52 protein-coding genes and 1 riboswitch (1 of these 53 only partly in view) are annotated in these 57671 nt (G+C 56.0%); of the genes, 30 read left to right on the top strand and 22 right to left on the bottom strand.

The window, feature by feature from the left end; all coding sequences use genetic code 11:
• Positions 1-18: 18 nt before the first annotated feature.
• From IFT84_RS19620 to thiB, 3 genes are read right to left on the bottom strand one after another with little or no spacing between them, the layout of a single operon-like run.
• Positions 19-756, bottom strand: a complete 738-nt coding sequence (locus tag IFT84_RS19620; protein ID WP_192122314.1) for a thiamine ABC transporter ATP-binding protein — start codon at positions 754-756, stop codon at positions 19-21.
• Positions 749-2383, bottom strand: a complete 1635-nt coding sequence (gene thiP, locus IFT84_RS19625) for a thiamine/thiamine pyrophosphate ABC transporter permease (RefSeq protein ID WP_244651312.1) — start codon at positions 2381-2383, stop codon at positions 749-751. Before thiP ends, IFT84_RS19620 begins: the two co-directional genes overlap by 8 nt.
• 5 nt (positions 2384-2388) lie before the next feature.
• Entirely contained in the window at positions 2389-3396 is a 1008-nt protein-coding gene (gene thiB / locus IFT84_RS19630; protein WP_192122315.1) for a thiamine ABC transporter substrate binding subunit, read from the bottom strand.
• Positions 3397-3433: 37 nt separating this feature from the next.
• Positions 3434-3536, bottom strand: a riboswitch (TPP riboswitch).
• A gap of 81 nt (positions 3537-3617) precedes the next feature.
• Between thiB and IFT84_RS19635 the strand changes: the two genes are divergently transcribed.
• The 6 genes from IFT84_RS19635 to IFT84_RS19660 all read left to right on the top strand — a co-directional run bounded on the left by IFT84_RS19635 (position 3618) and on the right by IFT84_RS19660 (position 10286).
• A complete protein-coding gene (locus IFT84_RS19635; RefSeq protein ID WP_192122316.1) occupies positions 3618-4268 on the top strand; it encodes a thiamine diphosphokinase in 651 nt (216 codons plus the stop codon).
• A gap of 4 nt (positions 4269-4272) precedes the next feature.
• On the top strand, positions 4273-6093 hold the full coding sequence (locus IFT84_RS19640; RefSeq protein ID WP_192122317.1) for an ABC-F family ATP-binding cassette domain-containing protein: 1821 nt from the start codon (positions 4273-4275) through the stop codon (positions 6091-6093).
• 57 nt (positions 6094-6150) lie between these two features.
• Entirely contained in the window at positions 6151-7263 is a 1113-nt protein-coding gene (gene leuB / locus IFT84_RS19645) for a 3-isopropylmalate dehydrogenase (protein WP_192122403.1), read from the top strand.
• 23 nt (positions 7264-7286) lie between these two features.
• The gene (locus IFT84_RS19650) at positions 7287-7973 is read left to right on the top strand and encodes a phosphatase PAP2 family protein (protein ID WP_192122318.1); all 687 of its coding nucleotides are present in this window, start codon (positions 7287-7289) and stop codon (positions 7971-7973) included.
• A 274-nt stretch (positions 7974-8247) separates the two neighbouring features.
• Positions 8248-9282, top strand: coding sequence for an aspartate-semialdehyde dehydrogenase (locus IFT84_RS19655; RefSeq protein WP_192122319.1), 1035 nt, complete (start codon positions 8248-8250; stop codon positions 9280-9282).
• A gap of 185 nt (positions 9283-9467) precedes the next feature.
• The gene (locus tag IFT84_RS19660) at positions 9468-10286 is read left to right on the top strand and encodes a lytic murein transglycosylase (RefSeq protein WP_192122320.1); all 819 of its coding nucleotides are present in this window, start codon (positions 9468-9470) and stop codon (positions 10284-10286) included.
• Between the two features lie 41 nt (positions 10287-10327).
• On the opposite strand, the gene IFT84_RS19665 is transcribed toward IFT84_RS19660, so the two are convergent.
• From IFT84_RS19665 to pdxY, 3 genes are all read right to left on the bottom strand, one after another.
• A complete protein-coding gene (locus tag IFT84_RS19665) occupies positions 10328-11470 on the bottom strand; it encodes a GGDEF domain-containing protein (protein ID WP_192122321.1) in 1143 nt (380 codons plus the stop codon).
• Positions 11471-11566: 96 nt separating this feature from the next.
• Positions 11567-12202 (bottom strand): carbonic anhydrase, encoded by a 636-nt coding sequence (locus tag IFT84_RS19670; RefSeq protein ID WP_192122322.1) that lies wholly within the window; start codon positions 12200-12202, stop codon positions 11567-11569.
• A gap of 67 nt (positions 12203-12269) precedes the next feature.
• On the bottom strand, positions 12270-13142 hold the full coding sequence (gene pdxY, locus IFT84_RS19675) for a pyridoxal kinase PdxY (RefSeq protein ID WP_446737628.1): 873 nt from the start codon (positions 13140-13142) through the stop codon (positions 12270-12272).
• A 259-nt stretch (positions 13143-13401) separates the two neighbouring features.
• Here pdxY and IFT84_RS19680 point away from each other — a divergent pair, with 259 nt between their 5' ends.
• Positions 13402-18174, top strand: a complete 4773-nt coding sequence (locus IFT84_RS19680) for an NAD-glutamate dehydrogenase (protein WP_192122324.1) — start codon at positions 13402-13404, stop codon at positions 18172-18174.
• 136 nt (positions 18175-18310) lie between these two features.
• A complete protein-coding gene (locus IFT84_RS19685) occupies positions 18311-19624 on the top strand; it encodes an MFS transporter (RefSeq protein ID WP_192122404.1) in 1314 nt (437 codons plus the stop codon).
• Here the strand turns inward: IFT84_RS19685 and purH are convergent, their stop codons facing one another.
• From purH to htpX, 4 genes are all read right to left on the bottom strand, one after another.
• Complete coding sequence (purH, locus tag IFT84_RS19690; protein WP_192122325.1) at positions 19625-21235, bottom strand: bifunctional phosphoribosylaminoimidazolecarboxamide formyltransferase/IMP cyclohydrolase; 1611 nt, start codon at positions 21233-21235, stop codon at positions 19625-19627.
• A gap of 90 nt (positions 21236-21325) precedes the next feature.
• Positions 21326-23014 (bottom strand): heparinase II/III family protein, encoded by a 1689-nt coding sequence (locus tag IFT84_RS19695; RefSeq protein ID WP_192122326.1) that lies wholly within the window; start codon positions 23012-23014, stop codon positions 21326-21328.
• 111 nt (positions 23015-23125) lie between these two features.
• Positions 23126-24505 carry an RsmB/NOP family class I SAM-dependent RNA methyltransferase gene (locus IFT84_RS19700; RefSeq protein ID WP_192122327.1) on the bottom strand — a complete coding sequence of 460 codons (1380 nt, stop codon included), beginning with the start codon at positions 24503-24505 and terminating at the stop codon, positions 23126-23128.
• Positions 24505-25467: a zinc metalloprotease HtpX gene (gene htpX, locus IFT84_RS19705; protein ID WP_192122328.1), complete on the bottom strand. Its 963-nt coding sequence runs from the start codon at positions 25465-25467 to the stop codon at positions 24505-24507. The genes IFT84_RS19700 and htpX overlap by 1 nt, the downstream gene beginning before the upstream one ends.
• A gap of 108 nt (positions 25468-25575) precedes the next feature.
• Here htpX and IFT84_RS19710 point away from each other — a divergent pair, with 108 nt between their 5' ends.
• Together IFT84_RS19710 and IFT84_RS19715 are read left to right on the top strand one after the other, a co-directional pair.
• On the top strand, positions 25576-25776 hold the full coding sequence (locus IFT84_RS19710; RefSeq protein ID WP_192122329.1) for a DUF1674 domain-containing protein: 201 nt from the start codon (positions 25576-25578) through the stop codon (positions 25774-25776).
• Between the two features lie 59 nt (positions 25777-25835).
• Positions 25836-26315, top strand: coding sequence for a thermonuclease family protein (locus IFT84_RS19715; RefSeq protein WP_244651307.1), 480 nt, complete (start codon positions 25836-25838; stop codon positions 26313-26315).
• On the opposite strand, the gene acs is transcribed toward IFT84_RS19715, so the two are convergent.
• Positions 26281-28236: an acetate--CoA ligase gene (gene acs / locus IFT84_RS19720; protein ID WP_192122331.1), complete on the bottom strand. Its 1956-nt coding sequence runs from the start codon at positions 28234-28236 to the stop codon at positions 26281-26283. The two genes, IFT84_RS19715 and acs, sit on opposite strands and share 35 nt — an antisense overlap.
• 224 nt (positions 28237-28460) lie before the next feature.
• Here acs and IFT84_RS19725 point away from each other — a divergent pair, with 224 nt between their 5' ends.
• Positions 28461-29159: a DUF1013 domain-containing protein gene (locus IFT84_RS19725; protein WP_192122332.1), complete on the top strand. Its 699-nt coding sequence runs from the start codon at positions 28461-28463 to the stop codon at positions 29157-29159.
• Positions 29160-29201: 42 nt separating this feature from the next.
• On the opposite strand, the gene IFT84_RS19730 is transcribed toward IFT84_RS19725, so the two are convergent.
• Positions 29202-29861 carry a YggS family pyridoxal phosphate-dependent enzyme gene (locus IFT84_RS19730; protein ID WP_192122333.1) on the bottom strand — a complete coding sequence of 220 codons (660 nt, stop codon included), beginning with the start codon at positions 29859-29861 and terminating at the stop codon, positions 29202-29204.
• A 166-nt stretch (positions 29862-30027) separates the two neighbouring features.
• Between IFT84_RS19730 and leuS the strand changes: the two genes are divergently transcribed.
• The 3 genes from leuS to holA are packed head-to-tail and all read left to right on the top strand — an operon-like array spanning position 30028 to position 34244.
• Positions 30028-32658 carry a leucine--tRNA ligase gene (gene leuS / locus IFT84_RS19735; protein WP_192122334.1) on the top strand — a complete coding sequence of 877 codons (2631 nt, stop codon included), beginning with the start codon at positions 30028-30030 and terminating at the stop codon, positions 32656-32658.
• Entirely contained in the window at positions 32645-33169 is a 525-nt protein-coding gene (locus IFT84_RS19740) for a hypothetical protein (protein ID WP_192122335.1), read from the top strand. Before leuS ends, IFT84_RS19740 begins: the two co-directional genes overlap by 14 nt.
• Before the next feature lie 40 nt (positions 33170-33209).
• Positions 33210-34244: a DNA polymerase III subunit delta gene (gene holA / locus IFT84_RS19745; protein WP_192122336.1), complete on the top strand. Its 1035-nt coding sequence runs from the start codon at positions 33210-33212 to the stop codon at positions 34242-34244.
• A 44-nt stretch (positions 34245-34288) separates the two neighbouring features.
• On the opposite strand, the gene IFT84_RS19750 is transcribed toward holA, so the two are convergent.
• The 8 genes from IFT84_RS19750 to hemE form a co-directional block, all read right to left on the bottom strand.
• Positions 34289-35173, bottom strand: a complete 885-nt coding sequence (locus IFT84_RS19750) for a ParB/RepB/Spo0J family partition protein (RefSeq protein ID WP_192122337.1) — start codon at positions 35171-35173, stop codon at positions 34289-34291.
• Positions 35174-35186: 13 nt separating this feature from the next.
• The gene (locus IFT84_RS19755) at positions 35187-35984 is read right to left on the bottom strand and encodes a ParA family protein (protein ID WP_192122405.1); all 798 of its coding nucleotides are present in this window, start codon (positions 35982-35984) and stop codon (positions 35187-35189) included.
• Positions 35985-35997: 13 nt separating this feature from the next.
• A complete protein-coding gene (gene rsmG / locus IFT84_RS19760) occupies positions 35998-36612 on the bottom strand; it encodes a 16S rRNA (guanine(527)-N(7))-methyltransferase RsmG (RefSeq protein ID WP_192122406.1) in 615 nt (204 codons plus the stop codon).
• 11 nt (positions 36613-36623) lie between these two features.
• Positions 36624-38489 (bottom strand): tRNA uridine-5-carboxymethylaminomethyl(34) synthesis enzyme MnmG, encoded by a 1866-nt coding sequence (gene mnmG, locus IFT84_RS19765; RefSeq protein WP_192122338.1) that lies wholly within the window; start codon positions 38487-38489, stop codon positions 36624-36626.
• 54 nt (positions 38490-38543) lie between these two features.
• On the bottom strand, positions 38544-39848 hold the full coding sequence (gene mnmE / locus IFT84_RS19770) for a tRNA uridine-5-carboxymethylaminomethyl(34) synthesis GTPase MnmE (protein WP_192122339.1): 1305 nt from the start codon (positions 39846-39848) through the stop codon (positions 38544-38546).
• A 72-nt stretch (positions 39849-39920) separates the two neighbouring features.
• Positions 39921-41186 carry a transcription termination factor Rho gene (gene rho / locus IFT84_RS19775; protein ID WP_192122340.1) on the bottom strand — a complete coding sequence of 422 codons (1266 nt, stop codon included), beginning with the start codon at positions 41184-41186 and terminating at the stop codon, positions 39921-39923.
• A 180-nt stretch (positions 41187-41366) separates the two neighbouring features.
• Complete coding sequence (gene hemJ / locus IFT84_RS19780) at positions 41367-41909, bottom strand: protoporphyrinogen oxidase HemJ (RefSeq protein WP_192122341.1); 543 nt, start codon at positions 41907-41909, stop codon at positions 41367-41369.
• Positions 41906-42937, bottom strand: coding sequence for a uroporphyrinogen decarboxylase (gene hemE / locus IFT84_RS19785; RefSeq protein WP_192122342.1), 1032 nt, complete (start codon positions 42935-42937; stop codon positions 41906-41908). The genes hemJ and hemE overlap by 4 nt, the downstream gene beginning before the upstream one ends.
• A 406-nt stretch (positions 42938-43343) precedes the next feature.
• Here hemE and IFT84_RS19790 point away from each other — a divergent pair, with 406 nt between their 5' ends.
• From IFT84_RS19790 to dnaQ, 5 genes are read left to right on the top strand one after another with little or no spacing between them, the layout of a single operon-like run.
• Positions 43344-44165: a pyruvate, phosphate dikinase/phosphoenolpyruvate synthase regulator gene (locus IFT84_RS19790; RefSeq protein WP_192122407.1), complete on the top strand. Its 822-nt coding sequence runs from the start codon at positions 43344-43346 to the stop codon at positions 44163-44165.
• Positions 44166-44202: 37 nt separating this feature from the next.
• Positions 44203-44802: a Maf-like protein gene (locus IFT84_RS19795; RefSeq protein WP_192122343.1), complete on the top strand. Its 600-nt coding sequence runs from the start codon at positions 44203-44205 to the stop codon at positions 44800-44802.
• Positions 44795-45652, top strand: coding sequence for a shikimate dehydrogenase (locus IFT84_RS19800; protein WP_192122344.1), 858 nt, complete (start codon positions 44795-44797; stop codon positions 45650-45652). The genes IFT84_RS19795 and IFT84_RS19800 overlap by 8 nt, the downstream gene beginning before the upstream one ends.
• A 1-nt stretch (position 45653) precedes the next feature.
• Positions 45654-46256 (top strand): dephospho-CoA kinase, encoded by a 603-nt coding sequence (coaE, locus tag IFT84_RS19805; RefSeq protein ID WP_192122345.1) that lies wholly within the window; start codon positions 45654-45656, stop codon positions 46254-46256.
• Entirely contained in the window at positions 46249-46968 is a 720-nt protein-coding gene (gene dnaQ / locus IFT84_RS19810) for a DNA polymerase III subunit epsilon (RefSeq protein ID WP_192122346.1), read from the top strand. Before coaE ends, dnaQ begins: the two co-directional genes overlap by 8 nt.
• A 51-nt stretch (positions 46969-47019) precedes the next feature.
• Here the strand turns inward: dnaQ and secB are convergent, their stop codons facing one another.
• Together secB and IFT84_RS19820 are read right to left on the bottom strand one after the other, a co-directional pair.
• A complete protein-coding gene (gene secB / locus IFT84_RS19815; protein WP_192122347.1) occupies positions 47020-47514 on the bottom strand; it encodes a protein-export chaperone SecB in 495 nt (164 codons plus the stop codon).
• Positions 47515-47624: 110 nt separating this feature from the next.
• Complete coding sequence (locus tag IFT84_RS19820) at positions 47625-48137, bottom strand: FxsA family protein (RefSeq protein WP_192122348.1); 513 nt, start codon at positions 48135-48137, stop codon at positions 47625-47627.
• A 132-nt stretch (positions 48138-48269) separates the two neighbouring features.
• Between IFT84_RS19820 and IFT84_RS19825 the strand changes: the two genes are divergently transcribed.
• From IFT84_RS19825 to trpA, 11 genes are all read left to right on the top strand, one after another.
• A complete protein-coding gene (locus IFT84_RS19825) occupies positions 48270-48980 on the top strand; it encodes a Tim44/TimA family putative adaptor protein (protein ID WP_192122349.1) in 711 nt (236 codons plus the stop codon).
• A 17-nt stretch (positions 48981-48997) separates the two neighbouring features.
• Entirely contained in the window at positions 48998-50101 is a 1104-nt protein-coding gene (mltA, locus tag IFT84_RS19830) for a murein transglycosylase A (protein WP_192122350.1), read from the top strand.
• Entirely contained in the window at positions 50094-50651 is a 558-nt protein-coding gene (locus tag IFT84_RS19835) for a Smr/MutS family protein (protein ID WP_192122351.1), read from the top strand. The genes mltA and IFT84_RS19835 overlap by 8 nt, the downstream gene beginning before the upstream one ends.
• Entirely contained in the window at positions 50648-51025 is a 378-nt protein-coding gene (locus IFT84_RS19840; RefSeq protein ID WP_192122352.1) for a helix-turn-helix domain-containing protein, read from the top strand. The genes IFT84_RS19835 and IFT84_RS19840 overlap by 4 nt, the downstream gene beginning before the upstream one ends.
• 128 nt (positions 51026-51153) lie before the next feature.
• Positions 51154-53589, top strand: coding sequence for a DNA topoisomerase (ATP-hydrolyzing) subunit B (gyrB, locus tag IFT84_RS19845; RefSeq protein ID WP_192122353.1), 2436 nt, complete (start codon positions 51154-51156; stop codon positions 53587-53589).
• A 15-nt stretch (positions 53590-53604) separates the two neighbouring features.
• Positions 53605-54054, top strand: a complete 450-nt coding sequence (locus tag IFT84_RS19850) for an RbsD/FucU family protein (RefSeq protein WP_192122354.1) — start codon at positions 53605-53607, stop codon at positions 54052-54054.
• 133 nt (positions 54055-54187) lie between these two features.
• On the top strand, positions 54188-54595 hold the full coding sequence (locus IFT84_RS19855; protein WP_192122355.1) for a DUF2852 domain-containing protein: 408 nt from the start codon (positions 54188-54190) through the stop codon (positions 54593-54595).
• Between the two features lie 89 nt (positions 54596-54684).
• Positions 54685-55446 (top strand): M48 family metallopeptidase, encoded by a 762-nt coding sequence (locus tag IFT84_RS19860; protein WP_192122408.1) that lies wholly within the window; start codon positions 54685-54687, stop codon positions 55444-55446.
• 63 nt (positions 55447-55509) lie between these two features.
• On the top strand, positions 55510-56184 hold the full coding sequence (locus tag IFT84_RS19865) for a phosphoribosylanthranilate isomerase (protein ID WP_192122356.1): 675 nt from the start codon (positions 55510-55512) through the stop codon (positions 56182-56184).
• Positions 56181-57401, top strand: a complete 1221-nt coding sequence (gene trpB, locus IFT84_RS19870; RefSeq protein WP_192122357.1) for a tryptophan synthase subunit beta — start codon at positions 56181-56183, stop codon at positions 57399-57401. Before IFT84_RS19865 ends, trpB begins: the two co-directional genes overlap by 4 nt.
• 1 nt (position 57402) lies before the next feature.
• On the top strand, positions 57403-57671 hold the start of the coding sequence (trpA, locus tag IFT84_RS19875; protein ID WP_192122358.1) for a tryptophan synthase subunit alpha. It continues 571 nt past the right edge of the window; 269 of the gene's 840 nt are visible here — the first part of the coding sequence; it begins with the start codon at positions 57403-57405; its stop codon lies off the right edge, out of view.

A 57671-nucleotide genomic window follows, 5' to 3' on the forward strand; every position in this document is an offset into this window, starting at 1 on the left:
GTTGCATGAGCAGATCGTTTAAATTGTGTCAGCAGAGGGACGCGGTCCGGTGGCGCCCAAGAACATGCGTGTCGCAGGATCATCGGTTGCCAGAAAATCCGCTTTTGGAAGATGGGCAAAAATTCGCCCGCCATTCAGAAACAGCACGCTATCCGCAAGATCGACGAGATCATCCGGGTGGTGCGTGATGAGAAGAATGGTGTTGCCGGTCTCTTCGTGAAGGTCACGCAGAAGCTGGCGCATATCGCCACGCAGGCCCGGATCAAGCGCGGCGAAGGGTTCATCCAACAACAGCAGCGGTTGGCGTCGCACGAACGCGCGGGCGAGGGCCACCCGCTGCCGCTCTCCGCCGGATAGTGTCGCCGGGCGGCGCTTTTCGAAACCCGCCAGACCAACGCGTGCAAGTGCCTCGGTTATTCTGGCTCTTTCCTGGGCGGTCAACCTTAAGGCGGGGTTGATGCCAAGCCCGATATTGGTGGCGATATCGAGGTGTGTGAACAGGTTGTTGTCCTGAAACACCATGGATACCGGTCTTTGTGCAGGTTCCAGAGCCGTAACGTCTCGTCCTTCAATGGACACTTTACCCGAATCCAGTTGCTCAAATCCGGCTATCACATTGAACAGGGTGGATTTGCCAGAACCGGAAGCGCCAGCAACCGCAACGATTTCGCCCTGGCTGACGGTACAGTCAAATGACAGAACGGTCGCACCGAAGTCAACGACGGTGTTTGAGAGAACAAGGACAGGACTAGCCATGATGAGGTTCCAAAGGCGCACGGCCCCGCATGGTGCCAAGAATTGTCAGGCCAACACAGATCAGCCCGAGCAGGAGCGCAAGCCCTGCGGCATCGGCGGTACGATAGCTGCCCATCCGGCTAAAGAGTAGCCAGGGCAGGGTCACCATATCCTGAGACCCGAACAGCGCAACAGCACCCAGATCACCCAGAGACAGCGCCATGGCAAAGGAAAACGCCATGAGAAACGGAAGTTTGAGAACCGGCCAATCTATCAGGCGGATCCGGGACCAGCCGGAAAGGCCCAGACTATCGGCAAGTCTGGCCGTGCGGCTGCGGTGTTGGGCAAACGCCGGGTCCAGCACGCGCACCACGAAGGGCAGGGCCATCAGCACATTCACAGCGATGACAAGGTAAGGCGCAAACGTTGCGACGTCGCCTATTGGACGCACCAGTAGAAACCAGCCGGAACCGAGCACGACCGGCGGCACGAGCAGGACGAGCGAGGTGCTGGCCGATATACCCGAGGCCAGTGCCAATGCGGATGGTCCCGCCCTGCGGCGCGACAAGGCCTGTTGCCGCGCCCGTACAAGGCTGGCCGCAAGAGCAACCGTCAGCACCCCGGCGGCACCGGCAATGGCGAGACTCGTTAGCAAAGCTTTGTGAACCTGCGGGTCGCTGGCAAGCCGCCCCAGATCCGCCGCAAGGCCGGACCGGACCACAGCGACCAACGGCGCGGCGGTGAACACAAGGAACACAAAAAGGGTGGTTGCATCGCGAAGGCGCGCACCAAAGGAGCGACCATCAAAACGACGAACGCGCTGACCGCTGGTGCGGCTATCGTCTTCCACCACGGCAAAGCGAGCGGCAATCCACAGCAAGGCACCGGTAAAAGCAATTTGCAGACAGGAGAGGGCGACGGCGCGGGTTGGGTCGAAATCCAACCGGAGCGACTGATAAATCGCCACTTCAATCGTAGTTGCAGCCGGTCCGCCGCCCAGTGTCAGCACAAGGGTAAAGCTCGTTGCGCACAGCATAAAAATCAGGCTGGCAATTCCGGGGATCAACCGTGCCAGCGCTGGCCATTCCACAAATCGAAAGACCGCAACCGGTCCCATGCCAAGATTGGCCGACAGCCGCCAATACTCGTTGGGCAATCGCTCCAGCCCCGCCAGCATCAGCCGTGCGGCCAGTGGCATGTTGAAAAAAACATGTGCCAGCAGAATGCCAGTCAGACCATAGATGCTAATGGGCGCGGCTCCGGTGACGCTGGTCCACAGGCTATTCAGCCAACCTTGACGGCCCCAGATTTCGACTAGACCCAAAGCCGCAACGAGGGCAGGCAGGCCGAGGGGCAGGGCCATGAGCCGCACCAACCAGATGCGCCCGGGAAAACGGCTTTGCCGCGCCATGGCGCGCGCCACCGGAAGAGCAAACGCAACAGAGAGGAGGGTGGAAGCAACAGCCTGCAACAGCGTGAAACGCGCCACACGGTAGATATAACTATCGAACAGCGCATTTCCGTCGAGCGGACCACCTACCGGAGACAACAGGAGCGACAGCACCGGAAGGCCGACGAACAGGCCCACAATGGCAAGGCACACTGCGCCCGCCAGCATGGCACCTGTTCTGCCGGATAAGGCTTGCATCCGTATCAAGAACGGCTCATGGCGGCCAGCCATTCATCAATATAGGCTTTCCGCTTTGTCTCCACATCCACCGGGGACATGAGGAACGTCTTTTCCGGCTTGACCAGTGTGTTGAAGGCGGCGGGCAGGGGACTTGCTGCGGGCGCAACCGGCATCATCCAGTTGGTAACGGGTATGACCCCCTGGGCTTCCGGCCCAATCAGGTACGTGAGGAAGCTTTGGGCAAGAGGCTTATCTTTTGCAGTTTTGGTAATACCAGCCACTTCGATCTGAACGTAATGCCCTTCGGAAAAGGAGGCAGCCTTATAGCGGTCGCTGTTGTCCGATACCATGTGATACGCCGGCGAGGTCGTGTAGGACAGCACCATGGGCGCTTCGCCTTTGGTGAACAGGCCGTACGCTTCCGACCAGCCGGGGGTAACCGTCAGCACGCGCTCTTTCAGCTTTGCCCATGCGGCCGGTGCGTCATCGCCATAAACAGCGCGAACCCACAACAGCAGGCCCAGCCCCGGCGTCGAGGTGCGGGGGTCTTCGATAACAATCTTCTGGGAAGGATCGCCTTCAACCAGTTCCTTCATGCTTTTGGGCGGATTTTGCAGGGTCTGCGTATCGTAAACCACAGCAAAGTGGCCGTAGTCGTAGGGCACGAACACATCATCGCTGAACCCGCCGGGCACATTGATGCCGGACGTATCCACCTCGCTCGGCGCAAAGAAACCGGTCGCTTTCGCCTCGGCAATCAAATTGGTATCGAGTCCAACAACCACATCGGCCTTTGAGCCGGGTCCTTCCAGCTTCAGCCGCGTCAACAACTCGACGCCATCGGCAACGGATACCCAATTTATCTTGCAGGCGCAGGATTTTTCAAACCCTTCGGTCACCTTCGGCCCCGGCCCCCATTCAGCGGTAAAGCTCTCATAGGTGTAGACGGTAAGGGTTTTATCTTCGGCCGTAGCCGGGCCAGCCAACACGGCCAGAGCCGGGAGCAGAGCATGAAGAATCGTCAGTCGCATGGCTTTCGCCTCCCTTTTTTTAAACTGGGGTTAGGGCGTCACACACGCGTCTAATCCCTCCGCCGGTATAAGCCGGATCAGGTTCCGCGGGTTGGCTGAAAAGCCTCTCAGCTGCAATTGCAGCACCCCGTTAGAGCAGGCTGAAATCTATGCGCGCGCAACGCGAATAGCAAGCGCGACAGACGTTCCTTTCCGGCAACATCTCAGGTAAAGGCTTGGTCATGACACAACAGCACTTTGCAATTCTTCTGGGTGGGGCCGTGGAGCCAACCGACCGGCTGCGTGCGCAACTGGCAGGCTGCCGCACAATTGCCGCCGACGGCGGCATGCGCCACGCGCTAGCACTGGGTTTAACGCCGGAATTGTGGGTGGGCGACTTCGATTCCACCGACCAGACACTGATCAACGAATGGCCGCAGGTTGTGCGCCAGCCCTATCCCGCCGCCAAAAATGAGACCGATGGAGAGATTGCCGTTGGTGAGGCCAAGGCACGTGGCGCAACATCGCTGACATTGGTGGGGGCACTCGGCGGAGAGCGGACGGACCATGCGCTGGCGCACCTGCTGATGAGCCTGCGTCTTGCCGAGGACGGATGGTCTGTCATGCTAACGTCGGGAACGGAAGAGGCGTATCCGATTCTGCCCGGTCAGCACACCATCGACTTGCCGGACGGCAGCCTGTTCTCGGTGCCGGGGCTAACCGCGCTGGACGCGCTGACACTTGGCAACGTTGGCTATCCGCTGACACGATTTGATTTGGCCTTCGGCTCATCACGCACCATATCCAACATTGCACGCGGCCCCGTGCGCGTATCCCTTGATGCAGGTCGCGCCGTGCTGCTGGCCCGCCCTCACGACTTTTCTGGACATTGATCTTATGGCTCCGCCTATTCTGAAACTCGACGATATCTTCTTAAGCTTTGGCGGTACGCCCCTGTTGAACGGGGCCAATTTTCAAGTGGAGCCGGGAGACCGCATCTGCCTTGTCGGGCGCAACGGTTCCGGAAAATCCACGCTGATGAAAATGGCGGCCGGGCTGGCCGAACCCCAGTCGGGCGACATCTTCCGTCATCCCTCTTCCACAATTCGCTACCTGCATCAAGCACCGGACTTTGATGGCTACAGCACCGTGCAGGCCTATGCCGAGGCCGGTCTTGGACCGGGTGATGACCCGTACCGCGTCACCTATCTGCTTCAGCATCTGGGGCTGACCGGGGAGGAAGACCCGTCGCATCTTTCCGGGGGTGAAGCCCGGCGGGCAGCACTTGCCCGGGTGATGGCACCGGAACCGGACATTCTGCTCCTGGACGAGCCAACCAACCATCTGGACCTGCCAACCATTGAATGGCTGGAAACGGAACTGATCCGCAGCCGCAGCGCGCTGGTGGTAATTTCGCACGACCGGCGCTTCCTGGAAAAAGTCTCCACTGCTACCGTGTGGCTGGACCGCGGCCAGTCGCGGCGTCTGGATCGTGGCTTCGGCGAGTTTGAAGCGTGGCGCGACAAGGTGCTGGAAGAAGAGGAAATCGAACAGCACAAGCTGGGTAAAGCTATTGAGCGTGAAGAGCACTGGGTGCGCTACGGTGTTTCCGCGCGGCGCAAGCGCAATATGCGGCGTCTTGGCGAGCTTTCGGAGATGCGCGCCAAACATCGTGGCCATCAGGGTGCCCTTGGGCAGGTCACAGCGCAGATTTCTGATGTGCGCGAATCCGGCAAGCTGGTGATCGAAGCGGAGCATATTTCGAAGTCCTTTGGCGACCGACCCATCGTCTCGGATTTCTCCATCCGGGTGCATCGGGGCGATTGTATTGGTCTTGTGGGCCCCAATGGCGCAGGCAAAACTACGTTGTTGAAACTGCTGACTGACCAGAGCGCGCCGGATGCCGGAACGGTGAAGCTTGGCACCAATCTGGAAATTGCCACGCTTGATCAGCGGCGCGAGGATCTCAACCTCAACGATACGCTGGCCTATTACCTGACCGATGGACGCGGTGAAAACCTACTCGTCAATGGTGAGCAACGCCATGTGACGGGCTATATGAAGGAATTTCTGTTTCAGCCGGAACAGGCCCGCACGCCCATCCGCGATCTGTCCGGTGGAGAGCGGGCGCGGTTGATGCTCGCCCGGATTTTGTCCCGGCCCGCCAACCTTCTGATCCTCGATGAGCCGACGAACGATCTGGATATTGAGACGCTCGACCTGCTGCAGGAAATCGTCGCAGGCTTTCCCGGCACCGTCATTCTGGTCAGCCACGATCGTGACTTTCTGGACCGCACCGTCACTTCGACAATCGCGCTGGCCGACCCGGAAAACCCGGATGGCCGCTGGATTGAGTTTGCCGGTGGCTTCACCGATATGATGGCGCAGCGCAAGGGTGCGGAGGCCGAGAAACGAAAGTCCGAGAAGGCCAAGGCAAGCGTCTCGGCACAAAGCAACGCTGGTGAGGCTGGCAAATCGAAAGCCAAGCTCTCCTTCAAGCAAAAGTTCGCCCTTGAGAACCTGCCCAAAGAGATGGACAAACTTGGCAAGGAGGCAGACGACATTGAGCACAAAATGGCCGATCCTGCCCTGTTTGCGCGTGATCCCGATGGCTTTTCCAAGCTCGCCAAATCGCTGGAAGACCGGCGCACCAAGATCGCTGCCATGGAAGAAGAATGGCTGACGCTGGAAATGCTGCGCGAAGAAATTGAGGGTTGAAAACCTTTCAACCCCGCCGTACAGCCAGCATAGATATGACCCAATGGAGGATCTGCCATCATGACCCGCAAGCTCTTTCTTCTCCCCGGTGACGGCATCGGGCCGGAAGCCATGGCAGAAGTCCGTAAAATTATCGCCTTCATGAATGCCGATCTTGATGGTGGTTTTGAAACGGATGAAGGACTTGTGGGCGGGTGCGCCTATGATGCGCATGGACAGGCCATTTCGGACGCCGATATGGCCAAGGCGATGGCAGCCGATGCGGTGCTGTTTGGTGCTGTCGGCGGCCCCAAATGGGACAGCGTACCCTATGAGGTCCGCCCGGAGGCTGGTCTGCTACGCCTGCGCAAGGACATGCAGTTGTTCGCCAATCTGCGGCCAGCCATCTGCTACCCGGCGCTGGCGGCGGCCTCGTCGCTTAAGGCAGAGGTGGTTGAGGGGCTCGATATTCTCATCGTTCGTGAATTGACCGGCGGCGTGTACTTCGGCGAACCGAAAGAAATCATCGACCTCGGCAACGGCCAGAAACGCGGTATCGATACGCAGATCTACGATACTTACGAGATTGAGCGCATTGCGGGCGTAGCTTTTGAACTGGCACGCACACGCGGCAACAAGGTGTGCTCCATGGAAAAGCGCAACGTCATGAAGTCTGGCGTGCTGTGGAATGAGGTCGTGACCGCCACGCACAAGGCCCATTACGCCGATGTGGCGCTGGAGCACATGCTGGCCGATGCCGGTGGTATGCAGCTTGTGCGCTGGCCAAAGCAGTTTGACGTAATCGTTACCGACAATCTGTTCGGCGATATGCTGTCGGATGTGGCGGCCATGCTGACCGGTTCCTTGGGGATGTTGCCATCCGCCTCTCTCGGCGCAACGGATGAGACAACAGGCAAGCGCAAGGCCCTGTATGAACCTGTGCACGGCTCCGCTCCGGATATTGCGGGTTCGGGTATTGCCAACCCTATCGCCATGATTGCGTCTTTTGCCATGTGCCTGCGCTATTCGTTCAATCTCGTTGCGGAAGCTGACAAACTGGAACAGGCGATTGCCAACGTGCTGGATAACGGTATTCGGACCGGCGACATCATGGCCGACGGTTGCACACAGGTCGGTACATCCGAAATGGGCGATGCCATTCTGGCAGAATTCCGAAATCTAACGGCCTAGTCAAAGATCAGCAGGAACCGCCCATGAAAACGTATCTTGTGTCTTCCGGGTGGTTCCTGTTGGTGGCTGTCATCTCCGTTGGCGTGCTGTTGCCGTTTGATGGGGCCATCTCGCAATTCGGACGCGGCCTGCCGGACTGGATCGTGGGTGTGAACACTGACATCACCGATTTCGGCACCTTCTCCTGGATGATCTACGGCTCGGCCCTGTTGACGCTGATGGCGTATCTGACCCATGAACTGTCAGACAGTTCCCGGTTGAAGGTTCAGGCGAAAGCGCTCACCAAGATTGCCTTCTACTTTTTCCTGACCACCGGATTGGCGACAATCGTCGTCCATGGCCTAAAAATTCCGATTGGGCGGGCGCGACCCGACCTCTACAGCGAATACGGCCCTTACTATTTTCTGCCTTTTGTCGGTGACTGGCTGTTCGAGAGCTTTCCCTCCGGCCATTCCACTGCGGTCGGCGCCTTTTTCGGCGCGTTCGCCATGCTGTTTCCGCGCTATCGCTGGGGCTGCGCCGTTCTGGCGCTGATCTTCGGCATCAGCCGCATCATCGTGGGTGCGCATTACCCAAGTGACGTGGCCGCAGGTCTGACGCTGGGCGCATGGTCAGCCATGACGATGGCCTTTATTCTGGCACAGCGATTGTTTCTGTTCGTACCGGATTTAAACGGCTGGCCAGTCCGCCATCCGCTGGTTTCCAGTTGACACACCGTTAAAACCGCGTATGAGCAAAACCGGAAGAGGAGCCGTCTCATGCGCACGTCTGGTTTTGACATTGCTGCACTGCTGGTCCCGGCGTCTTGCGCCGGGCGGGTTCGCCATTTCTCGTTGTCCAAACACACGGCCAAAACGTCGAAGATTATCTGACGTCTCTGGCCACCGCTCTCTCCCCGGTTAGGCCGGGGACCTGAGGCCCGCGCTTTGGCCGGCGGGCTTCCCCCAAGGCAAAGCGGAGAGAGGATAGAAAGAGAGCAGTATCATGGGTTTCAAAGTAGCAGTGGCTGGCGCGACCGGCAATGTCGGGCGCGAAATGCTGAACATTCTGGCGGAGCGTGGCTTTCCCGCAGATGAGGTTGTGGCGCTGGCCTCGGCCCGCTCGCAGGGCACGGAAGTCTCCTTCGGTGACAAGACGCTGAAGGTCAAGAACCTCGAAAACTACGATTTTTCCGATACGGATATTTGCCTGATGTCGGCTGGTGGCACGGTGTCGCAGAAGTGGTCGCCCAAGATTGGCGCGCAGGGCTGCGTTGTCATCGATAACTCGTCGGCCTGGCGCTACGATTCCGAAGTGCCGCTGATCGTGCCGGAAGTGAACCCCGATGCTATCGATGGTTTCGGCAAGAAGAACATCATCGCCAACCCGAATTGCTCGACAGCGCAATTGGTTGTTGCCTTGAAGCCGTTGCATGACCACGCCAAGATCAAGCGTGTTGTTGTGTCCACCTACCAGTCCGTTTCCGGCGCTGGCAAAGAAGGCATGGATGAGCTGTTCAATCAGACCCGTGCTGTCTTTGTTGCCGACCCGATCCAGAACACGAAGTTCACCAAGCGCATCGCCTTCAACGTAATTCCGCATATCGATAGCTTTATGGAAGATGGCTATACGAAGGAAGAGTGGAAGGTTCTGGCAGAAACCAAAAAGATGCTCGATCCGAAGATCAGGGTCACATGCACGGCTGTTCGCGTGCCTGTGTTCATTGGGCACTCGGAGTCAGTCAACATCGAGTTCGAGAACGAGATCACCGCAGACGAAGCCCGCGAAATTCTGCGCGAAGCACCGGGTTGCCTGGTGATCGACAAGCACGAAGATGGCGGATACGTCACGCCGTACGAGTGCGCCGGTGAGGACGCCACCTACATTTCACGTATCCGTGAAGATGCGACCGTCGAAAATGGCTTGAACATCTGGGTCGTTTCCGACAACCTTCGCAAGGGTGCGGCACTCAACGCAATTCAGATTGCAGAGTTGCTGGTCAGCCGCGGTTTGATTACGGCTAAAAACCAAGCGGCGTGATGACGAATCCGTAAGGTTTTATGGTTAAAAACCCCGTAAGCCCTATCCGGGCTTGCGGGGTTTATACTATAGCCCCATCGACGACGAATTTTGACTGGATACAGAATTCACGTGAAACACTGTGCTTTTCAGGCATTGGCGCTACGTTTCTGTTTCTGGCTGGCAAGAATAGGAACGGAGTTTTTATGCAGAAAGCAAAGTATGCCCTGATGGGCATGACCGCCATGATGCTGACGGCGGGTGCGCCAGCGGCCGCTTTTGCGGCCCAGTGTGGCAATGATTCATCCGGTTTTTCGACTTGGATGCAACAGTTCAAGCAGGAAGCAGCCGCAAGCGGCATCAGCGCCAACGTGCTGGACAGTGCCTTCAGCAACGTCTCCTACGCAACGGCGACCATTCGTGCCGACCGTGGGCAGAAGAGCTTCAAGCTGTCGCTGGACGAGTTCATGAAGAAGCGCGGCTCGCAGACCATCATCAGCCGTGGCAAGAAAATGAAGCAGCAGAATGCCGCTTTGTTTGCGCGCATTGAGCAGCAGTACGGTGTGCCTGCGGGTCCGGTTCTGGCGATCTGGGGCATGGAAACAGGCTTTGGCAGCTTCCTTGGCAAGGAACATACGCTGTCGGCTGTTGCAACGCTGGCTTATGATTGCCGCCGTTCGGACTACTTCACGGACCAGCTCTACTCGGCCTTGAAGCTGGTAGCGCGTGGTGATTTGAGCCCAACGGCTGTGGGTGCAGCGCATGGCGAAATTGGCCAGACGCAGTTCCTGCCGACAAACGTGCTGAAATACGGCGTTGATGGCGATGGAAACGGTCATGTTGACATGGTTGGCTCCAAAGCCGACGCATTGGCTTCTACGGCCAACTTCCTGCGCGGACATGGCTGGACGGCCGGTGCCGGCTACCAGCCGGGAGAGCCGAACTTTTCAGCGATACAGGGCTGGAATGCCGCCAGCGTCTACCAACAGGCTATCGCCATTATGGGCGCTGCGATCGACGGCTGATCGTCAACATCAAAACGCCTGTCGGTATTCCGACAGGCGTTTTACGTTGCCAGGGTAACGCACCCTTTTCCGTCGCGCTTGGATTTGTACATGGCCTTGTCAGCCCGCATCATCAGCGAGGTAAGGCTATCTGGCACTCCGGTTTTTCCCAGCGCAATGCCGACACTGGCCGATATATGCGTTTCGTGGGTCTTGTTGATATAAATCGGAGACGACATTTCCGATACGATCCGGTAGCCGATGTTCAAAACCGTGTCCGGCATACAGTTTACCAGAACAATCAGAAACTCATCGCCGCCCAACCGGACAACCTTGTCTTCCTCGCGAACGAGGTTGCGAAATCGATCCGCCGCCTGACGAAGAACACTATCGCCAGCCTCGTGCCCGAACGTATCGTTCACGTCTTTGAACCCGTCCAGATCGATGTAGAGAACACCGAGCGGAAGGCGGTGGGTCATATCGGCTTCCAGTGCAGCAGAAAGCGATTTCAGGCCTGCCCGGTTGATCAACCCTGTCAAAGCGTCGGTATCGGCGCGTTTGGCGTGCTCATATTCGGATTTCAGCGCGGCAATCAGGTTTGCATGCATGGTACCCAGCGCGATCCAGAGCGCACCGAGGTAGAGCGGCGATTGCAGAACGAAAATCAGTAACCACGGATCTCCCGTTGCGGCTGCGCCGATTTTCAGCGGGATGTCGCACAATAGAACCTGTGCCATTGCCAGACGGGGAAATGTCGGGTTGCCGGCACACAGGGCGCCCGCAAAAGCTACTGTTGTGGTGGCGCTCAATACCTGCAGCACAGAATCCTGTGAGACGAAACAGAAGAACGTCAACAGTCCCAAGACGCTCGGGTAAATCAGCACTGTCAGCAAAGAGAGCGTGAGCGAGATAGAGCGCCCGGCCCGATACGCTTCGCTGTTGCTGATCAACACGCCAATTCTTAGCAGAAAGACCGCGAGACTGGTAACCAGCATGGCGGAAAAAATCAGCCCGGGTTGCCGGACAACCGCTGCCACAGCAATGATGACATAGGCCAAATCCCCGATCACGAAGATAGGGCGCAACAGAAGAAGATGTCCCAGCAACGCCTGATGCTGCACGACAGACACGGGCTGCAACGGCGCCAGCAGCCATTTGAACAGCGATAGTTTGGGGGGAATTGCTTTTAGATTGTGCATGGCCATCACAATGTCGTTTCGGAGCATACACAGATTAGCACGATGACATTAACGCATGATTACTTCAGGTTGTAAATGCGAAACCCGAACAATCAAGGATAGCTATGGTCTGATAAAGTCGCCGGTTGCCTGGTTCATGACCCACAGCTCTCCGGAGGAAATATCAAACCATGCCCCATGGAGATTCAGCTTGCCCCGATCCTCAAGGATTTTGACGCAGGGAAATGTGCGTAGATTGGCGATTGAATTGCGTATGGAAACCCGCTCCAGCGCCGTTTGACGTTCACCCGTCGTCATCAGCTCGTTGTTCTGGATTTGCTCTGCCGCAGGGCGCAGCAGGTTCATCCATTTGCCGATAAAATCCCCGGGCGACAGCGGTTCGCTGTTGGAATTAAGCGCTGCCTGAATACCGCCGCAACGGCCATGCCCCATGACAACAATATCTTTTACACGCAGGGATTGAACTGCAAATTCCAATGCCGCAGATGTCGAGTGGTAATTGCTGTCCGGCTCGTAGGGCGGCATGAGATTGGCGACATTGCGCACCACGAAAAGTTCCCCGGGACCACTGTCGAAGATGGTTTCCGGCGCGGCGCGTGAGTCACAACAGGCAATAACCAGCGTTTGTGGTTTCTGACCGGTTTCCGCCAGTGCCTTATAGCGTTCGGCGGCTTCCGTGTACCGGCCGCTCATGAAGTTCTGATAGCCATTCAGAAGATGGGGAGGAAATCGTTGCATCCCTATGGATTAACGATTTACCCCGGTAAATTCAATGGCAAACGTCGTTTTCCATAAGCCAAGTTTCCTAAGCCTTTTGGGCCGGATGGTGGAGGCGGCGCATCTGGACCATGGCCATGGGTGTGGCGAGGCTGGAGGCATCCTGCTCCAGTGTCAGTTCACCGGCACCGCGCCGCGATGAGCGGGCAACGATTTCAAAGACGGTTGCAGTCGACATCTGCAACGCGCGCTCGTCATCCATACCCTCAAGAATGCGCGCCAGGAAAACGGCAGCGAGAAGATCGCCGGTCCCGTTGGGTGCATTGTCCACCAGACGGTGCTCCGCCAGAAGGGCGTGGTTGCCGGACAGATACAGATTGCCTGTACCACCGCGCATCATTGCAATGGCGGATGTCACCAGCATGCGGGCGGGTCCAAGCGACAAGGCAGCCTCCACAATTTCGGTGTTGCTGTTTAATGAGGGTGTGCCACAGAGCCATGCCAGTTCGTGCCGGTTGGGCGTCGCCAGCGACGCGATGGGCACAAGGTGATCGCGGATGGCGGTGGCGGTGGCTTCCGGCACATAAAGGCCGCCTTCATCGCCAATAACGGGGTCACACAGATAACACAGGTCTGGCCGCTGTGCTTTCAACGCTGTTACCAGCCGCGCAATGGCGCGCGCGTGCCCCAGTGAACCCAGATACCCCGACAACACGGCCCGTATTTCGTGAACCCAGGGAGCAGCGATAATATCGTCTATAAAACGGTCGAAGTCTTCATCAGGTACGACCAGCCGATGCGCGGCCCCATGGCCGGGATGCCAGGTCAACAGGATCGTCGGCACGGCCCATACGGGAAAACCGAGACTTTCCAGTGCAAAAACGGATGCGCGATTGCCGACGCTGCCACGCACCACATGGCTGGAAATCACTAGAACGGCATCCGTCATGTCTCTCATCATCGTTTTCCATTCGCATTCTGACTGGCTGTAATCTAGTCTGCATATCATGGGACGCATATGAGAAAATCATCGACCGGAGAAAATCTAGTTTTTCGCAAAACTGGCGTGTTTTTGGTTCGGATGACACACTCAGCTGTTACTTTTGATCAAAATCGCATGAAAACTGGTCAATATCTTTTGAAAACCCTTCCATATTAGCAATCGCCAAAGATTTTTCTTCTGATAGGGTTGGCCAACTTTAGGCCAAGAGGAGTCGGTCATGGACGTGCAGAACAATCCCAAGCGACATGAAAAACTGGAGAGAGCGGAGGTTGCCGCACGGGCGCTCGCTCGCCCCTTTGTCGCACCGGAGCTTCTGTTGGGGCGCGCCAGCGCTGACGATCTGGATGACTACAGTGTCGACATGCTGGGATGGACCGCAGCCCATGCAAGGGCTGAAATCGATGCCTGGGACAGACATGAAGCGCGCATCACGTTTTCCCCGCTTGGCGATGAAGATGAAACGAACGGTGGCATTCAGGTCCTGGCGGTAACGACCCGAAACAAGCCCTTCCTCTACGATTCTGTCATGGGTGAGGTAACCAGCACCCATCGCGATATTCGCCTTGCCATCCACCCCATCCTCGTCGTGGATAAAGGCGGCACCTTGCGGGTGTTTTCACCACAGGACGAAAGCCAACCGGACCAGCGCGTCAGCCACATCCAGATTCACATTGCCCATATCACACCAGAAGACGCTGAGGCCCTGCACCAGCGCGTGCGCACGGTTCTGCATCAGGTCAAGCTTGCTGTCAGCGACTGGCAGCCGATGCGGCACCGGTTGGAGCAGGCCATTGCTGAGATTGAAGCCGCCAGCCTGAGGGAGCCGAAATCCCGCAACGAGGCTCTGGCGTTTCTGCGCTGGCTGGAAGACAACAACTTCACCTTCCTTGGCATGCGTGACTACGTCTATTCCGGCGAAGGTGACGAGGCGGCACTTGAGCGGGCCGACAGCGAAGGGCTTGGAATCCTGTCCGATCCGGACGTCCGCGTTCTGGTGCGCGGCAAGGATGCCGTGACCACCACGCCTGAAATCCTTGCCTTTCTACAGGGCCCGGACATTCTGCTGGTGACCAAGGCGAATACGAAATCCGTGGTCCACCGGCGCGCCTATATGGATTACATCGGCGTCAAGCGGTTCGATGTGGCGGGCAATGTTGTTGGCGAACTGCGTATCGTTGGCTTGTTCACATCCAGCGCCTATACAAGACAAGCGCAGGATATTCCGTTGCTGCGCCTGAAAATCGACACGGTGGCCGCCCGTTTCGGCTTTGATCCGCAGAGCCATTCGGGCAAAATGCTGCGCAACACGCTGGAATCCTATCCGCGTGACGATCTGTTCCAGATCGATACCGATTTGCTGACCACCTTTTGCGAACAGATCAACGAACTGAGTGACCGGCCACGCATTCGTGTGTTGACCCGCACCGATCGGTTCGACCGCTTCGTATCCGTCATCGTCTATGTACCCCGTGAGCAGTATGATTCCGACCTGCGCGAGCAGATCGGCCTCTATCTGGCACAGGTGTATGAGGGACGGGTTTCAGCCTATTATCCTGCCTTTCCAGAGGGTGGGCTGGCGCGTGTTCACTTTATCATCGGCCGTTCCGATGGGCGTACGCCGCAGACAGAGCAATCCGTGCTGGAAACGCGCATCGGTGAACTTGCCACGCGCTGGATTGACCGGTTCCAGACGCTGGCCGGGCAAACGCTGACGCTGGAAACGGGCCAAGCCTATCAGGCAGCATTTACCCCCGCGCAGGCCTTCGCGGACCTGCCCGCACTGACCGGCTGCACGCCGGAGCAGCCGCTTCGCATCGCGCTCTACCGCAAGGAGCCGGGCAACGACCAGTCGCTGGAACTGAAAATCTTCCATCTGAACGAGCCTGTTTCGCTTTCGCGCCGCGTTCCCCTGCTGGAAAATCTCGGGTTTCAGGTCATCAGTGAACAAACCTACGAATTGCAGGTTGGTACACCCACGCGCGATGTGGTGCTGCATGATATGGAACTGAAAAGCCGCTCCGGCGCCGTGATTGATCTTGAGACCACCGCCCCCAGACTGGAAGCCGCGTTTCTGCAGGCGTGGGATGGCACGATCGAGGATGACAGCTTCAACCGGCTGATTGTTTCCGCTGGCCTGACGGCAGGGCAGGTGGTCGTGCTGCGGGCCTATGCGCGTTATCTGCGACAGACCGGCATTACTTATAGCCAGGGCTATCTCGCCGATACGCTGAACGCGTATCCTCACCTCGCAGCCGCGCTTTTCACATTGTTTTCCGCACGACTTGACCCCGAGTTGGAAACCGCAGCGCGAAACGCCCAGGTTGAAGCGGCCCTGAGCGAGATTGAAACCGGGCTGGCGGCGGTGCCGTCTCTGGACGAAGACCGCATCCTGCGGCGGTATCGCAATGCCATTCAGGCGACGCTGCGCACCAATTATTTCCAGAGGCAAACGTCCGGCACTGTTCTGGCGCTGAAATTCGACCCCCACGCATTGGAAGGCTTGCCGGAACCAAGGCCGTTCCGTGAAATTTTTGTCTATGGTGTGCAGGTTGAAGGTGTTCATCTGCGCTTTGGCAAGGTGGCGCGGGGAGGCTTGCGCTGGTCGGACCGTGCGCAGGATTACCGCACAGAAGTGCTGGGCCTTGTGAAGGCGCAGCAGGTCAAGAACGCAGTGATTGTGCCCGTTGGGGCCAAGGGCGGCTTCTATCCCAAGCAGTTGCCTGTGGGCGCAAGTCGGGACGAAACCTTTGCGGCGGGACGGGAAGCCTACAAAAACTTCATCCGCTCGCTTCTGTCGATTACAGACAATATTGCGGGTGAAGCGATTGTGCCCCCGTCAAACACGGTTCGGCTGGATGGGGATGATCCCTATTTCGTCGTTGCGGCGGACAAGGGGACAGCGACATTTTCCGATACAGCCAACGGTCTGGCGCAGGACGCCGGCTTCTGGCTGGATGATGCCTTCGCTTCAGGTGGTTCAGCGGGCTATGACCACAAGAAAATGGGCATTACGGCGCGCGGCGCGTGGGAAACCGTCAAGCGTCAGTTCCGGGAACTGAACATTGATATCCAGACAACGCCGTTTACGGTTGTGGGTGTGGGCGACATGTCCGGCGATGTGTTCGGCAACGGCATGTTGCTGTCACAGAAAATCCGGTTGATTGCGGCCTTCGATCATCGCGATATCTTCATTGATCCGAATCCGGATACCGATCTTAGTTTCGCCGAGCGAAAGCGACTGTTTGATTTGCCCCGCTCAAGCTGGCAGGATTACGACCGGGCGACCTTGTCTGCCGGTGCCATGATTATTTCGCGGTCTGAAAAGTCGGTGAAACTATCGCCGGAGGCTGCGGCGGCAATCGGGCTGGAGCAGACCGTTGCGACACCGTTTGAAATCATCAGTGCAATCCTGAAAGCGCCGGTCGATCTTCTCTGGTTCGGCGGCATCGGCACCTATATTCGCGCGGCGAGCGAGAGCGATGCGGATGTGGGAGACAAGGCCAATGATCCCATTCGGGTGACCGCCGAGGACGTGCGGGCCAAAGTCATCGGCGAGGGGGCCAATCTGGGCGTTACCCAGAGGGCACGCATTGCCTATGGGCAGAAGGGCGGGCGCGGCTACTCGGATTCCATAGACAATTCAGCGGGCGTTAATTCCTCCGATATTGAGGTGAATATCAAGATCGCGCTGGCGTCTGCCATGCGAGACAACCGGTTGACGCGTGAAGACCGCAACACCCTACTGGCCTCCATGACAGACGAGGTGGCCGAACTGGTTCTGCGCAATAATTACCTACAATCGCTCGCGATTTCGCTGGTGCACGGGCAGGGACTGGCGAACCGCGAGCCCTTGGCACGGTTGATGAACCGGCTGGAGGCCGATGGCCACCTGAACCGCAAGGTGGAATTGCTGCCAACCAACCAGGCTCTTGTGGAGCGCTACCAGACAGGCAAACCGCTGACCCGTGCGGAAATTGGCGTTCTGCTCTCCTACTCCAAACTGGTTCTGTTTGAAGATGTGGTGAAAAGCCCGCTGGTGGACGATTCCTATTTCGAAAAGACGCTGTTTGACTACTTCCCGCAGGAAATGCATGGCGCCTATGCGGATGATATCTGCAAGCACCGTCTGCATCGGGAAATCATTGCTACCGTGCTTGGCAATGATGTGATCAACCGTGGCGGACCGGCTTTCGTCAACAGCCTAATGAATGCCACCGGCGCAAGCGCCGATGCGGTCGTTAAGGCCGCTATCATCGCGCGGGATGGTTTGGCCCTGCCCGCCATTTATGACGAGATCGACGCACTGGACACGGCTATCCCCGGCGACCTGCAAAACGAACTCTATCAAGACCTTGGGCTTGTCTTCTGGATCGTGACAGAGCGCATCTTGCAGGCTGGCACCGCCAGCTTGTCCATGGAGGTGGCTGTTACGGCCCTTCAAAAGGCGCTGGCAGAGTTGAAACCCGGTATTGCCCAGTCCGCCCCGGCCAACCTTGCCGAACAGGCCCGCACCAAGGCTGAGCGCTACAAACAGAGCGGGGTTCCGGGCGCGCTTGCAGACGAAATTGCCACGCTGCCATTCCTGACCATTGCGCCGGAAATTCTGCAACTGGCAGAAACGGCAAAGACATCGTTGACCGGTACGGCCGAAAGCTATTCCGCCCTGAGCGAGTTGCTGGATATGTCTCAACTGTTGTCCGGCGCGGTGCGTGTCAGCACGGCGGATCAGTACGAGGCGATTGTGCTTGGCCGCAGCATCGGTGCCATTGCCAAAGCGCGGCGGACTTTGCTGACGCAGGTGCTGCGCGACTACGGCACCGAATCAAAGCCGGTTAAAGCATGGAGCGCAGTCAATGCGGAAAAGGTGACCCAAGTCCGCGAACAACTGAGCGCACTGATTGAGGCTGGCGATATGTCGCTTGCGCGTGTGACGGTCGCTGCCGGTCTTCTGAATGATCTGGTGGAGGCCACCTCTGGCGTTGATGCGTGACACGTAATAGAACCAGACAATCGACGGGTGTTTCTGCCCGTCGATTGTATTCGCATAAACCAAAGGTGCGCCCGTGATTGCGACAACGCCAGACAGCGCCAAGCCCGCTCCCATCACAAGAGGGTTGGCAGGCTGGATGCTGTTCGACTGGGCGGCGCAGCCGTTTTTTACCGTCGTGATCAGTTTTATCTTCGGGCCGTACTTTGTTGCACGGCTAACCGACGATCCGGCCTATGGGCAGGCGATATGGGGTTACACCCTCGTCGTCTCCGGCGTAGCAATCGCCATTCTCTCCCCCATACTCGGCTCCCTTGCCGATGCGGCGGGACCGCGAAAGCCGTGGATTACCTTTTTCGCCGTCATCAAAATTCTGTCGCTCGGTTTTCTATGGTTTGCAGTGCCGGGCTCAGCGTTGATCTATCCAGCCATCCTTCTGGTTTTTGCCAGTATTGCCGCCGAGTGTTCCATCGTTTTCAACGATTCGATGATGCCGCGGCTTGTTGCGCAGGACCAGAGCGGGCGCATATCCAATATGGCCTGGGGGCTGGGCTATCTCGGCGGTATGATCGTGTTGATCTTCGTGATCCTGTTTGTGGCGGCGGACCCGCAAACCGGTCAAACCGTTCTAGGACAGGCACCCTTGTTTGGCATCGACGCCGCCCGTGGCGAAGATGCGCGTATCACAGGGCCGATTGCGGCGCTCTGGTATGCCGTTTTTATTCTGCCCATGCTTCTGTTTACGCCAGATGCGCCCCGCACGCAGCGCTCCCGGCATGTCATTCGCAACGGTTTGACCGAACTGAAGCATACCTTTGCCGGGTTGCGGCAGCGAACCGGCCTGCTGCGCTTTCTGATTGCCCGGATGATCTATCAAGATGGAATCAATGCCATCATCGTTCTCGGTGGAACCTATGCCGCCGGTCTTTTTGGATGGCGCACGCTGCAACTGGGGGCCTATGGCATTCTGCTCAACATCATCGCCATTGGCGCATGTCTTGGTGCCGCACGGCTGGATGCGATGATCGGCTCGAAACGGATTATCATACTGTGCCTGATCAGCCTGATTTTTGCGACGGTTGGAATGATTTCGACCGGGCCGGACCACACGCTGTTCTTTATACCCCTGACCCCGCCCGTCGAGGGTGCGGGGCTGTTCAGCTCGCAAGGCGAACGCGTCTATCTGGCCTTCAGCCTGCTGGTGGGCCTGACGTTCGGGCCTGTACAAGCGTCGTCCCGCTCGTACATGGCGCGCAGCATCACCGTGGATGAAGCCGGGCGCTATTTCGGCATCTACGCCCTGACTGGGCGGGCAACTTCATTTCTGGCACCCGCCGCTGTGGCAACGGTTACCCTCATCAGCGGATCAGCGACGCTTGGTATGGCGACGCTGATCCTGTTTCTGCTAGTGGGTTTGGTCATCCTCTGGAAGACCCCGTACCCGGCTATCTGATCAATGCCGGAAATGGCGCATGCCGGTGAAGACCATGGCAACATCATGCTCGTTTGCGGCGGCAATCACTTCCTCATCACGCATGGAGCCGCCGGGCTGGATAACGGCGCGGGCACCCGCCGCAATTGCGGACAGAAGGCCGTCTGCAAACGGCAGGAACGCTTCGGACGCAACGGCAGAGCCGCGTGTCATCGGTTCCGCCAAGCCCAAAGCCTTGGCGGCGTCTTCTGCTTTAATGGCTGCGATCCGCGCTGAATCCACACGGCTCATCTGTCCGGCACCGATGCCAACCGTTTGGCCGTCTTTTGCGTAAACCACCGCATTGGATTTGACGTGCTTTGCCACCTTGAAGGCAAACTTCATGTCTTCCAGTTCCTGCGCTGTCGGCTGACGCTTGGTGACGACACGAAGATCGAGATCCTCAACCATGCCGTTGTCACGGTTCTGAACGAGCAGGCCACCGGACACTGTTTTGGCCGAAAGGCCGGGGGTGCGTGGATCTGGCAGGCTTCCCGTGGTCAACAGCCGAAGATTGGGCTTACGGGCAATGATAGCCTTTGCCTCATCACTGACCGATGGCGCAATGATGACTTCGGTAAACAGCTTGACGATTTCCTCAGCCGTTTCCGCGTCCAGAAGCTGGTTCAAGGCAATGATTCCACCGAAAGCGGAAACGGAATCGCAGGCCAGCGCGCGACCATAGGCTTCACGCAATGAGGTGCCTGTCGCCACACCGCAGGGGTTGGCGTGCTTGATGATCGCGCAGGCCGGACCGTTTTCCGGTAGAAACTCCGCAACCAGTTCGAAGGCGGCGTCAGTATCGTTGATGTTGTTGTAAGATAGCTGCTTGCCTTGCAGCAGCGTTGCCGTTGCTACACCCGGACGGTTTTCTCCGGTCACGTAGAATCCCGCCTTCTGGTGCGGGTTTTCGCCATAGCGCATCTCTTCTTTCAGCACGCCGCCAAGCGTGCGGTGGCGCGGCATGGCAATATCGAGAGCCTCGGCAAACCAGTTTGAAATCACCGCATCGTAGGCGGCAGTCCGTGCATAGGCCTTGGCTGCCATCTTCTGGCGGAAGGCATAGGTCGTGGAACCCTCCGTCATTTCTTCGAGAAGAGTTGCGTAATCCGAAGGGTCGGTCAACGTGACCACATAAGCGTGGTTTTTGGCCGAAGCGCGGATCATGGCGGGGCCGCCAATATCGATATTTTCAACCGTTGTCGGATAATCGCCGCCCTTGGCGCGAACCTCCTCAAAGGGGTAAAGATTGATCACGGCAAGATCAATCGTTTCAATACCGTGCTCGCGCATGGCTGCGACATGGTCTTCGTCGTCACGAATGGCCAGCAGACCGCCATGCACACCGGGGTGCAGCGTCTTGACCCGACCATCCATGATCTCGGGAAAGCCGGTCAGATCGGAGACATCGCGCACATCCAGCCCGGCATCGGACAAGGCCTTGTGCGTACCACCGGTAGACACCAGGCGCACGCCCTTGTCGGCCAGAGCCTTTGCCAGTTCGACAATGCCGGTTTTGTCGGAGACCGATAGCAGGGCCGTGCGGATGGTAACTTGATCGGGGGTGGGAATTTTCTTCGAGATAACGGCCATAGGGTGCTCCGTGGGCATTGGCATGTTCAATGCAAATATCTTCGGCCCGTTAACACAGGTTGCAACAAGTTTAAACCGGCGCACCACGCATCAACGGGTTTCGCGTGATAAAACCCACTGGATTTCCGGCTGATCCTTTAACGCGAAACGCACCGATACCTGCGACGATGGCCGCAAGCCAGATGGATCGGCGAAGAAAACGTCGTCCTCAACTTCAATCTTCGTATCAATGGTCGAGAGTGACCAGCACTCTCCATCCGGCGCCTTCAGGATAACTTCAAAGTCGCTTCGTCGCCCAATCAGAATTTGCGGGTGGATGTGAAACCGGGCTGTCGCAACATTCTGGTCGTCCGGGCCGGGGTCGGTTCCATCCGGCTTGATGAAACGGTCGCGGCCCCGTATCAACGTGCCGTTGGCGTTCATCTCGATATCGCGCTCGTGCAGCAAGCCAAACAGCTTGAGATAGCCATCATGCGAGGCTTTTAGCCCTTTATGCCCGAGTTCCGTACGGCGCTTTTCAGACTTGACCTCGGTAACGCCGCCAATCCAGATCGGCCCCAAATAGCGAGAGCGCGCCGTGCGTGCCGATGACACATCGTTCAGTGTAACGCAGGACTGCGCAGCAGTGGTGCGCGCCAGTTGGTGAAACCGTTCGCCTGCAAATTTCGGCGCGCCAGAATTGATGATGAAACGATTGCGGCCCGATGACATTTCAAACGACAAACTGCCCGCGTGCGCTGTTGCCGACAGGTCGATGGAGAGCGGCTTGCCGGTATCCACGATAACGACAGATGGCCCATTGGACAGGCGCTCATAACGCATATGGGGCAGGGCCTTGAAGGGAGCGCCGGCAGATTCGTCATAGCGCAGCACACACATCAACTCATTGGCAAGCGTGGACGTGGCGCCGTTGAACAAAGCAAGGTCACCATCCTGATGCCGAAAGAACCGCAGGGCAGGGTACATCCGGTCGATAGCGGGAATCAGCCGTGACGGAACATCGTGGCCGAGATTGACATAGGTTTGCCGCAGCGGCAGCAGATCAAGCAGCAGTTCCAGCCCGACACGGGGATTGCGCGAGCAGTGCCCGCCATCCGGCAAGATCTGGCGGTCGAGTTCACGGTCGAGGTCACGCGCTGCCCGACGCAGAACCGATGGCTGCACGGTCATCGACACCGAGGACACGGCCAGAGCAATGCGCACCCGCAACCGCACTTCGCCATCGCGCGTTGTTGCGGCAATATGCCTTAGGTAGCGGATCTGAAACGCCAGACTTTTCAGAAAACGGCGGTAGAAACCGTGTTCTGCCCCCTTCAGAATGACCGGAGAGTGAGACAGCCACGCGATAATCCGCTGTGCGATGATATCGGCATCCCATGCCAACCCGTGTATGGAGCTACCATGCGCCGCAATCCAGTCCTTGACGATCTCACGGGTCTTATCAAACGCCCGTTCATCCTGTGAAGCGCGCATATGGCGCAGCCAACTGAACGAGTGCAGCCTAAGCGCAAAAGCGCGAGAAGGTAAATCCAGAGCAAACGGGGATTCACCCCGTGTTTCCAGCATACGCCCGGCAAGCGGAAAGCGATCGTGAATGATTTCATCGGCAATATGCGAATCGACCGCACGCAAATCCGTCGGCGCAACAATCAGGCGCTGTGGGGTGCGGCCAGCGAACCGCAATGCGGAGATACGGCCCACAGCCCAGCGCTGGGAAAAGCGTCTCCAGCCTTCCCTCGCATATAGATAGAAGAGCCTTTGTCGGTCGGAAAACTGCATGGAATACGTCTTTCTCTGACCGATATTCCTAGGCATTCGGATTCCACGCGTCAATTCGGCCGACTGCATCTGTTGTTGATGAGTCGCCTAATATCGTTATTATTCGGTATTTTAGCGGTTTTTTCGAAGCACCGCAGCGTAGAAACCGTCTAGGCCGGAAGCAAAGCCCTCCGGCGTGGGAAGCATTGCCGGGGTTGTACGAAACTCCCCCTTGTCATTGATCGCATCTTCAAGACCCGGCCAATCCCTGGGGTCAATTTCAACACGCTCGAAATCAGTTCGCTCGCCCAGAACCTTGGCTACGACCATTTCGCCTTCGCGCGGGTCCAGGGAGCAATTTGAGAAAACCAGCGTTCCGCCGGTTTCCACGAGATTGAGAGCATGGCGCAAGAGACGCACCTGCAAGCCTGCAAGCTTCTCGATGTCTTGTGGGCCTTTGGTCCATAATACGTCCGGGTGACGGCGGGTGGTGCCGGTGGAGGAACAGGGCGCATCCAGCAACACGGCATCAAATCGCCGGTCCGGCTTGAAATCTTCCATGTTGGTTTCATGGGTTTCTGCGGATAGGCCTAAACGCTCCAGATTGCTGCGCAGACGTTTTAATCGACTGGCGGATTGATCGAGAGCGGTGACCGTTCCCCCCGCCAAAACCAGCTGTGCTGTCTTGCCTCCCGGGGCGGCGCAGAGATCAACGACTGACTTGCCAGTCAGATCACCAAACAAACGCGCAGGGATACTGGCTGCAGCATCCTGTACCCACCATTCTCCCTCCGCAAAACCGTCAAGACCAGGAATGCTTCCTGTAAATGCCGGAAGGCGAACGGAGCCCGTCGGTAGAACGAGGCCAGAAAACGCGGCAGCCCATTTGTCTCTATCACTTTTGACAGATAAATCGATGGCAGCTGGCTCAAGCTGGGCGTCGGCGATCAGTCGCGCTTGATTCTCGCCATACGCCGCGACAAGCCGCTCGTAGAACCATTTCGGCATTGCGGGAATCGCTTCGGCCGCGTGCCCTAAAAGCTCCGTCTTCTCTCGTGACAACCGACGAAGCACCGCGTTTACAAGGCTGGCAAACCGCCGATTTCGAGGATCGATGTTGGCTTGTTCCACCGCCAGATCGACCGCTGAATGGTCAGGAACATCGAGAAACAGGATTTGTGTAGCGGCTGTTACCAGCACATGGTGCAAAGCTCGCGCACCTTCTGGCAGCGGATTTTGCAACAGAAGGCCGAGCATGGCTTCGATGCGTGGCAATTGCCGGAGGGCTGAGTTAACAATGGCACGCACCAGAGCGCGGTCGGCATCGTTCAGTTCGCGATAGGCCGGGTTGCCGTGTTCGGAATCCAGAAGGCCATCGAGCGAAGTTCTGCGATCTATAACCGCTGCGAGCATTTTCGCGGCCGCTTGTCTCGCGCGAAGGCCGGGCTTAAAGGGCCGTTCTTCCTTTGGGGCTCGCTTTGTTTGTTTCGGATTCGAATCGTTTGCTGACATTAAGACCAGGGACCTTTTGGCGGTTGTGAATCTCCGCGTCCCCATCCCGTTTGTGGAACAGAGCGCGTTTTTCTGACCGCAGTATCAGCCTGCGACTGTGGCGTCGAGTGCGTCTGTCTTTCCTGTGCCATCTGTTCCAACGCGGCAATCCGATTGGCGGTGTTTGGATGCGTTGAAAACAAGCTGTCCATACGTTCACCTGACAATGGATTAATGATAAACATATGGGCCGTAGCCGGATTGCGCTCTGCTGCAGTGTTGGGGATACGCTCAGCCGCACCTGCGATTTTTGCGAGAGCCGAGGCAAGCCACAGAGGGTTGCCGCAAATCTCCGCGCCGCGACGGTCTGCTGAATATTCACGGGTACGGCTGATCGCCATTTGAACCAGCATTGCTGCAAAAGGCGCAACAATCATGGCTGCCAGTACACCGACTATACCCAAGGGATTGTTGTTATTGTTGCGATTGCCGCCGAGAAGAAAGGCAAAGTTACCGAGCATTGAAATCGCACCCGCCAGCGTTGCAGTGATCGTCATGGTCAACGTGTCACGATACTGAACATGCGCCAGTTCATGGGCCATGACCCCGGATACCTCCTCATAGCTCAGAGCGTTCAAAAGGCCTGTCGAGGCAGCCACTGCAGCGTTCTCCGGGTTCCGACCTGTCGCAAACGCGTTGGGCTGTGGGTTGTTGATGACATAAACTCTGGGCATAGGAAGGTTCGCATTTGCTGCCAGCTTTTCAACAAGACCATAAAACTCGGGTGCGCTTTGTGCGTCCACTTCCTGTGCATCATACATCCGCAATACCATGTTGCCCGAGTTCCAATAGGAAAACAGATTGGCGGCGGCGGCCAACATGAACGCGATCATCATGCCGCCGCGCCCGCCGATCAAATAGCCGACGCCCATGAAAAGGGCGGTCATGAAAGCCAGCAACATGGCAGTGCGCATGGTGTTCATCGGCAAGTCCTCGTCATTGTTTCACGTGAATCATTTTCATTTTATGCTTGTGCTATATAATGGTTGGGAAATACGGTTATTCAATATGTCAGATCAGTTGAGGATCGGATGATAAGCGATAATGACAACACGCCCCAGCCTTCTGCCCGCAAAATTTCGCCGGCCGCCCAGCGTGCTCTTAAAGAGGCTGAGGAAAGGCGTGAGGCGCAACGCGCCAAGGAAATGCCTGTCGAAATCGGCGGTCGGGGCGGCGCTGATCCCGCTCGTTTTGGGGATTGGGAAATAGATGGACGCGCAATCGATTTCTGAGAATCGATTCTTGTTGACCTTTAAGAGAAATTGAATATTTTCCTTTTATGGGAAAATATTTGTTATCAGTTTATGCCTGCCTTGTAGCGATGGGTACCGCCTTTTCCGCTTTAGCGGAACAGGTAACCGGACCGGTCTCCGCTTACGTCGTTCGTGTTGTCGATGGCGATACCCTGCTTGTAAATGCCCGACCCTGGCCCCAGCAGATTGTTGAAGTCTATGTCCGTCTGCGTGGTATCGACGCGCCTGAAATTCGCTCATCCTGCGAAACAACCCGCAGCGCGGGCAAACGGGCGCAGGATGCGTTGGAAAGCCTGACATCAGGCCGAGTGGTCCATCTCAGCAATATCGATGGAGACAAATATTTTGGTCGAGTTCTGGCAGATGTTCTCATGGAAGACGGTACGAATGTCTCGGCCTACCTTGTTACCCAAGGTCTTGCCTTGGGCTATGACGGGGGCAAGCGAAAGGTTTCCGTTTGCCCCAGCCAAGCGTCGTATGATCCTACTCGACCTTACGATTTTGACGGTTCTCAATAAGGTCCGTCACCACGGCAGGGTCCGCCAAAGTCGAGGTGTCGCCAAGCGCATCGTAATCATCCTCGGCAATCTTGCGCAGAATTCGCCGCATGATTTTGCCAGAGCGTGTCTTGGGTAGACCAGGCGCAAACTGAATTTTGTCCGGAGCGGCGATTGGGCCAATTTCAGAGCGGACATGCTTGATCAACGCATCTCGCAGACCATCCGAACCCTCCTGCCCTGCCATCAACGAAACATAGCAATAAATACCTTGTCCTTTGAGGGAATGCGGATATCCGACAACTGCCGCCTCAGAAACAAGATGATGCGAAACGAGGGCAGACTCAACCTCCGCCGTTCCCAACCGGTGTCCTGAAACGTTTAGCACGTCATCCACACGGCCGGTAATCCAGTAATATCCATCCTCATCCCGCCGGCAGCCATCGCCGGTAAAATACTTGCCCTTGTAGGTGGAAAAGTACGTCTGAATGAAGCGTGCGTGATCGCCATAGACACTGCGCATTTGCCCCGGCCAGCTATCGGTGATGCAGAGATTGCCATCGGCAGCACCCTCCAACACGTTTCCTTCGCCGTCCACAAGTTGCGGCTTGATACCGAAGAAAGGGCGCGTGGCGGAACCGGGTTTCAGATCGGTTGCGCCGGGCAGGGGCGTGATGAGAATACCGCCCGTCTCCGTCTGCCACCAGGTATCGACCACCGGGCAGCGGGCTTCCCCTACGACATTGTAATACCATTCCCACGCTTCAGGATTGATCGGCTCACCAACCGATCCCAAAAGCCGCAGCGAGGAGCGGGTAGAGCGTGTCACGAAGTGATTGCCAGCCCCCATCAGGGACCGGATCGCCGTGGGTGCGGTATAAAAGATATTGACCTTGTGCTTATCGATCACTTCCCAGAACCGGCCCTGATCAGGAAAGTTAGGCACCCCTTCAAACATTAACGTTGTGGCGCAATTGGCCAGCGGCCCGTAGACAATGTAGGAATGGCCTGTGATCCAGCCGACATCGGCGGTGCACCAGTAAATATCCCCATCGTGATAATCGAAAACATATTCATGCGTCATTGACGCGTAGACAAGGTAGCCGCCTGTGGTGTGAAGCACACCCTTTGGCTTACCCGTGGAGCCTGACGTGTAGAGAATAAACAGCGGATCTTCTGCCCGCATTCTGACCGGCGGGCACTCCGGCCGGACACTGGCTATTTCCTGATGATACCAGAGATCGCGCCCCGGTGCCCACGCGGTCTTGCCCCCGGTGCGCCGCACGACCAACACCTTGTTGACGATGACATATTGCTTGGCAGCAATATCGATGGCGGTATCCGTGTTTTCTTTCAGCGATACGGGACGGCCACCGCGTACGCCCTCATCGCAGGTGATGACGAAAGTCGATTCACAATCGACGATACGCCCCGCCAGTGCCTCGGGCGAAAAACCACCGAAAACAACGGAGTGAATAGCGCCAATGCGTGCGCATGCCAGCATCGCATAGGCGGCTTCGGGGATCATCGGCATATAGATGGTAACGCGGTCACCCTTCTTGACACCATGCTTCTTCATCACATTGGCAAGGCGGCAAACCTGCTCGTAAAGCATGTTGTAGGTGATTTTCTTGTCGATATAGGGGTTGTCGCCCTCCCATATGATCGCAGTCCGCTCACCGTGAGTTTTCAGATGCCGGTCGATACAGTTGTAGGACACGTTGAGGAAGCCGTCCTCATACCAGCGAATGGGAACCTTGCCACGAAAGGAGGTATTCTTGACCTTTGTGTAGGGCTTGAACCAGTCCAGCCGACGACCGTGTTTGCCCCAGAACTTGTCCGGATCTTCGAGACTTTCCTCGTACCATTTCTGATATTTGTCGTCGTCGATCAGCGCCCGGCTTTTGGCCGTTTTCAGCACAGGATAGGTTTTTACGGTCATCAGGCACTCCTCCTTATCAGCATCGTGGCAACATCGCACCACAATGTCCTCTCCGCCAATTGATAGCATTTCTGCTTTCGGGAGCAATGGCGAGCAATGCAAATGCTGCATTCAAGAATTGCAATTGCGCAGGAGTGGCGCTATAGACACGATAATTTCCCGGAAATTGGTGGCTAAAATCCACGACCGCGACACCGGCGCGGACGGACAGAAGGACTGTATCCATGGCTCAACAATTGCTCATGCCCAAAGCAACGGCCGTATGGCTTGTTGACAACACTGCACTGTCGTTCGACCAGATTGCCCAGTTTTGCAAGCTTCACCCGCTGGAAGTCAAAGCGATTGCCGATGGTGAATCGTCGCAGGGCATCAAGGGCCTCGATCCCATTTCCACCGGTCAGCTTTCGCGCGATGAAATCGAACGCGCCGAGAAAAACCCGGACCACAAGTTGAAGCTGTCCGATCCGAAGGTGCGTGTCCCGGAATCCAAGCGCAAAGGCCCGCGTTACACACCGGTTTCGCGCCGTCAGGACCGCCCGAACGCTATTTTGTGGATTGTTCGCAACCATCCCGAACTAAAGGATGCGCAAATTTCGCGTCTTGTTGGCACCACCAAGTCAACGATTGAGCAAATTCGCGACCGCAGCCACTGGAACTCTGCCAACCTGACACCGATGGACCCGGTCACATTGGGTCTGTGCACCCAGATCGATCTGGACCTTGAGGTTGAACGCGCTTCGAAAAACCGTCCGCTGCCGACGACTGCCGAACTCGGCGCAACGCTGGCTTCCGCGCAGGAAACGGAGAAGCTCGATTACGGCCATGAGCGCGAAGAGGAAAAGGAAATCGACGCCGATGCCGTCTTTGCAAAGCTGAAATCGCTGAAATCCAGCCAGCCGGATGACGAAGACGACGCTTACTAAAGTACTAAAAACCCCGCGAAAGCGGGGTTTTTAGTACTTGCGTTATCGTTGCCCAAAAATGGCAGAGCCGACACGGACACTGGTAGCACCGAACGGAATGGCGGTTTCAAAATCGCCGGACATACCCATGGACAGCTTCTCAACACCGCTTTCTGCCGCCAGCTTGCGCAGCAGCGCGAAATGCGGACCGGGGTTTTCATCTGCCGGGGGAATGCACATCAACCCCTCGACAGTCAGTCCCAGCTCATCCCGGCATAAAGCAACAAACGCAACCGTATCATCCGGGGCTATTCCCGCTTTCTGCGGTTCCAATCCGGTATTGACCTGCACATACACACGCACCGGACGGTTCTGCTGCGTGATCTCGGCCGCGATGGCGCGTGCAATCTTTTCACGATCGATCGTTTCCACAACATCAAAGAGCGCAACCGCGTCCGCAGCCTTGTTGGATTGCAGCGGCCCGATGAGATGAAGTTCCAGATCCGGAAAAGCCTGTTTCAGCGCGGGCCATTTGCCCTGTGCTTCCTGAACCCGGTTTTCACCAAAAACACGCTGTCCCGCATCGATTGCCTGCCCGGCGACGTCGGCGCCAAATGTCTTTGACACAGCCACCAAAGTTACCGAACCATCCTCGCGTCCTGCCTCTTTTTCCGCATGTGTGATACGGTCGCGAATGTCGTTCAGGCGTTCAGGCAGATCCATGATGTATTCCCTTTCGTGAAGCAAACCGAACTAGTGAATATATTGCGGTTTGCCAAGCATTGTCTCTGCCGAAACTCGGTCCAAAACATCTGCGAAACTTGACCCTACGCTGGTTTCATGGTGAAGGTCAGCCCGAATCGTCAAGTAATGTCGGAATGAATGACCCATGGCCATAGAACGTTATAATCCGCGAGAAGCTGAGCCACGCTGGCAGGAAAAATGGAACGCTGAACAGGTTTTTCTCACCAGCAATGATGATGCGCGTGAAAAGTACTATGTGCTTGAAATGTTTCCGTATCCATCCGGACGCATTCACATGGGTCACGTGCGCAACTATGCTATGGGCGATGTCGTCGCCCGCTTCAAGCGCGCACGCGGCTACAATGTTCTGCATCCTATGGGCTGGGACGCGTTCGGCATGCCGGCCGAAAACGCCGCCATGCAGAACAAGGTCCATCCAAAAGCATGGACGTACCAGAACATCGACACCATGCGGGCGCAGTTGAAGTCCATGGGGCTGTCACTCGATTGGTCGCGTGAATTTGCAACCTGCGATGTCGAATATTATCAGCGTCAGCAGTATCTGTTTCTGGATTTTCTGGAAAAAGGGTTGGTCTACCGCAAGCAATCGAAGGTCAACTGGGACCCGGTCGATCATACGGTTCTGGCCAATGAGCAGGTTATTGACGGGCGCGGCTGGCGCTCCGGCGCGCTGGTTGAGCAGCGTGAACTGACGCAGTGGTTCTTCCGCATTACTGATTTCAGCCAGGACCTGCTTGATTCACTCGATACGCTGGACCAGTGGCCTGAAAAAGTGCGGCTGATGCAGAAGAACTGGATCGGACGCTCGGAAGGCCTGACTGTGCGCTGGGAGATCGTGCCCGGTACCGTGGAGACAGCAGAGCGTGACGTCGCTGTCTATACCACACGCCCGGATACGTTGTTTGGCGCATCCTTCCTGGCCATCGCGGCGGACCATCCGCTGGCGCGTCAGGCGGCCACGATGAACCCCGCCATCGAAGAGTTTTGTGAGGAATGCCGTCGGGCCGGCACATCGCTGGCAGCGCTGGAAACGGCTGAAAAGCGGGGCATCGATACTGGTATTCGCGTCAGGCATCCTTTGGATGACAGCTGGACGCTGCCGGTTTACGTGGCAAACTTTGTGCTGATGGACTACGGAACCGGTGCAATTTTTGGCTGCCCTTCGGGTGACCAGCGCGATCTGGACTTTGCACGCAAGTATGATCTGCCTGTCGTTCCCGTGGTCATGCCAGCGGGCGGCGATGCGGCCTCGTTTAAGGTGGGAACCGAAGCCTATGTCGGCGACGGTGTGATGATCAATTCGCGTTTTCTCGATGGTTTGACGACCGACGAGGCCTTTGAACAAATTGCCACGAAGCTCCGCGAACAGGACTTGTTCGGCACACCGCAGGCCGAACGCAAGGTCAATTTCCGCCTGCGTGATTGGGGGATTTCGCGTCAGCGCTACTGGGGTTGCCCTATTCCGGTGATCCACTGCGAAGCGTGCGGTGTGGTGCCTGTGCCAAAAGCCGATCTGCCCGTGCAACTCCCAGATGATGTAACGTTCGACCAGCCGGGGAACCCGCTTGACCGCCATCCGACATGGCGGCACGTATCCTGCCCGCACTGCGGAGCGGATGCACGCCGGGAAACGGATACCATGGACACATTTGTGGATTCCTCATGGTACTTCACCCGCTTTACAGCGCCGTGGGAAGACCTGCCCACAAACCCGGACATCGCCAATAGCTGGCTGCCGGTCGACCAGTATATCGGCGGTATCGAGCACGCGATCCTGCATCTGCTTTATTCGCGGTTCTTTACGCGCGCTATGCGCGCCACGGGCCACGTCGATGTTAGTGAGCCCTTCAAGGGCCTGTTCACGCAGGGCATGGTGGTGCATGAAACCTATGCGCGGGGCGAAGGCGCATCACGTGAGTGGATCGCTCCCGTCGATATTCGGATCGTGGATGATGCCGGTGGACGCCGGGCCGTTCATTCGGCCACTGGTGAGACCCTCACGATTGGCTCAATCGAAAAGATGTCGAAATCCAAAAAGAACGTTGTTGATCCGGATGATATCATTGCGTCCTACGGAGCCGATACGGCACGGTTCTTCATGCTGTCAGACTCCCCGCCGGATCGTGACGTTATATGGTCAGAAGCGGGTGTAGAAGGCTCCCATCGTTTTGTGCAACGCGCCTGGCGCTTGATTGCCGAAGCTGCCCCTCACCTCAAAACCGTCGCCAGTGCGCCTGCCACATCCGGAGAAGCCTTGTCTGTGTCTCAGGCGGCACACAGAACACTGAAGGCCGTTGAAGTCGATTATGACAAGCTCGCCTTCAACAAGGCCGTGGCGCGTATCTATGAGCTCGTCAACACGCTTGCATCGCCTTTAACAAAGGTTTCCACGGGCACGCAGGACGAATCCTACTGCGCTGCGGTCCGCAACGCTGTGGATATCCTGATTGCTTTGATCGCTCCGATGATGCCGCATCTGGCCGAAGAGTGCTGGCAGGAGATCGGCAATACTGGTCTGGTCGCGCAGACCGCTTGGCCAACCTATCTACCAGAACTGACCGTTGAAAACGACATCACGCTGCCGGTTCAAATCAACGGAAAGAAACGGGCAGATTTGACAATCGCACGGGATGCCGATCAAAATAGGATCGAGCAGGCCGTTCTGGCAATGGACGTTGTTAAAGCCGCGCTCAATGGCAAAACGCCGCGAAAGATCATTGTGGTACCGCAGAGGATCGTAAATGTCGTTGTTTAACCTGTCATCGACCCTTCGCGGTCTGCGTTGTGGTTTGGCCTCGCTGATCGTTCTTGGCACGCTGTCCGCGTGCCAGGTCAAGCCACTCTATTCCGAAAGCTCGCCTGTTAGCCAGAACCTTGGCTCGATTGGAATTTCAGAAGCCAACACCCGCGTCGGTCAGGAAGTTCGCAACCAGTTGATATTTTTGACTTCTGGCGGGGCAGGGGAGCCATCGTCACCACGGTATAATCTGGCTTTACAGGTCAGCTCTACGGTCATCGGCGCGCTGTACGACCAAGCCGGCGATACGCCTCAAGCTGGTCGAATTGTTGTCTACGCCGATTTCAACTTGACGGAAGCGTCAACGGGAAAGACCCTCAAATCAGGACGCCGGTCGAGCGTGGCGCTGGTTGATTTCCCGACACAGGAATTTGCAAAAGTCAGAGCTATTCGTGATGGCGAGAACCGTGCAGCGCGGGAGCTGGCGGAAATGATCAGGGGTGAACTGGCACTCGTTGTCAGCCGATAGGAATTCAGTTCAAGTCGGAAACCGGTCGGTTCAGAGTATTATGTCAGAGATAAAATCTCACGAGTTTGACGGGTTTCTACAACGCTTCCCGAAGTCGGTCCCACTGTTTCTTGTCTACGGCCCTGATCGTGGACTTGTATCGGAGCGAGCGTCGGCTTTGGCCGCAAAGACTGGCGTCAAACTCGACGATCCGTTTTCCATAACGCGTATGGATTCTACAGATCTGCAAAATGACGCTGGCCGTTTGCTGGATGAGACCGGCGCTATCGGGCTGTTTGGCGGCGATAAGTTGGTATGGTTGAAAGCATCGGGAACCGAGCGATCGGTAACGGACGGCTTCAAATATCTCACAGAACAACCGCCACAGAACTGTGTCGTCATCATCGAAGCAGGCGATCTGAAAAAAGGCTCTGCCCTTCGCAAGGCCGCGGAAGGTTCCAGGTCAGCAGTTGCGATCCCCTGCTATGCCGACGACAGCCGGACGATCAACGCACTGATCGATCAGGAACTGGGCAACGCAGACCTCACTATCACACCGGAGGCCCGTCAGCAGCTTCGTGAAGCGCTCGGCGGAGATCGCATGGCCTCCCGAAACGAGATCCAGAAGCTGGCACTTTACTGTCGTGGGCAGCGCACGGTCGAGCTCCAGCATGTCCTCGACATCATCGGCGACGCCAGCGCGATCTCAACCGATGACGCCATAGACGCGGTGCTGAAAGGCGATACGGACGGGTTAATTCAAGCGCTCGGAAAAATTACCACGTCGAAGACACCCATTTTTCTGGTTTTACAAGGGTGTCTCAAACAGTTCCAGATGCTGGATGTGATGCGAGCGGAAATGGATGAGAGCCGCCAGTCGGTCGCTCATGTCGTGGCAGCGCTCGGACGCGGACTTCATTTCCGGCGCAAACCCCTGGTAGAGGCAGCGCTCAAGCAATGGACCGGGCCTGCAATTGCGCGGGAACTCAGCAGGCTGCAAAGCGCCATTTTGCAGAGCAGATCGCGACAGACACTTGAAGATACGATTGCGACCCAGACCCTTCTCGCGATAACCCTACAGTCCGCGAGGCGGTGATCGTGGCGCCGGAGATGAGAATATCGTCTACGGCCAATATCAAGCTAGCTGCGTTCCAATAAGCGGCAGATTTCTTCGAGCTGCTCGAGTGTCTTATAGGCAATACGGATTTGCCCCCCGCCTGCCTTGTGCAGAACGGTGACATCCAACCCCAGACTATCAGAGAGGGTTCGCTCCAACGCCAGAGTATCCGCATCTTTTTGCTGACGCGGTGTTGGCGCACCTTGCGGGTTGGATTGTTGTTTGATGTCGTTTTGTGCCAATCTCTCCGCATCGCGAACGGACAAACCTTTGGACACGATGTTGCGCGCGAGTCCAACAGGATCGGATGTGGGTATCAGAGAGCGCGCATGACCTGCCGAGAGTTCACCGCTCGACAACATATCCCGTACAGGCTCTGGAAGTTTCAGCAGACGTAAACTGTTGGCCACATGACTGCGACTTTTCCCAATGATCTCCCCAAGATCATTTTGTGTATAGCCATGATCGGCAATGAGCTGATCGTAGCCAAGCGCTTCCTCGAGAGGGTTGAGGTCTGAGCGCTGTACGTTTTCAACGATTGCAATCTCAAGTGCGGTACGGTCGTCCACATCCCGTACAATAACCGGTATGTCCACAAATCCCGCGAGTTGCGCTGCGCGCCAGCGGCGTTCACCCGCGATAATCTCGTATCGATCTGCTGCCAAAGTACGAACAACGACAGGCTGCACAATCCCGTGCTGACGGACAGAACTTGCAAGGTCCTGCAGTTCCCCATCGTCGAACGTTTTGCGTGGATTACGAGGATTCCGTGATACAAATTCAATTGGGACCTGTCGATCCGGATTAACGACGGCCGCTTTCGTGGTATCGGGCAATGGCTGATCCATCTCCCCGATCAAGGCAGCCAAACCCCGACCCAACCGGCGTTTTGAAAGATCATCGTTCATCGTCATTCCTGTCTTAGGCTGCAGCTTTACGCTGACGTTCCCTCTGAATAACCTCGGAAGCCAATTGCAGGTAAGCCTGACTTCCAGCACACTTTAGATCGTAGAGTATCGCTGGTTTGCCGTATGAAGGTGCTTCTGATACACGAACATTTCTCGGTATAAGTGTATGATATACTTTTTCCCCCAAATGCGTGCGGACGTCTGACACGACCTGTTGCGCGAGATTATTGCGGGAGTCGAACATTGTCAGCACGATTCCCTGAATATCAAGGCTTGGATTAACCGAGCGCTTTACCTGATCGACGGTTTCCAGCAACTGGCTAAGACCTTCCAACGCAAAAAATTCGCATTGAAGTGGCACTAGAACGGAATGCGCGGCTGCCATCGCATTCATAGTCAACAAATTAAACGACGGAGGGCAATCGACGAGAATATACGAATAGCGCAACGCATCGGCTCGCGACAACGCGGACTTCAGCCGAAAGACGCGGTCGTTGGAACCGGAAATCTCCATTTCAACGCCTAACAAGTCCATTGTCGACGGAATGATCGACAGGTTCGGCACGACGGTTTCCAAAGTCACGTCGGAGACGCTATGCGTGCCGACCATCAGGTCGTAGGAGGAAAGCTTCCGATCTTTACGACTGATTCCTAAACCCGTACTCGCATTACCTTGGGGATCGAGATCGATGATTAGAACATTTTCACCGATAGCCGCAAGTGCAGTCGCGAGGTTGATGGCGGTTGTTGTTTTACCAACCCCGCCTTTTTGATTTGCGATTGTGATGATTCGATTTTTCAAATAGGCCATCATCAGTCCACCGCTAGCTGTTTAAAGCAAGATTGTGTATTTCCAGCACCACCGAATCCCGTTCAACGGTACTCTGATGCTGTATCAGATCGAACTGCCAGCGCATACGCGCATTATCGATCTCGGTTTGATAATCCCTTCCTTTATGGAAATACGCGCGTACATTTCTATCTCTCATCAACGGATAAGAGTATTCAAGAAGCTGATTTAGATCCGCCAACGCGCGCGCGGATATCGCCTTAATACCCAGCAATCTTGACGTTACCGCCTCTATCCGCTCCGAAGAAACATGAGCTCTTGCGCCCGTTTCTCCAATAACGGTCCGCAGAAATGCTGCTTTTTTGTTGTTGCTTTCGATGAGGTGAACCCAGCCATCATGCGATTCTGTAAGGCAAATCGCAGTAACGAGGCCTGGAAAACCTGCACCGCTTCCGAAGTCCGCCCATTGAACTGGACCGCTTCTCAAGCGATAAATTTGAAGACTATCCTTTACGTGCCGGTCCCAAAAGTCCTGAATAGTAGAGGAAGACGTTAAATTGATGGATGAGGACCACTTATTGAATAGCCGGGCATAGATCTCAAGCCGCTCGGCGGTTTCACGTGAAACACGTAGGTCGTTCATTCGCAGTACGAGACTCGTCACGATTGCAGCCTCTTCAATCCGTCCGATTTCAGCATCACACTGAGAAGCAACGATGTCGCTGCGGCTGTCATTCCCTCAATCCGCGATGCTTGGGCGACGGAGGCCGGTTTGTGTCGTTTCAGCTTTACTCGCAGCTCGTTGGAAAGTGACGGCAATGAATCGAAGTCGAAATTCTCCGGGATTTGGATATTTTCTTCCCGTTTCATCACAGCGATATCGGCAGATTGACGCTCCAGGTATACAGCATATCCAGCTTCAATTTCTATCGTCTCTGCCAAGCAAGCAGGTATTGACGATAGCGCTGGCCATACCCTGGACAAGTTCGCAACAGTCTGTCCCGGATAGGACAGCAATTCGTAAGCGGACCGCACCTTACCATCGGCATTCAGGTTTAACCCAAAATCGCGTCCTTTTGTGGGGGTGATCGTCAAAGCTTTCAACGACAAGCGAAGCTCGTCTAACTTCCGTGTCCATTCGGCGAATTTCTCCGCTCGTGCACGGGACACACAGCCAAGACGTACCGCAGTCGGTGTTAAACGTAGATCTGCATTATCCGCTCTTAAATGAAGGCGATATTCGGCCCGTGATGTGAACATTCGGTAGGGTTCAGTAACACCACGCGAAGTTAGATCATCGATCATGACACCAATATAGCTGTCGGTTCGACTGAACACATGCGGCGTAGACCCGGATGCTAGAAGCGCCGCATTCAAGCCCGCTGCCAAGCCTTGAGCACCAGCTTCTTCATATCCCGTCGTACCGTTGATTTGACCAGCAAGGAATAATCCGGGAAGCCGTTTTGTTTCCAAAGTCAGTTTCAGTTCCCGCGGGTCTACGTGGTCGTATTCGATGGCATACCCAGGCTGCACGATGGCAACTTTCTCCAGACCGGGGATTGATCGGATAAAACGCTCCTGTACATCCAATGGAAGTGACGTTGAAATTCCGTTCGGGTAAACAGTGTTACTGTTTAGTCCCTCAGGTTCGAGAAAAATCTGGTGACCATCCCGTTCTCCAAAACGAACGATTTTATCCTCAATGGAGGGGCAATAACGCGGGCCTACGCCTTCGATCTGGCCCGAATACATTGCGGAAAGATGAATGTTATCCTGAATAATGCGATGGGTTTCCGAGGTCGTTCGTGTAATCCCGCATTGAATTTGCGGTGTCGTGATTTCGCTCGTCATGAACGAAAACGGAATTGGCTCTGCATCGGCGTCCTGCATTTCGAGCGAGTTCCAGTCGATACTCTCGCGCCCCAGCCTTGCTGGTGTACCAGTTTTTAAACGACCGAGCCGAAACCCTGCGCGTGTCAATGAAGAAGACAAACCAACTGAAGGCTTCTCTCCGACCCTACCCGCAGGCGTCGTTTGGTTTCCTATATGGATCAAACCACGTAAAAAGGTGCCGGTAGTGAGAACGACAGCTCCACTTTCATAAACATGACCGTCTTCAGTAATAACTCCCCGAACCACGTCTTTGACAATATGAAGATCAACAACATCCCCCTCGAGAATCAGCAGGTTCGAAAGATTGCTGATTTCGATCTGCATCGCATTTAAGTATAATTCGCGGTCAGCTTGTGTGCGGGGCCCGCGGACCGCAGGACCCTTGCGTCGGTTCAGCATGCGGAACTGAATTCCCGCTTTATCAGCAACTTGACCCATAAGACCGTCGAATGCATCGATTTCGCGAACGAGATGCCCTTTGCCCAATCCACCGATAGCGGGATTGCACGACATGGTACCTATAGTTGCTTGCTTGTGGGTGAAGAGTGCCGTCTTTGCACCCATACGTGCTGCAACTGCGGCAGCTTCACAGCCGGCGTGCCCCCCACCGATAACGATCACATCAAACTTCATGAATGCACCCGAATCGTTTCACGTGAACAAGTCAATTGATTTCGTTGTGTCCGGTCATTTACCAACACAAAATTGAGAAAAAATCACGTCCAATAAATCCTCTACGTCAATTTTTCCGGTGATACGACCAATTTGGTTGCTTGCATCTCGCAGATACTCTGCCTTTAACTCGATGATCGGGGTTTCTAGCGATCTATTAAGAGCGAAAATTGCAGCTTGCAAAAAATTTAGGTGACGTTCTTTTCCGGGAAGCAGAAGGTCATCTCGCGAGTCTACGGAGGGTAACCTCCCCTTGATTACGTTCAACAAGGAATCGATGCCAGTCTTATCTTCCACCGAAATGAAAACGTTTCCGAATCGATTTTCGCTGAAACGATCAGTTTGGGAAGCAACAGCGACGACGTTACCATCCAAGGATTCAAAATCTCTGTCTGTGTCAGACTGCGACGACAAGTACAAAATCAAGTCTGAGTCTTCCATTGCCTGTCGTGCACGGCGGATGCCTTCCTGCTCGACAATGTCCGATGAGACCCGAAGTCCTGCAGTGTCTAATAGATGAACTGCAAATCCATCAATATCCATTTTAACTGATAGAATATCACGTGTAGTCCCCGCAACTTCAGTCACGATAGCAACATCACGCTGAACGAGATAATTCAGAAGGGTGGATTTGCCCGCATTTGGCGCTCCAGCAATCACAATCTGATAGCCATTTTGAATAATATTCCCGAGCGAGGCTTTTTTACAAAACTCGTTTATTTCCCGCGAGAGATCACACAAATCGTCTGTCACGGTCTGGGACACAGAGCCCGGAATATCATCCTCATCCGCGAAGTCCAGCTCGGCTTCCAACATTGCGCGTGCGTGGATCAAACGCCGTCGCCACGTCTCATAAAGTTGTGACACGCCGTCTTTCGATTGCTCGACGGCCAGCCGACGCTGCATTTCCGTCTCAGCGCTGATCAGGTCGGACAGGCCCTCAACCTCGACCAAGTCCATCTTGCCGTTATGGAAGGCGCGCAGAGAGAATTCGCCAGCATCGGCAAAACGCACCCCGTCGAGCTTCGCGACTTCCGCGAATATTTTTTTGATGACGGGACGGCTGCCATGGACCTGGAACTCAGCACAACTTTCCCCCGTAAACGAATGAGGCGCAGGAAAATAGATTACCAGGCCTGAATCGATAAAATCGCCCTGGCGGTCATGGAGGGAGCGCAGAACTGCCTTACGCGGGGGAGGGACGGATCCTGCCAACGTCTCGACGACCAATTCGCATAGTGGTCCGCTAACCCGTACAACGGCCACACCGGCTGGAACGGGTCCGCTAGACAGAGCGTAGATGGTGTCATTTTGCGTCATAGGGGGTCGACTACCGGAAATGAAAAAGCGCTCAATGGTCCATTGAGCGCTTTTTCGTCAACTGAACGAAAATCAGGTATTCATTGAATCGAAGAAATCGCCGTTGTTCTTTGTTTGCTTCAACTTGTCGATCAGGAACTCGATAGCGTCTGTGGTACCCATAGGGGACAGAATACGTCTCAGAACAAAGATCTTTTGAAGATCCTGACGCGGAACCAAAAGGTCTTCCTTACGGGTACCGGATTTCAGAATATCCATAGATGGGAAGATGCGCTTGTCGGCGACCTTGCGATCCAGCACGATTTCCGAGTTACCGGTGCCCTTAAACTCTTCGAAGATCACTTCGTCCATTCGGCTGCCGGTATCGATCAAGGCAGTGGCAATAATGGTCAGAGACCCGCCCTCTTCAATGTTACGGGCAGCACCGAAGAAGCGCTTGGGGCGTTGCAGCGCATTCGCATCCACACCCCCGGTCAAGACCTTACCCGATGACGGCACCACCGTGTTGTAAGCTCGGCCAAGACGGGTGATGGAGTCGAGTAGAATGACCACATCGCGACCATGCTCAACCAGACGCTTTGCCTTCTCGATAACCATTTCCGCAACCTGCACATGGCGTGTCGCTGGTTCATCGAAGGTCGATGACACCACTTCGCCCTTAACCGAGCGCTGCATGTCTGTCACTTCTTCCGGTCGCTCATCAATGAGCAGCACGATTAAATAACATTCCGGATGATTGGCTGTGATGGAGTGAGCAATATTTTGTAGCAGAACCGTTTTACCCGTGCGCGGCGGAGCCACGATCAGTCCGCGCTGTCCCTTGCCCAATGGTGCAACCAGATCGATCACCCGGGCTGACAAATCCTTCGACGTTGGAACATCCAGTTCCATCTTGAAGCGCTCGTTTGGGTACAGCGGTGTCAGGTTGTCGAAGTGAACCTTATGACGAATTTTTTCCGGGTCTTCGAAATTGATCGTGTTGACCTTGAGAAGTGCGAAGTAGCGCTCGCCTTCCTTTGGTCCGCGGATTGGACCCTCAACCGTGTCCCCGGTTTTCAACGAAAACCGACGGATTTGGGAAGGTGAAATATAGATATCGTCCGGACCGGGCAGGTAATTTGCATTAGCGGAGCGCAGAAAGCCAAAGCCGTCCTGCAGAACCTCGACCACGCCTTCGCCGATGATCTCGACGTCCTGGCTGGCCAGCATTTTTAGTATCGCAAACATCAATTCCTGTTTGCGCATCACACTGGCATTTTCCACTTCCAGCGATTCGGCGAAAGCAAGCATGTCAGTGGGCGTTTTGTTTTTCAGTTCCTGAAGCTTCATTTCAGCCATGAAGAAAACCACATTAGAGTGTCGAAATGGAAATTGGCGTGATGATCAAAGGTGCGCTGCGATTAAGAAGCAGTCCACCGAACTTACACAGGCCGCGGAGAGGAGATTGACCTAAAATAGCGAGTTCCCACTCTGACCGCAAGACCCCCTTATAATTTAAGCTAAAATATAAGCCACACGTTAAAACGGCTTCACAATTACCAGAATGACAATCAGGATCATCAGGAGTGTCGGAATCTCATTGATCATTCGCCAGCTGCGCGCAGAGCGCCGGTTCTCGTCCCGAGCAAAAGCTCGAATTGAGCGGCTAAAAAAAACATGCGTTGCAGTCAGCAGCACAACGCACAGAATTTTTGCATGAAGCCAGCCGCCCTGAAATTCGTAGAGCGCCCAGGCGAGATAGAGCCCCAGAACCCAGCTGATCATCATGGCCGGGTTCATGATCAATTTCAGCAGGCGGCGTTCCATCACCTTGAAGGTTTCGGATTGTTGCGAGCCCGGTTCTGCATCGGTGTGATAGATAAACAATCGTGGAAGGTATAGCAAACCGGCCATCCACGAGATGACCGCGATCACATGAAACGCTTTGACCCACACGATGAAGGTATCGGGCTGCATCCAAATAAAGGCGGCCGCAATGCCCGCAAACACAACAAGCGCGACGGCGGCCTTTTTCGCAGCCCGTCTGCCCGCTGTCGGATCAATTTGTTTCTCGGCCATCACGAGTGCCCACGGACCCTGTTGACCAAAGCGGTCACATGATCGGGATTGGCCTGCGGTGTAATTCCATGGCCAAGGTTGAAGATCAGTGGACCCTGTCCCAAGGTCTGAAGGATCGCATCAATGCCGTCATCCAGAGCCCGTCCTCCGGCAACGACGCGCATAGGGTCCAGATTTCCTTGCACCGGACCGTCCTTCTGGAGGTCGCGAGCAAATGACAGCGGAACTGACCAGTCCAGCCCGATTGCATCGGCATCAACCGCCTGACGGTAATGTTTCAGCAGGATACCGGCACCCTTGGCGAATGCTATGATCTTGGCCGACGGGCGCTGAGAGCGGACCGCATCAATCATTCGACGAACGGGCTTGACCGCAAAACGCTCAAATTCGGCTTCACCCAACACACCGGCCCAAGAGTCGAAAATCTGAACGGCATCGGCGCCCGCATCAATTTGGGCAATCAGATATTCTGCCGAAACATCAGCCAGAAACGCCAGAAGATGGTCAAAAGCCTCCGGGTTGCGATAGGCAAAAAGCCGTGCGGGGGCCTGGTCTGGCGTACCGTGACCGGCGATCATATAGGTAGCAACCGTCCAGGGCGCGCCGCAGAATCCAAGCAACGTCGTTTCTGCAGGCAAAGCAACCCGAAGCCGGGACACCGTTTCAATCACCGGCGACAGGTGCGATCCGATCGTATCGCCCTTCAGCGCATAGATCCCGTCAACATCGATCGGCTCCATGAGGGGACCACGACCTTCTTCAAAGCGAACGCTGCGGTTCAGCGCATCGGGAATAACGAGAATATCGGAAAACAAAATGGCTGCATCAAAGCCATATCGCCGAATGGGCTGAAGTGTCACTTCCACAGCATGATCGGGCGAATAGCAAAGATCGAGAAAACTTCCCGCTTCGGCACGCGTCTGCCGATATTCCGGCAGATAACGACCAGCCTGTCGCATCAACCAGATTGGGGGAGGGGAGAGCGTCTTGCCTTCCAGAACTTGCAGGATTTTGCGGTTTTCAGTGGCCAATGGGCTGGCTCCCAATAAATAAGAAATGGATATTTAGAAGGTTTCTATTTCTTAGAGTCTGTGACTATCAAGGATTAAAATTGCTACACAGGTTTTCCCGCTGATGAGCGCCAACCCGAATAGCTGTGAATGCGCAGCACATTTCGATTTTAAGAAGCGAGGAAAACTGAAAAGAATCCAAGGATTCCATATTCTTATATATCTGCGCTCTAGACTATAATTCTGGGGACAGACTGTGGATAAGCGTGACACTATGTCCATGTTGCGAGTCTTATTCACAGATACCGAAAAAAGCGTTTTCGAAAAACGCGATTGTGAATAACCTTGTGGTTATCCCAGCCGACCACCGGGGGTCTAAATCTTGTCCCCAGTTGTCCCGGCTTATCAACAGATGGCGAAGATTCACGTGGAGAATACCAAAAACTATTTTCACCTCCATTTGATCTCTGATTCGACGGGGGAGACGTTGATTGCGGCAGGACGTGCGGCAGCGGCGCAATTTCAATCCGCACAAGCGCTGGAACATGTCTATCCGCTCATCCGCAATGCACGACAGCTAACCAAGGTTCTGGAAGCGATCGATGAAAAGCCCGGGATCGTTCTCTATACAATTGTCGATCGCGAGCTTTCTGAACTGGTTGGAAAACGCTGCAGGGAGATGAACGTTCCGTGCGTTGCCGTGCTCGATCCCGTTGTAGATATTTTTCAGTCCTACCTCGGGGCACCATCGCGCCGCCGCGTGGGTGCGCAGCATGTGATGGATGCCGATTATTTTGCCCGCATCGAAGCCTTGAACTTCACGATGGACCATGATGACGGGCAGTTTCCGAACGACTTCGATGAGGCCGATGTGGTTCTGGTGGGGATCAGCAGGACCTCCAAGACACCGACCAGCATCTATTTGGCCAATCGGGGCATCAAGACCGCCAATATTCCGCTTGTTCCCGGCATGGCATTGCCGGAAGGCTTGTTCAAAGCAACCCGGCCTCTGATCGTCGGGTTGATTGCAACAGCCGACCGGATTTCGCAGGTGCGGCAAAATCGTGTGCTGGGATCGACCCAGGGATTTCAGGGTGGTGATTACGCCGACCGCGCAACCATAGCCGAGGAACTCAAATACGCGCGTGCGCTTTGCGCACGGCACAACTGGCCCATTATTGATGTGACGCGGCGCTCTATCGAAGAGACCGCTGCGGCAATCGTTGCGCTGCGCCCACGGCTGCGGTAACAGGCTCACATCACCCAGCTTCATCGGGACGTCGACAATGCCTGCACCGCTTATTCTCGGCTCCGCGAGCCCGTTTCGAAAAGCCCTGATGGAAAATGCGGGGCTGACATTCACCGTGCAAAGTGCCGTTATCGACGAGCGATCCATTGAATCCAACTTAGAGGCTGGCTGCCACACGCCGGAGCAGGTCGCGCTGATCCTGGCGGAAGCGAAAGCGCTGGAGGTTTCAAACCGGTTTCCGGATGCTCTGGTGCTTGGGTCGGATCAAACGCTTTCGCTGGGGGACCGCGTCTTTCACAAGCCGGTGGATCGCGCAGGAGCGCAAGAGCATCTGAAAGCGCTATCGGGCAAAACCCATCAATTGAACAGCGCGGTTGTTCTTGCACAGAATGCGAAGGTGCTTTGGAATCATATCTCAACAGCGCGCTTGACGATGCGTGATCTGTCCGCAAACTTCATAGAACGCCATTTGCAACGTGTAGGTGATACCGTCCTGTCCAGCGTGGGAGCGTATCAGTTGGAAGGTGAGGGGCTGCAATTGTTTGATCATATCGATGGCGACTATTTCACGATTATCGGGTTACCTATGCTCCCTCTGCTGAAACAGCTTCGCACGATGGGACAGATCGATGCGTGATTCACGTGAAACATTTGTTAACCATGCCTTTGTTGCTGGCTACCCAATTCATCACTCGCGCTCGCCATTGATCCACGGATATTGGCTCAACGCTCTGGGGTTGCGCGGAAGCTACACCAGACAAGAGATTGCGCCAGCAGACTTTCCGGCCTTCATGGAAGCGCTGAAACAAGGCGAAAGCCGATTTATCGGTGGCAATGTGACAATCCCGCATAAGGAAAGTGCTTATCAACTGGCGGACAGGCCGGACGAGATCGCGCATGAATTGGGTGCCGCCAATACGGTGTGGAAACAGGACGGCCAGATTTTTGCAACCAATACGGATGCGTATGGTTTTGCGGCCAACCTTGACGCTCGCGCACCCGGTTGGGACAAGGGTGAGACAGCAATTGTCTTTGGGGCGGGGGGTGCCAGCCGTGCCGTGGTTCAGGCGATCCGTAACCGGGGCTTTAAAACCATCCATATCCTCAACAGAACCGTGGAACGGGCACAGGAACTGGCAGATCGTTTTGGCCGGGATAGCATCGTCGCTCATCCGCTCGACGCGCTGTCAGAGCTGACCCGAGACGCCCATCTGTTCGTCAACACCACATCGCTTGGGATGACCGATGACACGGTGCCCGAAGTGGATTTCACACATATGTCTCCCGGCGCTTTGGTTACGGATATTGTTTATATTCCCTTGAAAACACCGTTTCTGGCCGCTGCCGAACGTCAGGGGTTACGAACTGTGGATGGTTTGGGCATGCTGCTGCATCAGGCGGTGCCGGGATTTGAAACATGGTTTGGGACAAGACCCGATGTCACCGAAGACCTGAGAGCATTGGTCATCGCGGATATGGACCACTAGCATGATCATTCTGGGGCTGACGGGTTCTATCGGCATGGGAAAATCCACAACCGCTGCAATGTTTGCGCAAGCGGGTGTACCCGTGAACGATGCTGATGCCGTGGTCCATGCTCTCTACGAAGGGGAAGCGGTCGCGCCGATCGAGACCGCCTTTCCGGGAACGGTTCGAGATGGTCGTGTCGACCGTTCCTTGTTGTCTGCACAACTCTCTAAAAATCCAGCTCTGTTTCAAACGCTGGAAACTATCGTTCATCCACTGGTCCGCGCGCGCGAAGCAGCGTTTATCAAACACCACCAGAGGGAGGACACACCCGTTGTTCTCCTAGATATACCGCTTCTGTTTGAGACTGGCGGGGAAGGCCGGGTTGACAAAACAGTTGTGGTGACCTGCGATCCTGACCTACAAAAGGACAGGGTTTTATCCCGGCCCGGCATGACGCTTGAAAAGTTTGAATTGATCCGTCAGCGACAAATGCCGGATGCGGAAAAACGCAGACGAGCGGATTTTATCATTGATACCGGATTGGGGTTTGAGAATGCGCGTGCCCAGGTGGCCAACATTCTCGCTGGACTTAAACCAATGAAAGACCAAGTGAATGCGTGAAATCATCTTTGATACGGAAACCACCGGCCTTGATAACCGTGTTGACCGCATTATCGAAATCGGCGGTATCGAACTTGATAACCATTTTCCGACCGGGCGTACCTTTCACAAATATATCAACCCCGGTGAGCAGAAGGTGCATCCTGAAGCCCTGGCCATTCACGGTATTACCGACGAGTTTTTGAAGGACAAACCGCCCTTTGCGGATGTCGTCGGTGAACTGGTCGATTTCTTTGAAGGCGCTCGTTGGGTAGCCCACAACGCGACCTTTGATATGGGCTTCATCAATGCTGAATTTGCGCGGCTGAGTATTCCCCCGGTGCCGCAGGACCGGGTGTTGGATACCCTGTCCATGGCCCGCCGCAAGCATCCCATGGGTCCCAATTCTCTGGATGCCCTGTGCCGTCGCTACGGCATCGACAATGCCCACCGCACCAAGCATGGCGCGCTTCTCGACTCCGAACTTCTGGCTGAAGTCTATATCGAGATGATCGGAGGACGGCAGGCGGCCCTTGGCTTGTCCAGTGAGGAGTCGCGTGGGCGCGATGGCACATCGTTTGAAAACGAAGTGATCGTTATTGCCGCAAGACCCCGGCCTCTGGCAGCGCGGATCAGTGAAGCAGAGCGGGCAGCCCATGCAGCGATGGTGTCGAGCCTTGGTGGCAAGGCGATATGGGCAAAATATGAGGCTGGCTCCGTAGATCCCGCCTGAACGCAAAAAGCCCGGCACAGGGCCGGGCTTTCCAGGTATTCGCTGCGAAGCTTAGTTCGGTGTGGTGGATACCTGAGCGCGAAGATTTTCTTCAGCCATGCGCTGCGAGAACATCTGCGCGAAATCAATTGGATCAATCATCAGCGGCGGGAAGCCGCCATTGCGGGTTGCATCGGCAACGATCTGGCGCGCAAACGGGAAGAGCAGACGCGGGCACTCGATAAAGAGCAGCGGCAGCATATGCTCCTGCGGGAAGCCGACAACACGGAAAACACCGCCATAAGCCAGTTCCACATTGAACAGAACCTTGTCGCCATCCTTGGCTTCCGCGTTCAGCGATAGAACCACATCGAACTCGGTTTCCGACAACGGATTGGCGTTGACGTTCACACTGATGTTGATAGCCGGTGCTGTTTCACGCGCCTGAAGCGAACGGGGCGCACCGGGATTTTCGAAGGACAGGTCCTTGATGTACTGAGCCAGAATGTTCAGGGTCGGGTTTTCGGCAGCAGATGTGCCATTGGTTGTCGATGCGGTATCGGTCATGGAGCTTCCTTGACTATGGAATATGGGCCTGTGCGATATGAGCGCGCTTGAAAAAACGTTCCGTCATCTAACATCTAGGTATAGTCCTTACAACCCTGCCGCAGCGCGGCTTAGCGCTTGGGGTTCTGATCCGGCCCATCGGTTTTCGTATGCGTATATTCATCTTCATCCAGTTCGATGACGGACGCATCCATCTGGCGGAAGGGTCCCCCTGCGCCGGGCTTTGAACGGGTCTGAAACCCGCCGCCAAAGCGACTGGCGCTGACCACCGTGATGCGGCTTTTAAACATCTGCCACAGCTTTTCACGCACCGCCGGAATAAACATCAGAATGCCGATGATATCGGTGATAAATCCCGGAAGAAGAAGAAGGATACCGGCAAGAACGATCATGGCACCGTGTACCAGTTCCTCGCCCGGAGCTTGTCCTTGTGTGGTCGCCCGGTTCAGGCGCGCCAGCATGGAAAACCCCTGCGCTCTTAACAGGACGCCACCCAGCACGGTCGTTGCCAGAATCAACAGCAGGGTTGGCCACAAACCGATTTTCTGGCCCACCAGTATAAATCCGGCGATTTCAGCCAACGGCAGAAGAAGAAAAAAAGCAGGAACAAGGGAAAGACGCATGGGCTCCGTTCACGTTGAGAGGGGTTACCTTCAGTTTCAAAATCGAACTCTAACACATCCCTATTTGAATGATGAACTTAAGCGGACTATATGGGGATATTGCGGGTGATTTTAACGGTGGTACGGAATTAAATGGGTTCTCTCGGTTTTGACTTTGTGACGTTGTTCTTTCTGGTTGCGGCTGTGCTCATCTTCTGGCAACTCCGAAGTGTGCTTGGTCGACGCACCGGCAATGAGCGCCCGCCATCGGACATGTACGCACCGCGCGACAAGGCTGCTGCCCCTGATGGTGGGGACAAAGGCAAGGTCGTCCAGCTTCCGCGCCGTGGGGAGGCCGAAGAACAGGAAACCCGCTTTGCCAATATCGATGCCTTCGCCAAGCCAGCTACTCCGCTGAATGATTCGCTGCGGTCGATCTCGCAGGCCGATCCTGCGTTTGATCCGAAGGAATTCGTCAAGGGCGCGAAGATGGCTTATGAGATGATCGTCATGGCGTTTGCCGATGGGGATCGCAAAACATTGAAAGGCTTGCTTTCGCGGGACGTGTATGAAGGCTTTGAAGCGGCTATCAGCGAACGGGAAAGTCGTGGCGAGACTGTGAAATCGACATTTGTGGGGGTTGAGAAGGCCGATCTCATCAGTGCCGAGGTTAAGAATGAGGAAGCCAACATTACGCTTCGTCTCGTCAGCCAGCTGATTTCCGCAACCTATGACCGCGATGGAAAACTGATCGATGGCGATGCGGATGCCGTTGCCGAGGTCAATGATCTCTGGACATTTGCCCGTGACATTCGCTCCCGTGACCCGAACTGGAAGCTGATCGCCACCGAGTCCGAAAACTAGGATTTGACGGGGCGGTGATGGATTATCGGCTTCAGCACGTCCCTTACGCGGCCCTTCCGGGATGGCAAAGCGATGATCCGACGCCGCTGTTTGCTGCCCTGGAGCGCTGTCGTCGCCACGTCCTGAAGGTCAAGCCGTATAAAACCGGTTCCCTCGGCATCACTGCGGGTGAACTCCTCACTGCCCTGAACGCTGCCACCCATGTACACCCCCGTAACGCAGCACAAGCGCGCGAGTTTTTTGAAACGGAGTTCCAACCGTTTCAAATCATACCAGACAGTGGCTCCGGATTTGTGACAGCGTTCTATGAACCGGAAGTCGACGTCAGTGCGAACAGAACATCAGAGTTCGCCCATCCGTTCTACCGGCGGCCTGTCGATCTCGTGGATGTGGACAACAGCAATCGCCCTGATGGATGGGATGCGAGCTACGCTTTCGGGCAGAAGATCGCCAGCGGCATCGTTCCTTACGCCGACCGTCAGTCCATAGAATTGGGATTTCTGGAAGGCCAAGGTCTCGAAATTGCATTTGCACGCTCCAAAGCGGATGTGTTTTTTACGCATGTTCAGGGAGCAGCGCGGCTGCGCTACCCGGATGGAACCATCGGACGCATAACCTACGCTGCCAAAAGCGGCCATCCGTTCACGCCTATCGGCAAGCTGTTGATCGAACGGGGCGAGATTGCTGCCGCCGATATTTCCATGAATTCCATCCGGTCATGGCTCGCCGAAAATGCTGAATGCATGGACGAGGTGTTGTGGCGCAATCGCTCGTTCATCTTTTTTCGCGAGGCACCGGTCGATGACAGTGATCTGGGACCGATTGCTGCTGCCAAAGTGCCACTGGTGGCCGGACGCTCGCTGGCGGTCGATAAGTCGATTCATACCTTCGGCCTGCCGTTTTTCGTCAGCAGTGAGAGCCTGACCCATATGGATGACGGCCCGTTTCAGCGCTTGATGCTGGCGCTCGATACCGGCAGCGCTATTTTGGGGCCTGCCCGTGGCGATATTTTTACCGGGTCCGGGGATGCAGCGGGCGCGCTTGCCAGCGGTGTTCGCAACGCTGCGGATTTTTACGTGCTGATTCCGAATGCAGCAGCAGCGAGATACCGGCATGACTAAGGACCGTTTTCTCACAGACGACGAGCGCATTCTCTGGGGCAAGGTGGCCCGCACAACCCGCGCTATGCCGGGGCGCAAGGCGGAACTGGACGAGTTGGAAATGCTCTTTCAGCAGGCCACTGAAATGCTGACCACACGTCCCGCCAAGCCAGCGCCAGAACAGAAATCCGCCGAGATAGTCCTGACGGCGCCAGCCAAGCCAAAAATTCATCATCCGCTGGAGCGGCCCGTTAAACGTAAACTCTCCAAGGGCCATCTGGCACTGGAAGCGCGGATTGATCTGCATGGCATGATCCAGAGCGAGGCCCACGGCCTGCTTCTGCATTTTGTCATGAGTGCACATCAGCGTGGCCTCCGCCATGTGCTTGTCATTACCGGCAAGGGCACGTCTCTGGGCAGCGATGGCGCACTGAAGCGGGCTGTGCCCCTCTGGTTTTCCTTGCCAGAATTTCGCCCGTTAATTTCGTCCTATGAGCCTGCGGCGCGCAACCATGGTGGGGACGGTGCGCTCTATGTGCGGCTGGAACGCAGCCGGGGACCAGAACTATGACGCCGTTCGGCGTGGCCATTCAGGCACTGCGGGCCAAGAAGGGCGTGACGCAAAAACAGATGGCGTTGGCAATCGGCGTGTCGCCTGCGTATCTTTCTGCCTTGGAGCACGGGCGGCGCGGCAGGCCGAGCTTTGATTTTCTGCAACGCGTGGCGGGCTATTTCAACATTATCTGGGATGAGGTGGATGCGCTGTTTGAAACAGCGGCCCTGTCGCACCCGCGTGTGGTGATCGACACCGCCGGTTTGCAGCCCGAATATACGGCCTTTGCTAACACCATCGCGGTGAAGATTCGCACACTGAAACCTTCCACGCTGCGTGCCCTGCAAGAAGTTTTGGAAAAAGCTGAGATAGCTGATAATACAGGCCCTTGATCCCCCGAATTCTGCCGGTTTGGCGGTCATGGAGTTTGGGAACTGAACGGCAAGGCTTTATAACAGAAACACTTGGAACTTGCTGATTCGCGTTGGCGCTGACTGTTGATAATTCTGGAAAGAACTGAATGACCGATACACCTGAGACCGAAACCGGCGCAAACGCCGAATATGGCGCGGACTCGATCAAGGTCCTCAAGGGCCTCGATGCTGTGCGCAAGCGGCCGGGCATGTATATCGGCGATACGGATGACGGCTCTGGTCTCCATCACATGGTCTACGAAGTGGTGGACAACGCCATCGATGAAGCGCTGGGTGGTTACGCCGACCTGGTTACGGTGACGCTGAACGCGGATGGTTCAGTCACGGTCACCGATAACGGTCGTGGTATTCCGACCGATATCCACACGGGGGAGGGGATTTCGGCTGCCGAAGTCATCATGACCCAGCTTCATGCGGGCGGTAAGTTCGACCAGAACTCCTACAAGGTTTCCGGCGGTCTGCATGGCGTGGGCGTATCTGTGGTCAACGCGCTTTCGGTCATGCTCAAGCTGAAGATCAAGCGGCAGGGCAAGGTTCACGAGATCAGCTTTACCCACGGCGTTGCGGATGCACCGCTGAAAGTCATTGGTGATTCCAATGGCGAAACAGGAACGGAAGTGACCTTCCTGCCCAGCACTGAAACCTTCACCATGATCGATTTCGATTACGGTACGTTGGAGCATCGTTTGCGGGAACTGGCATTCCTCAACTCCGGTGTCCGCATTCTGCTGACGGACAAGCGTCATTCGGATATTCGCGAACAAGAACTGATGTATGAAGGCGGTCTGGAAGCCTTCGTTGAGTATCTCGACCGCGCGAAAAAGCCGCTGGTCAGCAAGCCAGTGTTCATCCGGGGCGAAAAGGACGGCATTACCGTTGAAGTGTCCATGTGGTGGAACGACAGCTACCATGAAAATGTGCTGTGTTTTACCAACAACATTCCCCAGCGCGATGGCGGTACGCATATGGCGGGCTTCCGTGGTGCGCTGACGCGCCAGATCGTGTCCTATGGTGACAGCTCCGGCATCACGAAAAAGGAAAAGGTGACGCTGACGGGCGATGATTGCCGCGAAGGCCTGACCGCCGTGCTGTCGGTGAAAGTGCCAGACCCGAAATTCTCGTCGCAGACGAAGGACAAGCTCGTTTCCTCCGAAGTCCGCCCGGTTGTGGAAAGTCTCGTCAACGAAGCGCTCAGCACGTGGCTGGAAGAACATCCCGGTGACGCGAAAATCCTGATCGGTAAGGTGGTGGAAGCTGCTGCCGCCCGCGAAGCTGCGCGCAAGGCGCGTGAACTGACACGGCGCAAGGGCGCGCTGGATATTTCCTCGCTGCCCGGCAAGCTTGCCGACTGCTCTGAGCGGGATCCGGCCAAGTCTGAACTCTTCCTTGTGGAAGGGGATTCTGCCGGTGGTTCCGCCAAACAGGGCCGTTCGCGTGATAATCAAGCGATTTTGCCGCTGCGCGGTAAGATTTTGAACGTGGAGCGAGCGCGTTTTGACAAGATGCTGTCCAGTCAGGAAATCGGCACGCTGATTACCGCGCTTGGCACCAGCATCGGCAAGGACGAGTTCAACGCAGATAAGCTGCGCTACCACAAGATCATCATCATGACCGATGCTGACGTGGACGGAGCACATATTCGCACACTGCTGCTGACCTTCTTCTTCCGCCAGATGCCCGCCCTTATCGAGCGCGGCCACCTCTATATCGCCCAGCCGCCGCTCTATAAGGTCGCCCGGGGCAAGTCTGTTCAGTATTTGAAGGACGAGAAAGCGCTGGAAGACTACCTGATTTCTATGGGCATTGAGGAAGCGCGGTTGCAGCTGGGCAGCGGCGAGGTGCGCGCTGGTCAGGATCTGCGCGAAGTGATTGCCGATGCGTTGCGGGTGCGGTCCTTGCTGGACAATCTGCACTCTCGCTACAGCCGTTCCATCGTCGAGCAGGCGACCATTGCCGGCGCGCTCAATACGGAACTCACCACCAATGTGGCCAATGCGGAAAGCACGGCAACAGAAGTTGCGCACCGTCTTGACCTGATTGCCGAGGAAACCGAGCGCGGCTGGAGCGGCACGGTTGCCGGCGACGGCGGCTTGATTCTGGAGCGCATGGTCCGTGGCGTGAAAGAAGCGGCCCATCTGGACATGCAGTTGATCGGCTCGTCGGATGCAAGGCATCTTGATCAGTTGACGCCGAAACTGAAAGAAATCTACGGGACGCCGCCTGTGCTTCACCGCAAGGAAGGCGCAATGGAAATCAGCGGTCCGCGCGCGCTTCTGGATGCAATCTTCGCCAGTGGCCGCAAGGGTCTGTCAATGCAGCGCTACAAGGGTCTCGGCGAAATGAACGCCGAACAGCTGTGGGAAACGACGCTTGATCCAAACGTCCGCTCGCTTTTGCAGGTCCGCGTTAACGACGCCACTGATGCCGATGGCCTGTTCTCCCGCCTGATGGGCGACGAGGTAGAGCCACGCCGTGACTTCATTCAGGAAAACGCGTTGAGCGTTGCCAACCTCGATATCTAACTGGATCTTTGAAATATGCTGAAAAACATCCATCCATCGCTGGGTCCTGATCTGCTCTACGCTTTGCGGACCATGGGACACGGCGATGAAATCGTCATTGGCGATGCCAATTTTCCGGCAAGCACCTTGGGTCCGGAAGTGATTCGCGCCGATGGAATGACGGCAACGGATATTGCCGAGGCTATTCTGGCCCATATGCCGCTGGATACATTCGTGGATCAATCAGCATGGCGGATGGAAGTGGTCGGCGACCCCGATGCGGTGCCGGACGTCTGCGCCGAGTTTCAGACTTTGGTCACTGAACTCGCTGGCGACTTCAAGGTGGAAACACTGGAGCGCTTTGCGTTTTACGAAAAGGCAAAGACGGCTGCTTATATTGTCGCGACAACGGAATTTCGGCTTTACGGCTGCCTCATTCTGAAAAAAGGCGTGCTGGAAGCGGATGCGCTCTATCGTGTTCGCTAATACTTGACGTAGAACACCACCATCCCCACATCGGTTTCATGTGAGCGGTACCGCCACATGGCCGCAGCACTTGTCGATGCGGCAATATTGGCAAGTGCTGCGCCTTTGATCCCCTTTTAATGTGAGGACCGTCATGAACCGACAAGCCCTTATCCGCCCCGAATGGACACCAGCCACCATTGGCATGATGGTGGTGGGATTCGCACTCTACTGGCCGCTTGGCCTCGCCATGCTGGCATACATTATCTACGGCGACCGCCTGCGTGGTTTCAAAACCAGCGCCAACAGCGCCTTTGACGGCCTGTTTGGAAGCTTCAAACGCCGTGGGTTCAGCGCCCGCACAGCCGATACCGGCAATGTTGCGTTCGACGATTGGCGTGAGGCAGAACTCGCACGTCTGGATGAAGAGCGCCAGAAGCTCAACTCCATGCGCGAGGAGTTCGAAACCTACGTCCGCGAACTGCGCCGTGCCAAGGATCAGGAAGAATTCGAGCGTTTCATGCGTGATCGCCGCGCAGGCAACTCCGACCTGTCCGTATAAGGTTCATTGAGCAGACATTCGAACCGGCGTCTTTCAAAGGCGCCGGTTTTTCTTTGACAAAAAGCCTCTCGGTCCGTTTTAAACGAGCGATGATGTCCTTCTTCAAACCGCGCGCCCGGTCTGCCAAGCCGAAAGCCCCCGTCATCCGTCCACTTGAGATTAATGGGCGGACACTGCCTTTGACCATCCGGCAGAATGAACGTGCTACGCGCCTTACTCTGCGGATAGAGCCCGGTGGCCGCGCGTTGAAATTGACCGTGCCACGCGGCGTGCCGGAACGGGAGGTCAATGCGTTTCTGGAACGCCACAGGCCATGGCTCGCCACCAAGCTGGCCCGCTTTTCCGGAGAGCCGACAATCGAAATCGGTGGCTCCATTCTTGTGCGCGGAGTTTCGCATCGCATCGAACATACCGGTCTGTTGCGTGGACTGACCCGGACCGCCGTGGATGGTGATGGAGAGCCAGTTTTGCGCGTAAGTGGCGGTGAAGACCATGTACGCCGCCGCATTTCCGATTTTTTGAAAAAAGAAGCCCGCCGTGATCTAGAGCTAAGGGTTGCCGTCCACGCAAAAGCGGTGGGGCGAAAGGTCAAATCAATCAGCATGAAGGATACGCGCAGCCGTTGGGGCTCCTGCACCACGGAAGGCGCGCTGAGTTTTTCCTGGCGAATTGTCATGGCACCGCCGAAGGTTCTAGATTATCTCGCGGCGCATGAGTGCGCCCATTTGCAGGAGATGAACCATGGACCGGATTTCTGGGCGCTGTGTGAGCGCCTGTGTCCGCAAACGGCGGATGCCAAACATTGGCTGAAACGCAACGGCACCATGCTTCATGCCATTGATTTTACCTAAGGGATCCTTGGGACAAACGGTTTTGGCTCGACTCCTCCGGCAAATCATGGCACGTCGAATCGCATGAAAACGCTGATTAAGATTTGCGGGCTGAAAACGCTGGAAGCCGTGGACCGTGCCGTTTCCAACGGTGCGAGCCATATCGGCTTTATTTTTTTCCCAAAAAGCCCGCGCCATATCGAGCCTGCCGATGCGGCTGTTTTGGCAAACGCCGTGCGCGGGCGCGTCAAGATTGTCGCTGTGACGGTGGATGCCGATAGCGATCAACTGGATGAAATCGTCGACACGGTGAAACCGGATGTGCTGCAATTGCACGGTGATGAGAGCCCGGAAAAGGTGCTGACCGTCAAAGCCGTTTACGGCCTGCCTGTCATGAAGGCGTTTTCTATTCGCGATGCCGATGATTTGAAGCGGATAGACGCCTATATGGGCATTGCCGATACATTTCTGTTTGATGCCAAGCCGCCGAAGGGCTCTGATCTTCCGGGCGGCAACGGTGTTTCCTTCGATTGGCGGCTGCTCGCCGGTCTGGATAGCGATATCGAGTATATGCTGTCAGGCGGTTTGAACGCTGGTAATATTGACGAAGCGTTGACTGTTTCGGGCGCGCGCGCACTGGATGTGTCATCGGGTGTGGAAAGTCAGCCGGGGGTGAAAGACCTTGGGCTGATGGATGAATTTTTTCAGGCGGTTCGCGTGAGTGAGATTGCCAAGACGGGTGCAGGAGCGAAACCATGAACGAGAAGCCAAAGCTGAATTCATTCCGGGCAGGACCGGACGAAGATGGTCGTTTCGGCATATTTGGCGGTCGCTTTGTGGCCGAAACGCTGATGCCTTTGATCCTCGACCTGCAGGAAAAATGGACGGAAGCCAAAACCGATCCCACGTTTCAGGCCGAGTTGCAGCACCTCAACACCCATTATACCGGGCGGCCAAGCCCGCTCTATTTCGCAGAACGCCTGACGGCGGAACTCGGCGGCGCGAAAATCTACTTCAAGCGCGATGAACTGAACCACACAGGCTCTCACAAGATCAACAATTGTCTTGGGCAGATCCTGCTTGCCAAGCGTATGGGCAAGACCCGTATCATTGCCGAAACCGGTGCCGGGCAGCATGGCGTGGCAACGGCCACGGTTTGCGCGCGCTTCGGCCTGCCCTGTGTGGTGTACATGGGTGCAACGGATGTGGAGCGCCAATCGCCCAACGTTTTCCGCATGAAGCTTCTGGGTGCGGAAGTCGTGCCGGTTACGGCGGGCCACGGCACGCTAAAAGACGCCATGAACGAGGCGCTGCGAGACTGGGTCACCAATGTGGATGACACCTATTACCTGATCGGCACGGCGGCTGGCCCGCATCCGTACCCGGAAATGGTGCGTGACTTCCAGTCCGTCATCGGCACGGAAGCGCGCGAGCAGATGCTTGCCGCCGAAGGCCGTCTGCCGGATATGCTTGTGGCCGCTGTTGGCGGTGGTTCCAATGCTATTGGCCTGTTCCACCCATTTCTGGATGACGATAGTGTTCGCATTATCGGCGTGGAAGCAGGCGGAAAGGGGCTGGAAGGCGAAGAGCATTGCGCGTCGCTCACCCTTGGCAGCCCCGGCGTTCTGCATGGCAACCGTACCTATCTCTTGCAGGACCGGGATGGACAGATTGTTGAAGGCCATTCCATTTCCGCTGGTCTCGATTACCCCGGCATCGGGCCGGAGCATTCCTGGCTGAAAGACATGGGCCGTGTGGAATATGTGCCTGTCATGGACACGGAAGCGCTGGACGCTTTCCAGACTTTGACACGCCTGGAGGGCATCATTCCTGCCCTTGAGCCAAGCCATGCGCTGGCGGAAGTCATCAAGCGCGCGCCCAAGATGGACAAGGATCAGATCATTCTGATGAATCTTTGTGGTCGCGGGGACAAGGACATTTTCACTGTCGGCAAAATTTTAGGGATGGGGCTCTGACATGACCGCACGTATGGACACACGGTTTGCCGATCTTGCCCGCGAAGGCCGTCCGGCGCTCGTCACCTATTTCATGGGGGGCGACCCGGATTTCGAGACATCGCTGGCCATCATGAAAGCACTGCCAGAAGCGGGTTCCGATGTGATCGAGCTTGGTATGCCGTTCTCAGACCCCATGGCCGATGGCCCCGCCATCCAGATGGCTGGTCAACGCTCACTCAAAAACGGCCAGACATTGGCGAAGACGCTGGAACTGGTGCGTCGTTTCCG

Origin of the sequence: Rhizobium sp. CFBP 8762, from assembly GCF_014841565.1 — a bacterium.
Lineage (GTDB): Bacteria > Pseudomonadota > Alphaproteobacteria > Rhizobiales > Rhizobiaceae > CFBP-8762.

What these genes read in the sequence shown, in the direction of transcription:
- IFT84_RS19670 (WP_192122322.1), bottom strand. Translation starts at nt 12,202, where the DNA reads ATGCAACGATTTCCTCCCCATCTTCTGAATGGCTATCAGAACTTCATG.
- IFT84_RS19685 (WP_192122404.1), top strand. Translation starts at nt 18,311, where the DNA reads ATGCTGTTCGACTGGGCGGCGCAGCCGTTTTTTACCGTCGTGATCAGT.
- dnaQ (WP_192122346.1), top strand. Translation starts at nt 46,249, where the DNA reads ATGCGTGAAATCATCTTTGATACGGAAACCACCGGCCTTGATAACCGT.
- purH (WP_192122325.1), bottom strand. Translation starts at nt 21,235, where the DNA reads ATGGCCGTTATCTCGAAGAAAATTCCCACCCCCGATCAAGTTACCATC.
- IFT84_RS19650 (WP_192122318.1), top strand. Translation starts at nt 7,287, where the DNA reads ATGAAAACGTATCTTGTGTCTTCCGGGTGGTTCCTGTTGGTGGCTGTC.
- IFT84_RS19665 (WP_192122321.1), bottom strand. Translation starts at nt 11,470, where the DNA reads ATGGCCATGCACAATCTAAAAGCAATTCCCCCCAAACTATCGCTGTTC.
- IFT84_RS19850 (WP_192122354.1), top strand. Translation starts at nt 53,605, where the DNA reads ATGCTGAAAAACATCCATCCATCGCTGGGTCCTGATCTGCTCTACGCT.
- IFT84_RS19655 (WP_192122319.1), top strand. Translation starts at nt 8,248, where the DNA reads ATGGGTTTCAAAGTAGCAGTGGCTGGCGCGACCGGCAATGTCGGGCGC.
- htpX (WP_192122328.1), bottom strand. Translation starts at nt 25,467, where the DNA reads ATGAACACCATGCGCACTGCCATGTTGCTGGCTTTCATGACCGCCCTT.
- IFT84_RS19795 (WP_192122343.1), top strand. Translation starts at nt 44,203, where the DNA reads ATGCCTGCACCGCTTATTCTCGGCTCCGCGAGCCCGTTTCGAAAAGCC.
- mltA (WP_192122350.1), top strand. Translation starts at nt 48,998, where the DNA reads ATGGATTATCGGCTTCAGCACGTCCCTTACGCGGCCCTTCCGGGATGG.
- IFT84_RS19820 (WP_192122348.1), bottom strand. Translation starts at nt 48,137, where the DNA reads ATGCGTCTTTCCCTTGTTCCTGCTTTTTTTCTTCTTCTGCCGTTGGCT.
- rho (WP_192122340.1), bottom strand. Translation starts at nt 41,186, where the DNA reads ATGGCTGAAATGAAGCTTCAGGAACTGAAAAACAAAACGCCCACTGAC.
- thiB (WP_192122315.1), bottom strand. Translation starts at nt 3,396, where the DNA reads ATGCGACTGACGATTCTTCATGCTCTGCTCCCGGCTCTGGCCGTGTTG.
- mnmE (WP_192122339.1), bottom strand. Translation starts at nt 39,848, where the DNA reads ATGACGCAAAATGACACCATCTACGCTCTGTCTAGCGGACCCGTTCCA.
- IFT84_RS19865 (WP_192122356.1), top strand. Translation starts at nt 55,510, where the DNA reads ATGAAAACGCTGATTAAGATTTGCGGGCTGAAAACGCTGGAAGCCGTG.
- IFT84_RS19660 (WP_192122320.1), top strand. Translation starts at nt 9,468, where the DNA reads ATGCAGAAAGCAAAGTATGCCCTGATGGGCATGACCGCCATGATGCTG.
- IFT84_RS19680 (WP_192122324.1), top strand. Translation starts at nt 13,402, where the DNA reads ATGGACGTGCAGAACAATCCCAAGCGACATGAAAAACTGGAGAGAGCG.
- IFT84_RS19740 (WP_192122335.1), top strand. Translation starts at nt 32,645, where the DNA reads ATGTCGTTGTTTAACCTGTCATCGACCCTTCGCGGTCTGCGTTGTGGT.
- gyrB (WP_192122353.1), top strand. Translation starts at nt 51,154, where the DNA reads ATGACCGATACACCTGAGACCGAAACCGGCGCAAACGCCGAATATGGC.
- coaE (WP_192122345.1), top strand. Translation starts at nt 45,654, where the DNA reads ATGATCATTCTGGGGCTGACGGGTTCTATCGGCATGGGAAAATCCACA.
- IFT84_RS19835 (WP_192122351.1), top strand. Translation starts at nt 50,094, where the DNA reads ATGACTAAGGACCGTTTTCTCACAGACGACGAGCGCATTCTCTGGGGC.
- IFT84_RS19620 (WP_192122314.1), bottom strand. Translation starts at nt 756, where the DNA reads ATGGCTAGTCCTGTCCTTGTTCTCTCAAACACCGTCGTTGACTTCGGT.
- IFT84_RS19730 (WP_192122333.1), bottom strand. Translation starts at nt 29,861, where the DNA reads ATGGATCTGCCTGAACGCCTGAACGACATTCGCGACCGTATCACACAT.
- IFT84_RS19635 (WP_192122316.1), top strand. Translation starts at nt 3,618, where the DNA reads ATGACACAACAGCACTTTGCAATTCTTCTGGGTGGGGCCGTGGAGCCA.
- IFT84_RS19840 (WP_192122352.1), top strand. Translation starts at nt 50,648, where the DNA reads ATGACGCCGTTCGGCGTGGCCATTCAGGCACTGCGGGCCAAGAAGGGC.
- leuS (WP_192122334.1), top strand. Translation starts at nt 30,028, where the DNA reads ATGGCCATAGAACGTTATAATCCGCGAGAAGCTGAGCCACGCTGGCAG.
- IFT84_RS19695 (WP_192122326.1), bottom strand. Translation starts at nt 23,014, where the DNA reads ATGCAGTTTTCCGACCGACAAAGGCTCTTCTATCTATATGCGAGGGAA.
- IFT84_RS19755 (WP_192122405.1), bottom strand. Translation starts at nt 35,984, where the DNA reads ATGGCCTATTTGAAAAATCGAATCATCACAATCGCAAATCAAAAAGGC.
- IFT84_RS19710 (WP_192122329.1), top strand. Translation starts at nt 25,576, where the DNA reads ATGATAAGCGATAATGACAACACGCCCCAGCCTTCTGCCCGCAAAATT.
- IFT84_RS19800 (WP_192122344.1), top strand. Translation starts at nt 44,795, where the DNA reads ATGCGTGATTCACGTGAAACATTTGTTAACCATGCCTTTGTTGCTGGC.
- thiP (WP_244651312.1), bottom strand. Translation starts at nt 2,383, where the DNA reads ATGCAAGCCTTATCCGGCAGAACAGGTGCCATGCTGGCGGGCGCAGTG.
- holA (WP_192122336.1), top strand. Translation starts at nt 33,210, where the DNA reads ATGTCAGAGATAAAATCTCACGAGTTTGACGGGTTTCTACAACGCTTC.
- secB (WP_192122347.1), bottom strand. Translation starts at nt 47,514, where the DNA reads ATGACCGATACCGCATCGACAACCAATGGCACATCTGCTGCCGAAAAC.
- IFT84_RS19825 (WP_192122349.1), top strand. Translation starts at nt 48,270, where the DNA reads ATGGGTTCTCTCGGTTTTGACTTTGTGACGTTGTTCTTTCTGGTTGCG.
- IFT84_RS19725 (WP_192122332.1), top strand. Translation starts at nt 28,461, where the DNA reads ATGGCTCAACAATTGCTCATGCCCAAAGCAACGGCCGTATGGCTTGTT.
- IFT84_RS19640 (WP_192122317.1), top strand. Translation starts at nt 4,273, where the DNA reads ATGGCTCCGCCTATTCTGAAACTCGACGATATCTTCTTAAGCTTTGGC.
- trpB (WP_192122357.1), top strand. Translation starts at nt 56,181, where the DNA reads ATGAACGAGAAGCCAAAGCTGAATTCATTCCGGGCAGGACCGGACGAA.
- acs (WP_192122331.1), bottom strand. Translation starts at nt 28,236, where the DNA reads ATGACCGTAAAAACCTATCCTGTGCTGAAAACGGCCAAAAGCCGGGCG.
- mnmG (WP_192122338.1), bottom strand. Translation starts at nt 38,489, where the DNA reads ATGAAGTTTGATGTGATCGTTATCGGTGGGGGGCACGCCGGCTGTGAA.
- IFT84_RS19750 (WP_192122337.1), bottom strand. Translation starts at nt 35,173, where the DNA reads ATGAACGATGATCTTTCAAAACGCCGGTTGGGTCGGGGTTTGGCTGCC.
- IFT84_RS19855 (WP_192122355.1), top strand. Translation starts at nt 54,188, where the DNA reads ATGAACCGACAAGCCCTTATCCGCCCCGAATGGACACCAGCCACCATT.
- IFT84_RS19700 (WP_192122327.1), bottom strand. Translation starts at nt 24,505, where the DNA reads ATGTCAGCAAACGATTCGAATCCGAAACAAACAAAGCGAGCCCCAAAG.
- IFT84_RS19860 (WP_192122408.1), top strand. Translation starts at nt 54,685, where the DNA reads ATGATGTCCTTCTTCAAACCGCGCGCCCGGTCTGCCAAGCCGAAAGCC.
- pdxY (WP_446737628.1), bottom strand. Translation starts at nt 13,142, where the DNA reads ATGATGAGAGACATGACGGATGCCGTTCTAGTGATTTCCAGCCATGTG.